This window comes from Gluconobacter roseus (genome assembly GCF_046058915.1).
Classification (GTDB): domain Bacteria; phylum Pseudomonadota; class Alphaproteobacteria; order Acetobacterales; family Acetobacteraceae; genus Gluconobacter; species Gluconobacter roseus_A.
Genome location: NZ_CP175538.1, coordinates 1,198,659 through 1,256,329, shown reverse-complemented (window position 1 = coordinate 1,256,329; position 57,671 = coordinate 1,198,659). Strand labels below are relative to the sequence as shown.

46 protein-coding genes, 1 tRNA gene, 3 pseudogenes and 1 riboswitch (2 of these 51 cut by a window edge) are annotated in these 57,671 nt (G+C 59.5%); of the genes and pseudogenes, 20 read left to right on the top strand and 30 right to left on the bottom strand.

The genetic code is table 11. The annotated features are described in order from the left end of the window. The 3 genes from ACJ2A4_RS05845 to ACJ2A4_RS05835 form a co-directional block, all read left to right on the top strand. Positions 1-589, top strand: partial view of a glutathionylspermidine synthase family protein gene (locus tag ACJ2A4_RS05845; RefSeq protein ID WP_408873989.1) — the final stretch only. It extends 611 nt beyond the left edge of the window; the window shows 589 of its 1,200 coding nt (coding positions 612-1,200); the start codon falls outside the window, past its left edge; its stop codon occupies positions 587-589. 107 nt (positions 590-696) lie between these two features. Beyond that, positions 697-2,010, top strand: a complete 1,314-nt coding sequence (locus ACJ2A4_RS05840) for a DUF1800 family protein (RefSeq protein WP_408873988.1) — start codon at positions 697-699, stop codon at positions 2,008-2,010. 3 nt (positions 2,011-2,013) lie between these two features. Next, entirely contained in the window at positions 2,014-3,222 is a 1,209-nt protein-coding gene (locus tag ACJ2A4_RS05835) for a DUF1501 domain-containing protein (protein WP_408873987.1), read from the top strand. Between the two features lie 7 nt (positions 3,223-3,229). On the opposite strand, the gene ACJ2A4_RS05830 is transcribed toward ACJ2A4_RS05835, so the two are convergent. Together ACJ2A4_RS05830 and ACJ2A4_RS05825 are read right to left on the bottom strand one after the other, a co-directional pair. Continuing rightward, positions 3,230-5,461 carry a TonB-dependent receptor gene (locus tag ACJ2A4_RS05830; RefSeq protein WP_408873986.1) on the bottom strand — a complete coding sequence of 744 codons (2,232 nt, stop codon included), beginning with the start codon at positions 5,459-5,461 and terminating at the stop codon, positions 3,230-3,232. A gap of 130 nt (positions 5,462-5,591) precedes the next feature. Beyond that, positions 5,592-6,524 carry an ArsR/SmtB family transcription factor gene (locus ACJ2A4_RS05825; protein WP_408873985.1) on the bottom strand — a complete coding sequence of 311 codons (933 nt, stop codon included), beginning with the start codon at positions 6,522-6,524 and terminating at the stop codon, positions 5,592-5,594. Positions 6,525-6,586: 62 nt separating this feature from the next. After that, positions 6,587-6,790: riboswitch (cobalamin riboswitch) on the top strand. A gap of 109 nt (positions 6,791-6,899) precedes the next feature. Between ACJ2A4_RS05825 and metE the strand changes: the two are divergent. Both metE and metF read left to right on the top strand, forming a co-directional pair. Then, a pseudogene (gene metE, locus ACJ2A4_RS05820) lies at positions 6,900-9,198 on the top strand (5-methyltetrahydropteroyltriglutamate--homocysteine S-methyltransferase). A 93-nt stretch (positions 9,199-9,291) separates the two neighbouring features. Next, positions 9,292-10,173: a methylenetetrahydrofolate reductase [NAD(P)H] gene (gene metF, locus ACJ2A4_RS05815; protein WP_408873984.1), complete on the top strand. Its 882-nt coding sequence runs from the start codon at positions 9,292-9,294 to the stop codon at positions 10,171-10,173. A 165-nt stretch (positions 10,174-10,338) separates the two neighbouring features. Here the strand turns inward: metF and ACJ2A4_RS05810 are convergent, their stop codons facing one another. After that, positions 10,339-13,380: a TonB-dependent receptor domain-containing protein gene (locus tag ACJ2A4_RS05810; protein WP_408873983.1), complete on the bottom strand. Its 3,042-nt coding sequence runs from the start codon at positions 13,378-13,380 to the stop codon at positions 10,339-10,341. Positions 13,381-13,928: 548 nt separating this feature from the next. On the opposite strand from ACJ2A4_RS05810, the gene ACJ2A4_RS05805 reads away from it, so the two are divergent. The 4 genes and pseudogenes from ACJ2A4_RS05805 to ACJ2A4_RS05790 all read left to right on the top strand — a co-directional run. Then, on the top strand, positions 13,929-17,273 hold the full coding sequence (locus ACJ2A4_RS05805; RefSeq protein ID WP_408873982.1) for a GH92 family glycosyl hydrolase: 3,345 nt from the start codon (positions 13,929-13,931) through the stop codon (positions 17,271-17,273). Positions 17,274-17,336: 63 nt separating this feature from the next. Then, positions 17,337-19,202 (top strand): GH92 family glycosyl hydrolase, encoded by a 1,866-nt coding sequence (locus ACJ2A4_RS05800; protein ID WP_408873981.1) that lies wholly within the window; start codon positions 17,337-17,339, stop codon positions 19,200-19,202. After that, a complete protein-coding gene (locus ACJ2A4_RS05795; protein ID WP_408873980.1) occupies positions 19,102-19,620 on the top strand; it encodes a glycoside hydrolase domain-containing protein in 519 nt (172 codons plus the stop codon). Before ACJ2A4_RS05800 ends, ACJ2A4_RS05795 begins: the two co-directional genes overlap by 101 nt. Before the next feature lie 173 nt (positions 19,621-19,793). After that, positions 19,794-20,171 (top strand): annotated as a pseudogene (locus ACJ2A4_RS05790) (transposase); the annotation flags it as partial. A 29-nt stretch (positions 20,172-20,200) separates the two neighbouring features. Here ACJ2A4_RS05790 and ACJ2A4_RS05785 read toward each other — a convergent pair. The 9 genes and pseudogenes from ACJ2A4_RS05785 to ACJ2A4_RS05745 all read right to left on the bottom strand — a co-directional run bounded on the left by ACJ2A4_RS05785 (position 20,201) and on the right by ACJ2A4_RS05745 (position 31,446). Next, the gene (locus ACJ2A4_RS05785; protein ID WP_408873979.1) at positions 20,201-21,544 is read right to left on the bottom strand and encodes a hypothetical protein; all 1,344 of its coding nucleotides are present in this window, start codon (positions 21,542-21,544) and stop codon (positions 20,201-20,203) included. Positions 21,545-21,965: 421 nt separating this feature from the next. Beyond that, a protein-coding gene (locus tag ACJ2A4_RS05780) for an IS5 family transposase (RefSeq protein WP_275877879.1) occupies positions 21,966-22,722 on the bottom strand; the annotation gives its coding sequence in 2 pieces (ribosomal slippage) (positions 21,966-22,398 and positions 22,397-22,722; 759 coding nt in all). A gap of 66 nt (positions 22,723-22,788) precedes the next feature. Then, a pseudogene (locus ACJ2A4_RS05775) lies at positions 22,789-23,107 on the bottom strand (transposase); the annotation flags it as partial. Between the two features lie 357 nt (positions 23,108-23,464). Further along, complete coding sequence (locus tag ACJ2A4_RS05770) at positions 23,465-24,784, bottom strand: glycosyltransferase family 4 protein (protein ID WP_408873978.1); 1,320 nt, start codon at positions 24,782-24,784, stop codon at positions 23,465-23,467. A 35-nt stretch (positions 24,785-24,819) separates the two neighbouring features. Beyond that, the gene (locus tag ACJ2A4_RS05765) at positions 24,820-26,031 is read right to left on the bottom strand and encodes a glycosyltransferase family 4 protein (protein WP_408873977.1); all 1,212 of its coding nucleotides are present in this window, start codon (positions 26,029-26,031) and stop codon (positions 24,820-24,822) included. Between the two features lie 12 nt (positions 26,032-26,043). Continuing rightward, on the bottom strand, positions 26,044-26,652 hold the full coding sequence (locus tag ACJ2A4_RS05760; protein ID WP_408874112.1) for a sterol desaturase family protein: 609 nt from the start codon (positions 26,650-26,652) through the stop codon (positions 26,044-26,046). A 506-nt stretch (positions 26,653-27,158) separates the two neighbouring features. Next, positions 27,159-28,454, bottom strand: a complete 1,296-nt coding sequence (locus ACJ2A4_RS05755) for a glycosyltransferase family 4 protein (protein WP_408873976.1) — start codon at positions 28,452-28,454, stop codon at positions 27,159-27,161. Next, positions 28,451-29,746 (bottom strand): capsule biosynthesis protein, encoded by a 1,296-nt coding sequence (locus ACJ2A4_RS05750; protein WP_408874111.1) that lies wholly within the window; start codon positions 29,744-29,746, stop codon positions 28,451-28,453. The genes ACJ2A4_RS05755 and ACJ2A4_RS05750 overlap by 4 nt, the downstream gene beginning before the upstream one ends. Before the next feature lie 98 nt (positions 29,747-29,844). Beyond that, entirely contained in the window at positions 29,845-31,446 is a 1,602-nt protein-coding gene (locus ACJ2A4_RS05745) for a capsular biosynthesis protein (RefSeq protein ID WP_408873975.1), read from the bottom strand. Positions 31,447-31,829: 383 nt separating this feature from the next. Here ACJ2A4_RS05745 and ACJ2A4_RS05740 point away from each other — a divergent pair, with 383 nt between their 5' ends. Continuing rightward, complete coding sequence (locus tag ACJ2A4_RS05740) at positions 31,830-33,341, top strand: sulfatase-like hydrolase/transferase (protein ID WP_408873974.1); 1,512 nt, start codon at positions 31,830-31,832, stop codon at positions 33,339-33,341. Positions 33,342-33,418: 77 nt separating this feature from the next. Here ACJ2A4_RS05740 and ACJ2A4_RS05735 read toward each other — a convergent pair whose 3' ends face one another. The 7 genes from ACJ2A4_RS05735 to ACJ2A4_RS05705 all read right to left on the bottom strand — a co-directional run bounded on the left by ACJ2A4_RS05735 (position 33,419) and on the right by ACJ2A4_RS05705 (position 40,607). Beyond that, positions 33,419-33,601 carry a hypothetical protein gene (locus ACJ2A4_RS05735; RefSeq protein ID WP_408873973.1) on the bottom strand — a complete coding sequence of 61 codons (183 nt, stop codon included), beginning with the start codon at positions 33,599-33,601 and terminating at the stop codon, positions 33,419-33,421. Between the two features lie 417 nt (positions 33,602-34,018). After that, positions 34,019-34,094 (bottom strand) — tRNA-Glu (locus ACJ2A4_RS05730). Positions 34,095-34,135: 41 nt separating this feature from the next. Further along, the gene (gene recJ / locus ACJ2A4_RS05725; protein ID WP_408873972.1) at positions 34,136-35,935 is read right to left on the bottom strand and encodes a single-stranded-DNA-specific exonuclease RecJ; all 1,800 of its coding nucleotides are present in this window, start codon (positions 35,933-35,935) and stop codon (positions 34,136-34,138) included. Positions 35,936-35,945: 10 nt separating this feature from the next. Further along, the gene (glpX, locus tag ACJ2A4_RS05720; protein ID WP_408873971.1) at positions 35,946-36,947 is read right to left on the bottom strand and encodes a class II fructose-bisphosphatase; all 1,002 of its coding nucleotides are present in this window, start codon (positions 36,945-36,947) and stop codon (positions 35,946-35,948) included. Beyond that, positions 36,944-38,233 (bottom strand): homoserine dehydrogenase, encoded by a 1,290-nt coding sequence (locus tag ACJ2A4_RS05715; RefSeq protein ID WP_408873970.1) that lies wholly within the window; start codon positions 38,231-38,233, stop codon positions 36,944-36,946. Before ACJ2A4_RS05715 ends, glpX begins: the two co-directional genes overlap by 4 nt. Continuing rightward, complete coding sequence (locus ACJ2A4_RS05710) at positions 38,230-39,456, bottom strand: LL-diaminopimelate aminotransferase (protein WP_408873969.1); 1,227 nt, start codon at positions 39,454-39,456, stop codon at positions 38,230-38,232. The genes ACJ2A4_RS05715 and ACJ2A4_RS05710 overlap by 4 nt, the downstream gene beginning before the upstream one ends. A gap of 119 nt (positions 39,457-39,575) precedes the next feature. Then, positions 39,576-40,607 (bottom strand): hypothetical protein, encoded by a 1,032-nt coding sequence (locus tag ACJ2A4_RS05705; protein ID WP_408873968.1) that lies wholly within the window; start codon positions 40,605-40,607, stop codon positions 39,576-39,578. A 177-nt stretch (positions 40,608-40,784) separates the two neighbouring features. On the opposite strand from ACJ2A4_RS05705, the gene ACJ2A4_RS05700 reads away from it, so the two are divergent. Together ACJ2A4_RS05700 and ACJ2A4_RS05695 are read left to right on the top strand one after the other, a co-directional pair. Then, a complete protein-coding gene (locus tag ACJ2A4_RS05700) occupies positions 40,785-41,462 on the top strand; it encodes an ATP-dependent Clp protease proteolytic subunit (protein WP_408873967.1) in 678 nt (225 codons plus the stop codon). 56 nt (positions 41,463-41,518) lie between these two features. Then, positions 41,519-42,493 (top strand): ferritin-like domain-containing protein, encoded by a 975-nt coding sequence (locus ACJ2A4_RS05695; protein WP_408873966.1) that lies wholly within the window; start codon positions 41,519-41,521, stop codon positions 42,491-42,493. Between the two features lie 63 nt (positions 42,494-42,556). On the opposite strand, the gene recA is transcribed toward ACJ2A4_RS05695, so the two are convergent. From recA to ACJ2A4_RS05655, 8 genes are all read right to left on the bottom strand, one after another. After that, a complete protein-coding gene (gene recA / locus ACJ2A4_RS05690) occupies positions 42,557-43,594 on the bottom strand; it encodes a recombinase RecA (RefSeq protein WP_062508417.1) in 1,038 nt (345 codons plus the stop codon). 204 nt (positions 43,595-43,798) lie between these two features. Then, positions 43,799-44,875, bottom strand: coding sequence for a flagellar biosynthesis protein FlhB (locus tag ACJ2A4_RS05685; RefSeq protein ID WP_408873965.1), 1,077 nt, complete (start codon positions 44,873-44,875; stop codon positions 43,799-43,801). 3 nt (positions 44,876-44,878) lie between these two features. Beyond that, the gene (locus ACJ2A4_RS05680) at positions 44,879-45,694 is read right to left on the bottom strand and encodes a flagellar biosynthetic protein FliR (RefSeq protein WP_408873964.1); all 816 of its coding nucleotides are present in this window, start codon (positions 45,692-45,694) and stop codon (positions 44,879-44,881) included. A 115-nt stretch (positions 45,695-45,809) separates the two neighbouring features. Then, positions 45,810-46,082, bottom strand: coding sequence for a flagellar biosynthetic protein FliQ (locus ACJ2A4_RS05675; RefSeq protein ID WP_062508422.1), 273 nt, complete (start codon positions 46,080-46,082; stop codon positions 45,810-45,812). 2 nt (positions 46,083-46,084) lie between these two features. Next, the gene (fliE, locus tag ACJ2A4_RS05670; RefSeq protein ID WP_408873963.1) at positions 46,085-46,432 is read right to left on the bottom strand and encodes a flagellar hook-basal body complex protein FliE; all 348 of its coding nucleotides are present in this window, start codon (positions 46,430-46,432) and stop codon (positions 46,085-46,087) included. Between the two features lie 5 nt (positions 46,433-46,437). Beyond that, positions 46,438-46,845 (bottom strand): flagellar basal body rod protein FlgC, encoded by a 408-nt coding sequence (gene flgC, locus ACJ2A4_RS05665; RefSeq protein WP_408873962.1) that lies wholly within the window; start codon positions 46,843-46,845, stop codon positions 46,438-46,440. 12 nt (positions 46,846-46,857) lie between these two features. Then, positions 46,858-47,250, bottom strand: a complete 393-nt coding sequence (locus tag ACJ2A4_RS05660; protein ID WP_011253055.1) for a flagellar basal body protein — start codon at positions 47,248-47,250, stop codon at positions 46,858-46,860. Positions 47,251-47,377: 127 nt separating this feature from the next. Beyond that, a complete protein-coding gene (locus ACJ2A4_RS05655) occupies positions 47,378-48,307 on the bottom strand; it encodes a GIY-YIG nuclease family protein (protein ID WP_408873961.1) in 930 nt (309 codons plus the stop codon). 170 nt (positions 48,308-48,477) lie between these two features. On the opposite strand from ACJ2A4_RS05655, the gene ACJ2A4_RS05650 reads away from it, so the two are divergent. Continuing rightward, positions 48,478-48,783 (top strand): hypothetical protein, encoded by a 306-nt coding sequence (locus tag ACJ2A4_RS05650; RefSeq protein ID WP_408873960.1) that lies wholly within the window; start codon positions 48,478-48,480, stop codon positions 48,781-48,783. Then, positions 48,780-49,547, top strand: a complete 768-nt coding sequence (fliP, locus tag ACJ2A4_RS05645) for a flagellar type III secretion system pore protein FliP (protein WP_174787379.1) — start codon at positions 48,780-48,782, stop codon at positions 49,545-49,547. The genes ACJ2A4_RS05650 and fliP overlap by 4 nt, the downstream gene beginning before the upstream one ends. 54 nt (positions 49,548-49,601) lie before the next feature. Here fliP and ACJ2A4_RS05640 read toward each other — a convergent pair whose 3' ends face one another. Further along, a complete protein-coding gene (locus ACJ2A4_RS05640; protein WP_408873959.1) occupies positions 49,602-51,020 on the bottom strand; it encodes a gamma-glutamyltransferase in 1,419 nt (472 codons plus the stop codon). A 232-nt stretch (positions 51,021-51,252) separates the two neighbouring features. Here ACJ2A4_RS05640 and ACJ2A4_RS05635 point away from each other — a divergent pair, with 232 nt between their 5' ends. After that, the gene (locus ACJ2A4_RS05635; protein WP_408873958.1) at positions 51,253-52,011 is read left to right on the top strand and encodes a DsbA family protein; all 759 of its coding nucleotides are present in this window, start codon (positions 51,253-51,255) and stop codon (positions 52,009-52,011) included. A gap of 20 nt (positions 52,012-52,031) precedes the next feature. On the opposite strand, the gene ACJ2A4_RS05630 is transcribed toward ACJ2A4_RS05635, so the two are convergent. Next, positions 52,032-52,382: a hypothetical protein gene (locus tag ACJ2A4_RS05630; RefSeq protein ID WP_408873957.1), complete on the bottom strand. Its 351-nt coding sequence runs from the start codon at positions 52,380-52,382 to the stop codon at positions 52,032-52,034. A 347-nt stretch (positions 52,383-52,729) separates the two neighbouring features. Here ACJ2A4_RS05630 and ACJ2A4_RS05625 point away from each other — a divergent pair, with 347 nt between their 5' ends. Genes ACJ2A4_RS05625 through folE form a run of 5 tightly spaced genes read left to right on the top strand, consistent with a single transcriptional unit; the run spans position 52,730 to position 57,535 of the window. Further along, on the top strand, positions 52,730-54,502 hold the full coding sequence (locus ACJ2A4_RS05625) for a hypothetical protein (RefSeq protein ID WP_408873956.1): 1,773 nt from the start codon (positions 52,730-52,732) through the stop codon (positions 54,500-54,502). 21 nt (positions 54,503-54,523) lie between these two features. Beyond that, entirely contained in the window at positions 54,524-55,144 is a 621-nt protein-coding gene (locus ACJ2A4_RS05620; RefSeq protein ID WP_408874110.1) for an EAL domain-containing protein, read from the top strand. A gap of 11 nt (positions 55,145-55,155) precedes the next feature. Next, a complete protein-coding gene (folP, locus tag ACJ2A4_RS05615; protein ID WP_408873955.1) occupies positions 55,156-55,968 on the top strand; it encodes a dihydropteroate synthase in 813 nt (270 codons plus the stop codon). After that, positions 55,965-56,864, top strand: coding sequence for a 2-amino-4-hydroxy-6-hydroxymethyldihydropteridine diphosphokinase (gene folK, locus ACJ2A4_RS05610; protein WP_408873954.1), 900 nt, complete (start codon positions 55,965-55,967; stop codon positions 56,862-56,864). Before folP ends, folK begins: the two co-directional genes overlap by 4 nt. After that, positions 56,861-57,535 carry a GTP cyclohydrolase I FolE gene (gene folE, locus ACJ2A4_RS05605; RefSeq protein ID WP_408873953.1) on the top strand — a complete coding sequence of 225 codons (675 nt, stop codon included), beginning with the start codon at positions 56,861-56,863 and terminating at the stop codon, positions 57,533-57,535. The genes folK and folE overlap by 4 nt, the downstream gene beginning before the upstream one ends. Before the next feature lie 16 nt (positions 57,536-57,551). On the opposite strand, the gene ACJ2A4_RS05600 is transcribed toward folE, so the two are convergent. Continuing rightward, positions 57,552-57,671, bottom strand: the 3' end of a protein-coding gene (locus ACJ2A4_RS05600) for an SDR family oxidoreductase (RefSeq protein WP_408873952.1). It continues 723 nt past the right edge of the window; the window shows 120 of its 843 coding nt (coding positions 724-843); its start codon lies beyond the right edge, outside the window; the stop codon is at positions 57,552-57,554.

Sequence of the window (57,671 nt, the reverse complement as noted above, 5' to 3'; positions counted from 1 at the left end):
CGAATTGCGCGATCTGGAAATCACGCATGGCGGCCAGCTTCTGCATCGTGGGCGGATCGTCCGGAGCATGATCCGCATGTACCCATGGGAGCTGATGTTCCGCGATTCCGGTGCGCGGCATCTACAGAACTGTGGATGTACGTTCCTGAATCCGCCCTGGACGGCGCTGCTATCCAACAAGGCGCTGCTGCCGGCTTTGTGGAAGCGTTATCCAGGGCATCCCAATCTGCTGGCGGCGGGATATGTACCGCCGGACGTGACCGGCAGGCACGGGCGATCTTCTCCCCGCGCCTATGTGGAAAAGCCGATCCATGCGCGCGGGGGCGAGAATGTGCGTATCCTGCGCGATGGCCGCGCCCTTTGCGCCGAGGGCGGGACCTATGGCGCGTATCCGAAAATCTATCAGGAATTCGCCGATCACCGGATTGACGGGGTGACGGCATCGGTTGGGGCCTGGATTGTCGGGGACAGCTTTGCCGGCCTGACCATGCGGGAGAGCCAGGACCCGATCGTGCGGCACACCTCGCCGATCGTGCCGCATCTGGTCCGCAGGCCGGGCTTCATGCGCAGACTGCTGCGCTCGGGGTGAGCGATCGCGGGGCATGTCTGAAAGCTTCACACAACACCGCCCCGGTTTTGCTACATGATGGGATCAGCGTCCTTTAGGGTGCCGACTTCCGTCATCGTGGGGATGCCATGCAACCTGTCAGTGCAATCAACAGATTTGGATGGGGCCAGCGGGACAATGCGCGGGAGGGCGCGGGCCTGTCGCTGCATGATTGGCTCGCGCATCAGCTGACCGGACCTGACACCGCTGCGTTCAGAGGCGTGTCTTCCTGTGCGGACGGCCTGATCGCATTGCGGGAACAGCGTCGCACCAAGGTTCAGGGCGACCTGCTGGTCAAGCCGATCTTCCAGGCGGAAGTCGCCACGCAGATGGACACCCTGCTGCTGACGGATCAGCCTTTTCGGGAGCGGCTGGCGTGGTTCTGGTTCAACCATTTCACGGTCAGTCTGCGGCAGGGCAGCACGCGGGCTGTCATCGGCGCCTATATGCGCGAGGCCATCCGTCCGCATGTGACCGGACGCTTTTCGGACATGCTTCTGGCGGTCATGCGGCATCCGGCCATGCTGATGTATCTGGACAATGCGTCCTCCATCGGGCCGGACAGCGCGGCCGGCCGCAAGAGCCATCACGGGCTGAACGAAAACCTGGCCCGCGAATGTCTGGAACTGCATACCGTCTCGCCCGCCGCCGGATACAGCCAGGGAGATGTGACGTCCTTCGCCGCGATCCTGACAGGCTGGGGCGTGGACATGAAGGCAGAGCGGCCGGGGTTCGTGTTCCGGGAGAAGGCGCACGAACCGGGACCGAAAACTCTCATGGGACAGGCCTTTCTGGAAGGCGAGGACGGCGGCGTACAGGCCCTGCATTTCCTTGGCACGCATCCCGCGACCTACCACCACATCGCCACGCAGATGGTCCGGCATTTCGTGGCGGATACGCCGTCACCCGCTTCCGTGCGGCATGTCGAGACCGTTTTGCGGGATAGTGAAGGCGATCTGCAGGCGGCCTCCCTCGCGCTGGCGGAGCTGCCCGATCCGGGGCTGGGCGGGGGCAAGTTCCGCTCGCCCATGGACTACGCCACGGCCGTGCTCCGGGCATTATCCATCGGTGGAGAGCCCAGCCGGCCCGATGATCCGCATTCGCCCCCCCATCAGCTGGCTTCGGCTTTCAGCACACTGGGGCAGCCGCTGTGGACCGCACCGCTGCCCAATGGCTGGAGCGACAATGCCGCAGACTGGTGCGCGCCTGCGGACATGCTGGCCCGGGCGGACTGGGCGTGGCGGGTGGCTGCGCATGTCCGAAACGGTGATCCTATGGACATCGCCGATATCGCCCTCGGGCCTGCCCTGCGTCCGCAGACGCGCACCGCCATGCATCACGCCGGGTCGCGTCAGGATGCGCTGGCCCTGCTGTTTTCTTCCCCCGAATTCCAGAGGCGCTGAGTCATGATGATCCGCCGTCGTACTGCTCTGCTCGGTCTGGCTGCCAGCTGGACACTGGGACGTTCTTCACTGGCCTTTGCTGGCTCTTCCGGTGGGCCGGATGATTCGCGTCTGGTCGTCGTGATCCTTCGTGGCGCGCTGGATGGCCTGTCCGCCGTCACCCCCTATGGCGATCCCGATCTCGTGGTGTATCGCCGGGCGCTCGTCCTCCCCGAACCGGGACAGGAGGGAGGATTGCTCGATCTGGGCGGCTTCTACGGCCTGCATCCGTCGCTTGCGACCCTGCACAGGCTGTACGGAGAAGGCCAGATGCTGTCGATACACGCGGTGGCGGGGCATTATCGCAGCCGGTCACATTTCGAGGCCCAGGATTATCTGGAAAGCGGCGCGGATGAACGTCTGGACAGCGGGTGGCTGAACCGGGCCGTTTCGGTGCTTCAGGGGAAGGCGAACCGGCCGGACGGCTACGGGCTGGCCATGGGTCTGACGGTGCCGCTTCTGCTGCGGGGGGCGGCGCGGGTGGGCAGCTATGCTCCCGCCGGAAGCCAGCATCCGGACGCCGATCTCTACAGCCAGATCCTCGCCCTGAATGCTCATGACCCCGTGACAGGCCCCGCTTTCCGCAGCGCCCTGAAGGCCCGCGGATTTTCCGAAGCGTCCAGGATGGACATGGGGGCCACCGCCGCTCCGGAAACGTCCCGCAAGCCCGAGGCCTTTACCCGGCTCTCCACGGCGGCCGGGCAGATGCTGGCCACGCCACATGGGCCTCGGATCGCGGCTCTGGAAATCGGCGGATGGGACACGCATGCCGGGCAGCTCGGACGGCTCGGCAGTCCGCTGGCGCAGCTCGATCGCGGTATCGGGGCGCTGCGGCAGGGGCTTGGCGAGAGCTGGAAACGCACGGTGGTTCTCGCGATGACGGAGTTCGGACGGACCGTCCGTATCAACGGCACGGGCGGGACGGATCACGGAACAGGCACGGTCGCCTTTCTGGCCGGTGGGGCCGTGGCGGGCGGGAAAGTCGGGGGAACCTGGCCGGGGCTGCGGAGCAGTCAGTTATTCGAGAACCGGGACCTCGCCCCTACGACGGATCTGCGGGCGGTGGCGGCAGGCGTTCTCTGCGACCACCTGCATTTGCCGTCGCGAGCCGTTGCAACGGTTTTCCCGGGGCCGGCCGTGGACCCCATGAAGGGGCTGGTCGTGCCAGTCTGAACGCGTTTCAGAACTCCGAGACGACCGTGAAGAACGTGCCCCGGCGCTGACCGTACTGTGCCTGATAAATGCCGACCCCGCTGCCATCCCGGAGCTGGTAGCGTTTGTCGAACAGGTTGACGATATCGGCGCGAACTTTGATGTCATGCCCGAACGGCATCTTCGTGAAACTATGCTGGTAGCCGATATTGAAGACGTCGTATTGCGGCTCCTTCTCCAGATTGGCAAAGCCACTGCGCAGGCCATAGCCATAGACGAAATCGACATAGGCCATGTCGTGTTTCGTGATCCATGAGGCGCCGGCCGTAGCGGTAAATTCGCCCTGATGGTCAAGCTGGATCGCGTGATTGCGGATATAGGCCAGTTCAGCCGGATCGAACTGGTACTGCGCGGAATTGATATCGCGGGCCGAGGTTTTGACGTACGAAAAATTGCCGAAAAGCGACCATGGCCCATGCCGCCAGGAACTGCCGAATTCGGCGCCATAGACGCGCCCGCGCCTGTAGCTGAAGGGGGCCAGAATGACCGCACGGCCGAACTGCCCGAGATCGGTAAGGTCATGCGCCCATTTGGCATAGGCATCGAGCGTGATCTGAAAATCGGGCGTGATGCGCTGAAGGATGCCGCCATCCACATAATGCGATTTCTCGACCTTCGTGGCGCTGTCGATGGTGTTGGCCGCCGCGTTCGTCGTCCCCGCAAAGCGGGCCAGCGTGGATGGGTAGACATATTGCGGGGAAGGCGGGGCGAAATAGCGCGAATAGCCGAGATGGAGTGTCGTGCTGCGCATCGGTTTCCAGACCATGTTCGCACGCGGGCTCAACTGGCCTTCAGTGTCGAAAGATGACGCGAAACGGTCGTAGCGGATACCGTAATTGAAGGTCAGGTTGCGGGTGATTTTGTATTCGTCCTGAATATAGGCCCCGGCCTCCACCGACCAGTTTCCGGTATTGTCGATCAGGCGCACGGGCGTGTTCGCGGTCTGATTTCCGGCCTCATCAACAGGAAAAGCGAGCGTATCGGTATCGAGACGTTCGGACGTGTACTGTCCCAGCAGTCCGGCCCGTAAGGTGTGATGGCGTGCGATGTCATAGGACAGGTCAGCTTGTATGCCGCCGGTCGTGAAATCGTTGACCTCATGTTCGGACACGCCCTGATAGATCAGATCCCGGTCACGGTCCGGCGTGTAGTCGATGCGGCCGTAGCGGAAATAGGGCGAAACCTGAAGGTTCAGCCGGTCGGTCGTGCGCTGATAGGACAGGACGGCGTAGTAGTTCTGTTCGGTCTGGCTGTCGTTCAGGCTTGCCCAGTTCATGGCCGGATCATGCGGGTTTACGCCTGCGACATCATAAAACGTCGTGTAATCCGGACTGTTCGTATCGAAGGTCTTGAAGGAGTTGGGGATCTCGAAATCCGCATAAGAGGCACTGGTCAGCAGCGTAAGGCGGCTCGCCTCGTCCAGATGCCAGGACAGATACGAAAACGCCTTTTCCTGTTCGGTCACGTCATGGATCGCGCGGAACGTGTTGCTCGGATTTTCGATGCCAATGTTATTGCGGGTGAAGGACAGCGTGGTGAAATAATCCAGTTTTCCGTGCTGTCCCCCAAGCTGCACGGAGGGAACAAACGTGTTGTAGCTCCCACCGTAAAGCGAGACCTGATTGTGTTTGAGGCTGTCGCCGGTCTTGGTCGTCACATCCACCACGCCGGCGGTGCGAAAGCCGAACTGGGCGGGGAGCGTGCCGGTCAGCAGGTCCACGGACTGGATGATGCGGGTGTCGAGTTCCTGGCCGAAACCGTTCAGCCCTTCAGGCAGCAGAACTCCGTTGACGCGATAGGTCAGCCCGCCATGCTCGCCCCGGACGTGTACCTCGCCATAACTGTCGAGAACGACACCGGGGATGCGCAGGAGGATCTGGTTGAAGGCCGCGTTCTGGCCTCCGGGTGTGGTCGTGATCTGATGCTGGTCGATGGTGTAATCCACCGCGCCAAGGCCTGGGAAAATGCGGGCGCGTTCGCGGTTGAGATGGCCGATGACGCTGATCCGTTCGGAGCCGGACGGTTTTTTCGGGAGGGCTGATGCCTTGGTGATGGCAGGCTTTTTCGCACTCGGGAATTTGGCTTCGGGAGAAGCTGCATTTGCGATGCCTGTTCCTAGAAATAGCAGGCCGACCAAAATATAGCTTTTGCTATATAAAAGGCGGGGCGTAAGCGAATATCTTCGCGCGGGAAGAAGCATGAGGGCGAGCCTGCACAATAGATTTCAGCCATCATGAGCGATGGAGCGAGGCTCTACTTAAAGCATCTACGATATAATATGCAACATGCTATATAGATAAGTTCATCGTATGGGGGAGAAGCGGCAGACTTCAGGAATGGCGCGGGCGGTCGGCGAGCCAGAGCATGACGTCGAGTTGGCCTTTCAGCGTGACCGTATGGATGTTTTCAAAGCCTGCATCCTCAAGCCAGCGGCGCATGTTTTCGTTCGAGAAGCCGAGCCAGGCATGGGCGGCCTGTTCACGGAGTTCCCTGTGGTCATGGGTGATGAAATCCACGATCAGCAGGCGACCGCCGGGGGTGAGGACACGGCCGGCTTCTTCGATCGCAGCGCCAGGATGCTGGGCGTAATGCAGCACCTGATGCATGACAGCAGTATCGACGGAAGCCGCGGGGAGCGGAAGGGCATAGAGGTCACCCTGTCTCCAGTCGATGCGAACAGTGGTGTTTTCGTCCAGTTTCGAACGCGCCAGTCTGAGCATGGCGGGGCTTCGGTCCACGCCGATGGCGTGCTCTGCTTCGGGGCCGAGCAGTTCGATCATGCGGCCGGTTCCCGTGCCGATGTCCAGCAGGCGGCCCAATGGGTGCGGAGCGAGAATCTTACGGATGGCCGCCTCCACTTCCTCTTCGGGAACATGAAGGGAGCGCAGGCTGTCCCATTCGGCGGCGTGGGCCTCGAACCAGTCTTCGGCTTCGGTGGCGCGGACGGTTTTTACGGCGGAGAGGCGGGCGCAGTCGGCCAGACGTTCGGTATCAGGTTCCTGATCCCAGGCATCCATGGCGGCAAGGGCGGGGGCAATAATCTGCCGGTCGCCGAGGGTGAGGAAGACCCAGTTGCCTTCCTTGCGGCGGGAGATCAGGCCGGCCTGATCCATGATTTTCAGATGGCGCGACACCCGGGGCTGGCTCTGGCCCAAGACCTGCGCCAGTTCTCCGACGGAGAGCTCCATCTGGCGCAGGAGTGCAATGATGCGGAGGCGCGTGGCGTCGGCCAGGGCTTGGAAGAGAACCAGAGACTGTGTCATGCACAAACTATATAACAATATCATTATATACGCAAACAGTTTGACAGGCTGTTTCGGATGGTTCTATCTCGGAACGCCATGGTTCTCCGGCCGGATTGTGAATCCGAGTGGAGCCAAGAGGGAAGCTGGTGTGAGGCCAGCGCTGTCCCCGCAACTGTGAGCGGTAAGTCGGTGCCACGATGTCACTGGATTGTCCTGATCCGGGAAGACGGCATGACGATGATGACCCGCAAGCCAGGAGACCTGCCATGGCCGCAGCGAGCCGTCCGGCGGGGTGTCTGGATGGTGAGGGACCCACCGCGTCCGAATGGTCGGACGTGCATGGATCCTGCTGCCCAAAACGGCTTCGGCCAGTGATTTGGGAGTAATGTCATCATGGGCGTCAGTGTCGCCTCACTCGGATTTCCGCGCATCGGTCTGCGTCGTGAACTCAAGTCCGCACTGGAAAGCTACTGGTCGGGTCGTTCGGACCTCGACGCGCTTCTGTCGACCGCATCCACTCTGCGCAGGGTCAACTGGACCAGCCAGAAGGAGCATGGCGCGGATATCGTGCCGTCGAACGATTTCTCGCTCTACGATCATGTCCTGGATACGTCCGCCATGCTGGGTGCCGTGCCCGAGGCCTATAGCTGGAAAGGCGGGACGGTTGACCCGGTCACCTATTTCGCGATGGCCCGCGGGTCCCAGGGATGCTGTGCACATGGTGTGACTGCGGGGGAAATGACGAAGTGGTTCGATACGAACTATCATTATCTCGTGCCGGATCTGACGGCGGACCAGACATTCCGCCTGTCCACGACGAAGGTTGTTGACGAATACCGTGAGGCCAAGGCGCTTGGGTTTCAGACGCGGCCGGTGCTGCTCGGGCCTGTGACCTATCTGCTTCTGGCCAAGATCCGTGGCGACCAAGAGGTGAGTCCGCTCGGGCTTCTGGAGCGGGTGCTGCCGGTCTATCAGCAGGTTCTGGAACAGCTGGTGGCGGAAGGTGCGGACTGGGTACAGTTCGATGAGCCGGGGCTGGCGCTGGATCTGGATGATGCGGCGCGGGCAGCGTTCCGCACGGCCTATGCGACGCTGACGGCCGCTGTTCCGTCCGTGAAGATCATGCTGACGCCCTATTTCGGTGCGCTGGATGACAATCTCGACACCGCGCTGTCGCTGCCGGTGCATGGGCTGCATCTGGATCTAATCCGGGCCCCGGAACAGCTGGCCGATGTGCTGGGCAAGGTACGGCCGGAGCTTCTGCTGTCGCTCGGGGTTGTGGATGGTCGCAATGTCTGGCGTGCCGATCTCAGTCGTCTGCTGGACGGGCTTGAGCCGGTCTTCCGGGCGCGGAGCAATCTTGTGCTGGCACCGTCATGCTCGCTGTTGCATGTGCCGATCGATCTTGCACGCGAGACGGATCTGGACCCGGAAATCGGGCAGTGGCTGGCTTTTGCCGTGCAGAAAATTGCGGAACTGCGCACGCTGGCGACGGCGCTTGAGCAGGGACGCGATGCTGTTCGTGACGTGCTGGAGGCGTCCGACCGGGCGGCCAGTCTGCGTCGCAGTTCGCCGCGCATTCATGATCTGGCGGTGCAGACCCGTCTGATGGCCGTGACGCCGGAACAGAGCCGCCGGAATGCGCCGTTTGCCCAACGTCGTGATGAACAGCAGGCCCGGCTGGACCTGCCGCTGTTCCCGACGACGACCATCGGATCGTTCCCCCAGACACCGGAAGTCCGCGCTGCGCGTGCTGCCAATGCCAGGGGCGAGTTGCCGGAAGCAGACTATACGGCGTTTCTGCGGGAGCAGACCTGCAAGGCCGTGCGCTGGCAGGAAGAGGTCGGGCTGGATGCGCTGGTGCATGGCGAATTCGAGCGCAATGACATGGTGCAGTATTTCGGTGAGCAGCTTTCGGGTTTCGTGTTCACGAAGCATGCCTGGGTGCAGTCCTATGGGTCGCGTTATGTCCGCCCGCCGATCATTTTCGGTGATGTGTCACGTCCGCGCCCGATGACGGTCGAATGGTGGCGTTATGCGCAGTCCCTGACAGAGCGTCCGATGAAGGGCATGCTGACGGGGCCTGTCACGATCCTCAACTGGTCTTTCGTTCGTGATGACCAGTCGCGGGCAGCGACATGCCGTCAGATCGCGCTCGCCATCCGTGACGAGGTGCAGGATCTGGAAGCGGCCGGTGCGGCGATGATCCAGATCGACGAGGCCGCCCTGCGGGAGGGTCTGCCGCTGCGTCGCAGGGACTGGAAGACCTATCTGGACTGGGCCGTCGAAAGCTTCCGTCTGACAGCGTCTGGGGTCGCGGATCGCACGCAGATCCACACCCATATGTGCTATTCGGAATTCAACGACATCATTGTCGCCATTGCGGCGATGGATGCGGATGTCATTTCCATCGAGACGGCACGTTCGAAGATGGAACTGCTCGAATGCATTCGTGCAGGACGCCTATCCGGCCGAAATCGGTCCGGGGGTTTACGACATTCATTCCCCGCGCGTTCCGACCGTTGAGGAAATGGTGGCCCTGTTGCGTGCGGCGCGTGAGCGTCTGGAAGACCGGCAGATCTGGGTTAATCCGGATTGTGGTCTCAAGACCCGCAAATGGCCGGAAGTCGAGCCTGCGATTGCCAACATGGTGGAAGCGGCCCGTCTGCTCCGGGCCGAGGCTGCGGCCTGATTTTCCTTCGTTCCGGAGAAGGAAGGGGGCGGCCTGTGCCGTCTCCTTTTCGATCCGGTGTTTCCTCGTCCTTCAGCCCTGTCCGAGAGTGATATGTCTGCCGATTTTTCAAAGCTGGCGCCGTTGTGCAAGCCCAGGGTCTCGTTTGAGTTCTTTCCACCCAAGACGCCGGCTGCCGCGGAGGCGCTGGAGAACACGGCCAGCCGGCTTGCGGCCTATGGGCCCGGGTTCATGTCCGTCACTTACGGGGCGGGAGGGTCAACGCGGGACAGGAGCATCCGGACGGCCGAGCGTCTGGGGCAGCGGACGGGGGTTCCGGTTGCGGGGCATCTGACCTGTGTTGGAGCATCGCGTCAGGATGTTGATGATGTGGCGCGGGCGTACTGGAACGCCGGGGTGCGGCATATCGTGGCGCTTCGGGGGGATGCGCCAGATATGGAAGCGGGTTTCGTGCCGCATCCGGAAGGGTATCGCTCGGCGACGGAGCTTGTGCGGGGGTTGCGGGATGTGGCGCCGTTCGAGATTTCGGTAGCAGCCTATCCGGAAATCCACCCGGAAGCGCTGAGTGCGCAGGCGGATCTGGACAATCTGCGTCGCAAGCTGGATGCCGGGGCCATGCGTGCCATCACGCAGTTCTTCTTTACGCCCGAAGCGTTTCTCCGCTTCCGGGACAAGGCTGCGGCGGCGGGGATCACGGCGGAGATCGTTCCAGGGATTTTACCGATCGGCAATGTGGCGCAGGCGCGGAAATTTGCGGGGATGTGCGGGGCGCATATTCCGGACTGGCTGTTAAGACAGGTCACAGATCTGGAAGATCAGCCGGAAGTATGTTCGCAGGTCACGACGGCATTGGCCGCCATGATGTGCCGGGAGTTGCAGCGTCATGGGGTCGAGAGCTTTCACCTCTATACCCTGAACCGTGCAGAACCGGGGATTGCGCTATGCCGGCTTCTGGGTCTCGACGCCGTGGGATGAACGTCTGAGCAGGAAGAGCTCGCTAGCTGTTCCGGACATGTGATGATGCGGAACCTGCGGCAGGGATGTGTCAGGAAAACGTGCATAAAAAATGGGATGGCATCGAAATGCCATCCCATTTTTGTTGTTCCTGCGGGGTGTGTGACCCTTGGGGAAACTGGTCCTTCAGAGGGTGAGCGTTGCACCGAACTGGAAGGAGCGCATGATGATCCCCTTCTGGGCCCAGGAAGAGTTGTACAGATAGGACCCGTAGGTTGCGTAGTCATACGGTGCTCTGAAGCCGAGCAGGTTGTAGACGTTCGCATAGACGTTCAGGCGCTTGTTGACCTGATAGGACAGCGTCAGATCGACATCCCACCAATTCTTCACGTGGCACTGGTTGGGAGCGAAGCTGTTATTGACCTGTGCGAGGGACTGTCCGCAGCCGAGACCGGCCTGGTAGTCTTCGGACACCGTCTTGTAGCCGCTGGTGTAGTAGACCGTCGGCGTAACCGAAAGCGACTTCCAGGTGAAGGTGTTGGCCCAGTTGGCTCTCCAGCGCGGCGTACCCGATGCAGACACTGCTTCCCACGGACCGATCGTACCGGCGTAGTGCTGAACGCTGCCATTCGGGAGGGTCAGGTTGAAGTTGCGGACATAGGTGAACTGTCCGTGACTGAACCACATCACGTCGTGCAGCGGACCCGGCAGGCGGTGACGTGCGGAGAATTCAGCGTCAACACCATCCGTCACGAGCTTGTTGGCGTTGATGTAACCGATATTGATGATGCCCGGACGGACGGAAGCGCTCGGATCCTGCGGATCGACGGTATCCGGAGTAACCGTGACACCAGGCGCCGAGTAGGAGCCGCCATTCGCGATATAGGCTTCCGCGACGTCGCCGGCCTGGATCGGGTTGGCCGTGATGTAGCGCTGCTTTTCGATGTAGTAATAATCGACGCTCAGGCTGACCCAGTTCGTCGGGTGGAAAACCATACCGCCCGTGACGTTGGTCGAGATTTCCGGCTTGAGGTTCTTGTTGCCGCTCGAATTGACGCCGAGGCTGTAGGCGTTCGTGTAGGCATCGCCATTATGTTCGGCGATCCAGTCGGCATTCTTGATGGTGTAGTTCGTGTAGCCGACGTTGGAGCCGCCCGTTTCCGCGAAACTCGGAATACGGAAGCCGCGGGAGAAGGTTCCGCGCATCGTCAGGGAGTCTGTCGGACGGAAGTTCACGCCGACCTTCGGCGAGAAGTGACGGTTTCCGGTCGAGTAGTTGTCGTAACGGCCGGAAATATCGGCATCAAACATCTTGTGGAAGGGCAGGGCGACTTCGAAGAAGCCGGACTCGACCCAGCGGCTGCCCTGCGCGTTGAACGGGTTAATGCCCGCATAAAGCTGCGTGGCTGCAACATTGTTGATCGTCGGGTTCGCGTTGGGATCGTTCAGGGCTTCCCAGCGCACGTTGCCGCCGATGGCAAGCGTGGTCATGCCGCCCGGCAGGCGGAACAGACCCTTGCTGGCCGTCATTTCACCGGAATATTCCTGCGAACGCGAATGGGTCGTGATGTTCGGGAAGATCGAGTTGACAACCGAAGCCGGCGTCTGCGACGGATTTACGAAGTTGTACGTACCGTCATTGACCGCGTCCTGCAGGGCGTAAACATTGGGATAGCCGGTATAGGTCTGGTCCAGAAGCGTGTTCATGCCAACGAAGTTGACATCGTACTTCCAGTCACTGCCCCATTTCGACGGTTCCCATCCGCTATAGCGGGCGGATCCACGGAAGGTCTGGCTGAACTGGGTGTTTCCGGGAACATTGTTGCCGAAGGTGCCGTAGATGTTGGCGTTCTGGCCCTGGGCAGCGAAGGGGTCGTTGGGGTTCAGCTGTCCGTTGGGCAGAACCGCAGGAAGCTGGATGCCGATCAGGCTGACGGATTTGTTCTGGTTGGACGTCTGGACAGGATACGGGTTGTGCGAAAGCTCGTACGTATCCGTCTGTGCGTAGTTGAACATCGTCGTGAACTGCGAGCGCGGGGTCACATTCGCGATGAAATGTGCGCTTGCGCTGATGCGTCGCACGGAAGGGACGACCATTCCGTAACGCTTGCTGTTCATGGTGCAGGCCTGGTTGTTGTTACCAACGCCACCATTCACGGTGCCAGACACGAGACCGCCACCACCGGTTGCGGAGCAGCCTGCGGAGGGGTTGAGCAGCTGCCACGGTCCGGTTGCCGCACCGCTGCTGTTGACCGGGCGGACAATCGCGTTCGGTGTGGCTACAAAATTGTTGATCGCACCGTTTGAAGCGACGTTGTAATTTCCGTTGCCGCCGCCAAGTCCGGTCAGGTCACCGGAATTATACGGATAGCCGAGCTGGCGGTTATACAGCGCGTCATCCTGCTGGTATTCGGAGTTGATGTAGACGTTGTAGCCGTCACGATCGAGGTCGCCATGGCCGAATGTGGCATAGAGCCGCTGGTGACCGGTATCGCCACGCTGGCTCAGGCCGCCTTCCGCATTGGCTTCCACGCCCTTGATCTGCCGGCGTGTCACCATGTTCACCACGCCAGCAACGGCATCAGCGCCGTACGTTGCCGATCCGCCGTCCTGAAGAACGTCCGTGCGTTCCATGATGGAGGACGGCATCCACTGTGTGTCAACAAAGTTACGTTCGCCGTCATCGGACAGCGGGTAATAGGACAGGCGCTGGCCGTCCATCAGGACGAGCGTCGAGTCAGTCGAAAGGCCGCGCAGGGACGGCGCGGAAGCACCGGCCGCGAAGGCACCGTTCGCACTGAAAGCGGATGTCAGGTTGCCGGCGCCATTCGATGAGAGCTGCTGGAGCGCGTCGGTGACCGTCTTGATGCCGCGCTGCTGCAGATCCTGCCGTGTGAGCTGCGTCATCGGGGAGGCGCTGTGCAGGTTCGGGTCGTGAATCAGCGAGCCGGTGACGATGATGTTCTCTGAACCGCTTCTGGGCTCGGAGCTGCTCCGGCGGGCAGACCGCAGGACTTCAGCGTTTCCGCTATGTCGTGCGCTGGCTGCAGCGGGAGCCGGTGCAGCGGCAGGTGCGCTTGCGGTCTTTTTGACTGTTTTTTTCGTTTTGCTAGCTGTTGTTGCATCCGTATCCGCAGCGTGAGCCTTGAGGATCATCGTCGGCGTGACGACAGTGCCAAGGATGGTAGCGCTGCACAGCGTGGCGCCAAAACGGAAACGCCTTCCCATTCGCATAAAAGTAACTCCGAAAACCGCTTTGAAGCGTAAGATGCTTAATCGAAACAGTATGATGCGGATACGCAAGCTGGAATCGTCTGTTTATGTTACGGCAGATTAACTTAAGGTATAAGTTGTGACAGATCTGCAACATGTGGTTTCATGCAAGAGGGGAAAATTATTTCCACTTACGGTAACACGGCCTGTTTCTGGAAGGGCGGAATTGTCATTATGTCTGTACGTATATTGTGTAAATACAAGCTATAATGATCGCATAAAATTAAAGTAAAACTACAATATAAGGCAATATTACTGAATCTCATGGTGGCATTTATGGTCTTTTTTTGGTGGTTTTCTTGTGGGTGCGTTTGTTCCGGTTCGGTTTCGGGATGCGCCCTGACGGTTTTCCTTTGGCGATAGAATAAGACGGACCTGCAGGAAGCGGCTGTGCCACGTCTTTCGCGGGCTTGTCGGCAGGAATTTATTGTAGAATAAAAATGGTCTGCTGATTTTGTGCAATATGTATTGTTCTGATGCATCGGGCGAAGTGAACGGATGACATGAAAAGATTCGCAGGTCTTGGGCGGGTGATCGCATTCTCTCTGGTTGCACAGTCTCTTTCCGTAACCCCCGCCTTAAGTCAGTCTAATGTGTCCGGTGTGTTTGATCTGTCGCAGGGTCGGGCCGGTCAGGCCGGAGCTGGATGGCACCTGTCATTCGGGGGCGGGCCGCAGAAAGACGAAGTGCTGACGGCGCATCCCGGCAGTGGCTTCACGGGACGGGATGCCCTTCGTTTCGATGTAACGGGCAGGGCGGTTTCCGCGGTTATTGCGCATCCCTCAGGCGTGCGTCCGCTCAGGGTCGGTGCCCACGGTGTTTTCAGCTATCTGATCTTTCCGGTTTCCGATCCGCGGTCTCTGACCGATCCGGCAACATTTACCACGCTTGATATTGTCTTTTCCGATGGAAGCCGGGCGTCAGCTCTGGGTGTGCGGGATCTTTCGGGAGCGTCGCTGACCGGGCGCGGGCAGGGGAATGGGCGCGCGCTCTATCCCAATCAGTGGAACCGCGTTCAGGTGCCGCTCGGAGCCATCGCTGCGGGCAGGACGGTGTCGGCGATTGAAATCCGGTCGGATGCGCCGGGCGGTGGGCCGTATCATGTCTATCTTGATGACGTGGCGATCAGGGACAGCGGGGAGACGCAGGCGCGCAGTCCGGTGGACTGGGTGGATACAAGGCGTGGCACGAATGCGAATGGCCGGTATTCGCGCGGGAACAACTTTCCGGCTGTTGCGATACCGCATGGTTTCAATTTCTGGACGCCGGTTACACGTGGCGATTCCAACTGGCTCTATCAGTATCAGGAGCGTAACGGCGCGGATAACCTCCCACGCCTTGAGGCCCTGTCGCTCAGTCACGAGCCCAGCCCCTGGATGGGGGACCGTCAGACGTTCCAGATCATGCCGGTCCCCGGCGGTGACGTGCCGTCAGCAGACCGGACGGCGCGGAGCGTGGCGTTCGATCATGAGCATGAAACGGCGCTTCCCTACCGCTATGCCGTGACGCTCGCCAATGGGATCGTGGCGGAGATGGCGCCGACCGATCATGCCGCGATCATGCGCTTTCGCTATCCGGGGGCGGAAGGGCAGCTTGTTTTCGATAACATCAATGATCACGGGCATCTGGTCATTGCACCTGACGGGCGGAGTGCGGCGGGCTATACGGATGTGGCCAGCGGGCTGTCCACGGGCGCGACGCGGATGTTTGTCACGCTGGCGTTTGACCGCCCTGCAAAAGCACAGGGGCGGCTGACGGGTCAGAAGCGTGACGATGTGGAAGCCTGGGCATCGTTTGATACGCATGACGGGAAGCCCGTCGAGGTCCGGATTGCGACATCGCTCATCAGTCTTGAACAGGCGAAACGCAATCTGGCCATGGAACTGCCGCCGGGCATGACGTTCGATGCGGTGGCGCAGGCTGCGAAAGAGGCCTGGAACAGTCGTCTCGGACATGTTTCGATCCCGGGCGCGCCGGAGGACGAACAGCGGACGCTCTATGGCAATCTGTATCGTCTCTATCTGTATCCCAATGAGGCGCATGAAAATATCGGGACGGCTGAAGCACCACGATTTGCGCATGCAAGCCCGTTCGTGACGCCAACTGGCGCGAATACGGACACACGGACCGGGGCGCGGATCGTGCCGGGCAGGCTCTACGTCAATAACGGCTTCTGGGACACGTATCGTGCGGCCTGGCCGGCTTATGCGCTGCTGACACCCGGAGAAGCCGGCACCCTGATCGATGGCTTCGTGCAGCAGTACCGGGAAGGAGGTTGGATCGCGCGCTGGTCATCGCCCGGCTATGCTGATCTCATGACGGGAACGAGCGCGGATGTGGCTTTCGCGGATGCCTGGCGCAAGGGCGTGCGCAATTTTGATGCGACTGGCTTTTACCGCGCGGCTCTGAAAGATGCGACGGTGGTTCCGGATGATCCGGGTGTGGGCCGCAAGGGGCTGGCCCGCTCGGCCTATCGTGGCTTTACGGATACCGATACGGATGAGGCACTGTCCTGGTCGAATGCGGCGACGCTGAATGATTTCGCGCTAGGCGAGATGGCGTCTGATCTTGCGGCGACCGCATCGGGCAGTTCAGCGGCACGCGCGGATTTTGCGGCGGAGGCCTGGTATCTGCATAACCGGGCGCTCGATTACGTTCGGCTTTTTGACCGGGATGTCGGGTTCTTCGTGGGGCGTCGGCCGGACGGGTCATGGCGTGTGGCGAAGAAGGACTTCGATCCGCTGGCCTGGGGTGGGGATTATACAGAGACGAACGCCTGGACGATGGCGTTCGATCCCGTGCAGGACGGGCGCGGGCTTGCCAGTCTGTATGGCGGACGGGAGGGGCTGGCCCGGAAGCTCGATGCGTATTTCGCAACGCCGGGGGACTATCATGTTGGCGACTATGGCGGCGTCATCCACGAGATGCGGGAAATGCACGACATCCGGATGGGGCAGTACAGTCACAGTAACCAGCCGGCCCATCATATTCTTTACATGTATGATTATGCCGGGGAGCCCTGGAACGCGCAGGACAAGATCCGTGATGTCATGAACCGGCTCTATCGTGGATCGACGATCGGGCAGGGCTATCCGGGCGATGAGGATAATGGCGAGATGTCGGCCTGGTGGGTGTTCAGTGCGGCCGGGTTCTACCCGCTGCGGATGGGAACGCCGACCTATGCGATCGGAGCACCGCGTTTTGAGACGATGCGACTGTCTGTTGAGGGTGGCAGAACGCTGACGATCCGCGCACCCGGTGTGAGCGACGAAAACCGCTATATCCAGTCCGTGACGTTCAATGGTCGTCCTCTGACGCGCTGGTGGATTTCGCAGAAGGACATTGATGCGGGCGGGGAGCTGCGCTTCACCATGGGGCCGCGTCCCTCACAATGGGGCGCTGACGAAGCAGCTGCGTTGCCGTCGCTGACAAATGGGCAGGAGCAGCCCGACCCGGCGGCTGATCTGATGGACATTGCGGGTGCGCGGGTCACGGGGCCGGCTGCGGCATTCGATAATGATGCGATGACGAAGGCCATGATCCCGGCGACGGGGTTGTCGGTTGAACTGCCTGTTGCGACACGGGCGCTGGCCTATACCGTAACATCTGGCGATGCAGTGGCACGGGCTCCGTCCTCATGGGAGGTGCTGGCTTCTGACGATGGCGTACACTGGGACGTGATCGGCCGGCGGCGCGGAGAGCATTTTGCCTGGAAGCATCAGGTCCGGCCGTTCCTGCTGGCGGATGGATCTCCGCATCGCTTCTATCGCTGGGTTCCGCATGGCGGGCAGGGAGGCGAGATCGGTGAGTTCGAACTTCTCGGGCATGGTGCGGGCCAGCAGCGCTAGGCGGGCCGGTTTTTTCTCATTACGGTTTTTTCGATTTCTCATGGTTCTGGTCAGGTCGTTTCAATGAAGCATTATTTCCTGTGCGTTCTAAGTGTTGCGGGTTCGGTTCTCCTGACGGGAGGGGGGCTGCATCCGGTCCGGGCTGATGACGGAGCCGTGTCTGCGGTTGATCCGAGGATCGGGACCGGGGGAGCGGGGCATACTTTTCCGGGGGCGACGATGCCTTTCGGGATGGTTCAGGTCTCACCCGATACGGATATGAAGGATTTCAGACATTCCTATCCCTGGGCTGCCGGGTATCAGTATGACGATCCGACCATTCTGGGCTTCTCGCACACGCATTTTTCCGGCGCGGGCCATTCCGATCTGGGCGATGTGCTGGTCATGCCAATTTCGGGAGACGTACGGCTGGAGCCGGGGGATGCAGCGGTGCCGGGCAGCGGGTATCGGTCGCGTTTCCGTCATGCGACTGAAGTGGAGCATCCGGGATATTATGCGGTTACGCTCGATGATTATGGTGTGCGGGCCGAGCTGACGGCGGGTCAGCGTGTGGGCTGGCATCGCTATGCGTTTCCGAAGGGTAAGCCTGCGCATCTGCTGCTCGATCTGCGGCCGAGTATCTATGACTATCCCGGTAAGGTCAGCTGGGCGCGGCTGCATGTTGCGGCTGACGGCACTGTGTCGGGGTGCCGCATGACGCGTGGATGGGCGCCCGGGCGGGTGCTGTGTTTTGCCATGCGGTTCTCGCGGCCGATGGTGGGCCGGACGCTCTATAATCGTGAGACGGATGTTCCGTACAAGGGATTCAAAGGTCCGGGCAATCGGGGTGTGGATCAGGATGCGCAGAACGGTCGTGCACTTGAGGCGGTCTTTGACTTCGGTAAGCCTGATGCGCCTCTGATGGTGAAGACAGCGATCTCGCCGGTCAGTGAAGCAAATGCGGTCGATAATCTTGATCGTGAAGGTCAGGGCTGGGATTTTGATGCGCAGCGTGCGAAGGCACAGGAAGCCTGGAAAAGCGCGCTTTCGATCATGGATGTGGACGGCACGGCCGATCAGCGGACGCAGTTCTATACGGCGCTGTACCATGTGATGCTGGCGCCGACGCTGAGCATGGATGCCAATGGCGAGTATCGCGGGCCGGATTATGAAGTGCACAAGGCGAAAGGGTTCGATTTCTATTCAACCTGGTCGACATGGGACGTCTATCGCGCGCAGCAGCCTCTGCTGGCGCTTCTGCGGCCTGATCTGAGCTCGCAATTCGTCCAGTCTCTGGTGGCAGCGGCGGAGAACAGTCCGTTCGGGCTGCTGCCGGTCTGGTCCTATCAGGGGCTCGAGACCTGGTGCATGACCGGGTATCACGCGGTGCCCATGATTGCCGATGCGTATCTTGCGGGTGTGCGGGGCTTTGATGCCGAAGCAGCGCTCAAGACCATGGTGCACAGTGCCACTTACGCGTCCTATGGTGATCTCGCCGACTACATGAAGATCGGTTACGTGCCGATTGATAAAGAAGCCGAGGGCGCCTCAAAGACCCTTGAATATGCCTATGACGACTGGGCGCTGTCACGAATGGCCCGTGCCATGAGACATGCGGATATTGCCGGTGAGTTCGAGCGGCGGTCCCATAACTGGCGGAATGTCTGGGACCCGAAATCGGGCTTCATGCGGGCGCGCAAAAGTGACGGGCAGTTCCGGATGCCGTTTGATCCGGCCTCGGCCGCCTATGGCAGCGATTATACGGAAGGCAATGCCTGGCAGTATTCCTGGTACGTCCCGCAGGATATTCCGGGACTGATCTCTGTCATGGGGGGGCAGGGCGCCGTTTATGGCGAAGATCGATACGCTTTTCGATGCGAAAGTGGATCCTGCGATTTTCAAAAATGTCGAAGATATCAGCGGCCTGATCGGATGGTATGCCCACGGTAACGAGCCGGACCATCATGTCGCATATCTTTATGATTATGCTGGTGCGCCCCGGAAGACGCAGCAGCGTCTGACACAGATCATGCAGATGCAGTATGCTGTCCGCTCGGACGGTCTGGCCGGCAATGATGATCTTGGTCAGATGTCAGCCTGGTATATTTTCACGGCGCTGGGCTTCTATCCCGTCACACCGGCGAGCGGGGAATATGCCATTGGACGTCCGTTTGTTCCGAAGGCTGTGATTCACCTTGGCAACAACCATACGTTTACAGTGATCGCCGAGCATCTCGATGCGCAGCACCCTTATATCGGGTCCGTCACGCTGAATGGCCGACCGCTTGAGACGCCCTTTCTTTCGCAGAAGAGCGTCATTGCAGGTGGGGAGCTACGCTTTGTGATGCAGGAACAACCTTCCCGCTGAAAAATCGAAGCCCCGCGTTCTCATGGTTGGTGCGATCTACACTAGGCTCAGGCCTTATTGATTTGATTGTGGTGATCTGATGCAGGCTCTGTGAGGCGCCTGTAGCTCTTTTCCCAGAGAGCCACGGCAGAGGCCGCGTTGATGACTGCTGCGTGCTGAGCGGTATCATTTTTGTGAACACGAAGCTGCCTGCCGTTGCCGATCAGAACGGACGAACGTTGAGCGTCTTTATGATAGCGGGACCGATCAGTGATGATACCGGTGCCACTGCCCTGCTGGAACAGTCTTCCTGCAGCACAATGGATGCTGAAAGACCGGGGTTATGGCGCTGACTGGTTCAGGGACGCCCTGGAGGAAAAAGGAATCAGACCCAGCATTCCCGGACGGAAATCCTGCGCAGAACCGGTCAGCTATGACAGGCGGGAATATAAACGCCGCAAGCGCATCGAGATTATGTTCGGAAGGCTCAGGGACTGGCGGCGGGTCGCCACAAACTAGACAGAGGCCCGACCATCTTCGTCTCAGCCATCTGTCTCGCTGCACTCGTCATGGTCCGATTATGTGTCCTGAGCCTAATGGATCATGCAATTTCAAATAATAAGAAATTTCTAAAAATAGAAAAGTTTTCCCACAAATCATCTCTTGGAGATTCATTTGTGACATCACCAGATTCCGGGTTACATGATATATAACCATGTTCTGTTTTTAATGTAAAAGAATTTATTTTACCATTTTTTTCAAAAAACGATGGAGATAACCTTATATAATTATTTTCTGAGTAACAATCAGTATGAGCAATACCATTGCCGTTCGTATATATGAACATTTTCTTTCCAAAAAGATGAAAATATATAGGTCCCCCTAACACCTGAGAAGAGAAAAAAACCGGGCATTTATTTGGAAAAATGAAATTATATTCAATTTGAAACTTTCCCTCAATTGGATCATATGTTAAAATCCCTCCGCAGCTATTTATGAATAAATACTCATCAAACTTTGATTCAGATTTTAGTTTTATCCCAGTAGAGAAATTATTTTTCAAAATTGCTTCTACAATATTTTTTGATAAATCTATTTTTGAAGAACTACTTCTATATAGAAGTCTACCTAAAAAACGAAAATCAGAAAATATTTTTTCTTTATATTTTATGTTGTACATTGATTTTGATGCAAGACATAGAATACTTTCTATTGGTTTTTTATCTATGCAAAAATCTATTTTCCTTTTTATATTTTCAGGATGCTTTCTTCTTATTTGTGTAATTAATTCCCTTAGGTGAGGAAAATTATAGTCAGACATACAATCAAGAATATTTTTCATATTTGAAGAGCCCGATAGACTCTCAACAACAGGATGCCCTGTATAAAACGATTTTATTGTGTCTATTTTATCTGTGTTTTCTATTATTTTTTTAACATGATATTTATCATAATGGTTTGCCGGATCATATACAATACATGTTCTTTCAGAAATATCTTCATTTTTTATGGACATATTACTCATGTTGTCTGAAAAATTCTTAGAAAATACTTCTCTTTCTCCTTCATTGGGATTATCAATCAAATCATCAGGATTTATTGACCATTGAGGAGCAAACGACAAAACAGAAAAAGCTCCAAATGCTCTTCCATATTTCAAGACGCCAAAACCGCCCATAGAAACCCCAATACATATTATTTTTTTATTTGAAAAATTCTTTATTATTTTGATAACATCATCCATTTCATGGGAAATATACCATTTACCAACTTTGGTTGAAATACCTATTAATTCTATATTTATTTTTTTTTGCACTTCTTGAAGAAAGAATTCCTTCTCTGCAAAGTCTGTTCTTCCACCAAACATAAAACTTACAACTAAATATTCACTTTCTCCAGGAAAATGCTTAACTACTATTTCTTCTCCATTGTATAAGAATGTCATATTCCGTGCCCAAGTTGATTAAATAGAGATTTTATTCTAAGTTAAATAAAAATTATTGTAAATGATTCATATACTGTAAAATCTCTCGTGTTGCTGAAAGGTCTATTCGATCTCTTCAAGATCTGACTCATAAATCGTTTCGGCAAAGCCGTATAGTTGAGCAGAATGAATTAGGAGCGAGCGATGATTCAGCCTCTTCTTTCTTCTTGGCTTTACCCTCACCGAAGGACAGATTTCAGACTACAAAACCATAAGCGTTTTGATGAAACCGCCTGCACTGAATCCCAGAACGATCCTGGCCGACAAAGGTCATAACAATAACTATTTCTGCTTTGCTTAGGACACATAATCGGACCATGACGAGTGCAGCGAGACAGATGGCTGAGACGAAGATGGTCGGGCCTCTGTCTAGGCTCAGGACTCATAGCCAGAACAAGACGGTTGCGGCGAGGCAGACTGCCGAGAAGAAGACGGTCGGGCATCTGTCATAGCGTGTTGCGACCCGTCTCCAGTCCTTGAGCCTGCCGAACATGATCTCGATACGGTGGCGTCTTTTGTATTTCCGTTTGTCGTATTTGACCGGTTTTGCACGAGATTTTCGACCAGGAATACAGGGTTTGATCCCTTTCTCCTCCAAGGCCTCTCTGAACCAGTCAGCGTCATAGCCCCGGTCTGCCAGCATCCATTCGGCTGGTGGCAGACTGTCCAGAAGGGCAGCGGCACCAGTATAATCACTGATCTGACCTGCTGTCATGAAGAAGTCGAGCGGACGTCCGTTCCGGTCGGTGACAGCATGCAGCTTCGTATTCATCCCGCCTTTGGTCCGCCCGATCAAACGGCCTGAGCCCCCTTTTTAACCGCAGGCTCGAAGCCGTGCGATGTGCCTTGAGATAGGTCGCATCAATCATGATTGTCTGAGGCTCTGCCTTGCCAGTAGCCAGTCCCTCCATCATGCGGATGAATACCCCCATAGCGCTCCAGCGCTTCCAGCGGTTGTAGAGCGTCTTGTGTGGACCGTATTCCCGGGGCGCATCACGCCAGCGCAGACCATTTCTGTTCACGAAAATGATCCCGCTCAACACACGACGATCATCAACGCGAGGTTTGCCATGGCTCTTCGGGAAAAAGGGCCGCAGACGATCCATCTGCTCCTCCGTCAACCAATACAGGTCACTCATCTTCAGTCTCCTCACAGAGGCTGAATCAGATTTCCGCAATCATATCAATGGGTCCTGAGCCTAGTTTGTGGCGACCCGCCGCCAGTCCCTGAGCCTTCCGAACATAATCTCGATGCGCTTGCGGCGTTTATATTCCCGCCTGTCATAGCTGACCGGTTCTGCGCAGGATTTCCGTCCGGGAATGCTGGGTCTGATTCCTTTTTCCTCCAGGGCGTCCCTGAACCAGTCAGCGCCATAACCCCGGTCTTTCAGCATCCATTGTGCTGCAGGAAGACTGTTCCAGCAGGGCAGTGGCACCGGTATCATCACTGATCGGTCCCGCTATCATAAAGACGCTCAACGTTCGTCCGTTCTGATCGGCAACGGCAGGCAGCTTCGTGTTCACAAAAATGATACCGCTCAGCACGCAGCAGTCATCAACGCGGCCTCTGCCGTGGCTCTCTGGGAAAAGAGCTACAGGCGCCTCACAGAGCCTGCATCAGATCACCACAATCAAATCAATAAGGCCTGAGCCTAGGGCTGCGTATGTCCCTGATGGGCACAACATGCAGCATATTGTCGAGACGCTGGCGGTTATTTCCGACCGGTCAAACCCACTGTCTGTGCTGGGGAAGCGCAAGTAGACCAATCATCATCCGCTTCTGATTTCTCAGATCGCAGTGTGCCATGCCCGTTCCACTGCCTGCTGGGTTGAAGCAGGCGGTACCTCAGATTTCAGCCTGCTTTGACCAAGCTACTTACTCTATCTGCGTAAGTCAGTTTTAAGGACGGCCTCATAAAATTTTTCCAGAGCAATCTGGTAGTTCGCCATATCGAATTTCTTTGCCTGTATGGGGCCTTCCTGACGCATCCAACTGATGAGAGCATCGTCACTGTCAAGTTTCTGGATACCTTCCATGATGCTGATCGTATCATAGGCGTTCACCATCAGGCCGGCCTTTCCGACGACTTCAGGCAGAGATGCTTCATGAGACGTCAGTACAGGGGTGCCCATCATCATGGCCTCTACGACCGGAAGGCCAAAACCTTCTGTCAGGGAAGGAAACAGAACGGCCCTTGCGCCCCGGATGATCATCATCAGATCATTTTCCGGCAGGTATTCCATCTGGATGATCCGTCCCAGACGCTTTCCACGTTCCAGAAGCTGCTGTTCGCCTTCGGCTTTCCAGGCCATGGCACCGACCACCACCAGGGGCCTCTGGGTTTCGGACGCCAGAAAAGCCTCAATCAGACGGGCAATGTTCTTTTTGGGTTCGATGGAACCATAATACAGAAAATATTCCCCGGCCCTGAGATCATAGAGGCGATTCAACGTCTGGGTAATGATTTCAGCAGGAATATTCTGGACAGCGGTCTGTTCCCGGACAGACTGATACGTATTGTGGGTGATTGCTGCAGCCTGGGGTGCGAAGTCGATGATATCCTTTCGGGAAGCTTCCGAAACGGTGCATATCGCATCTGCATGCCGAACGATGTCCGTAATCAGTCTGAGATGATTGGTCTTGTTGTCCAGTGTGGTGTGGGGCAGTCGAAGCGGTACGAGATCGTGAATGGTATAGACGTTCTTCGTATTGCGTGCGCGGATCGGCAGGGGGTAGGTCCAATGCATGACATCCGGTGGGTTCGGAAGTGTGATGCTCAGGAAACGGCGAGTCCGGCGATAATGGGTCCATGCCGTGATGAACAGATCCCGTGCATTGAGGATGCGGTCAAAAGCCGGCAGGCGCTCGGAAAAGGAGCGGGCATCCACATGTTTGTCTACTGGGATGCTGACTGCGCGATGTCCCAGCACATCGGCACGGGCGCGTTCTTTCCATCTGGCGCCCAGAAAACGGGCCCGGCGGCTTTTTTCTTCTGCGCAGAGCTGATCGAAAAACAGGATCTCCCGCAGCAGGCTCTGTGCTTTTGATGGAATGTTCAGACCGTACAGAACGTCAACTTCATATGACATTTCCTTGAGGGCATAGCTCAGCGTGCGCGCATAGGTCGCGACTCCCGTTCCACGGGGCAAAGCAAGATTGAAGCCATCAAGAGCGACATGAAGACGAGGCTGACTGGACACTGGAACTCCTTGGATGGGAATACTGGAAAGCGGCATCAGACCGCTGGGTTGTGGCGGGAAGAAGACTGTTTTGAGGCCACGAGATCGCGATACAGCGCCTTGAAGCGTATCCCGTAATCATGAGGGTTGAAATGTTTCACCCGCTCGTTGCCAAGAGCAACGAGGCTGCGACAGAGGTTTTCGTCACGGTCCAGGCGGATCAAACCCTCGGTGATTGACCCAATATCGTAGGGATCCACCAGACAGGCTGCACCACCTGCAATTTCTTCTGTGGTGCTTCCCTGAGAAGTCAGGACAGGAACACCCAGTGCCATGGCCTCAACGATTGGAAGCCCGAAACCTTCGGCGAGAGACGGGAACACAACGGCGCGGGCACTCTGGATGGCGGCAATAAGATCTGCGCGGTCAATCCAGGGAAGTAGCATAACACGCTCTGGATGAAGATGATCTGATAATGCCGCAAGCTCCTCCTGGGCGCCAAATCCCTGCGGACCTATAAGCACCAGTGTGCGCTGGCTGTGACTGAGGCTATGGGCCCGGATCAGGCGTCCGATGTTTTTGCGACGCTCTATGGTGCCGATATGGATAAAGCTTCCTTGAGGGCAGGGAGCGCGTCCTACGGAAGGGAGGCTTGAAAGTTCCGACCTGATGTTTGTTGCCTGGTGAATGGCGCAGATGCGCTCGGCAGGCAGGCTGAAATGGGCCATGATTTCTTTTTTGACGGTTTCGGAAATCGTGACAATCAGGTCGGCCCGTTCAATGACTTTCTCAAGCAGCCGCTGTGTGCGTGTCGGATCAGTCTGGCAGAACTCAGGGTGCAGAATGGGAATGAGATCATGGATGGTCACAATGTTTGGACAGCCCGGCATGTAAAGCGGCAGAGGACACGTCCAGTGCATGACAGCAGGCTTTTGCTCTGGCTCGATGGCCAGAAGCTTTCCAAAAATATTGAAATGCACATGGCCGATCCGGAAGAGATCTCTGGAAAACAGATTTCCAGTCTCGTGCCCTGTGCCAGTAATGGCCTTCCGTTTCCGGCTGCTTAGTGCCCGGGCAAACCGTAATCCGCGGGCGGAAAAAGAGTGGGGATATTTTGAATCAACGGCGCCTGGCCCGGATGTTTCATGGATCCAGCCAACGGAAACATCTTTCTGCTCTTCCAGGGCCTCGGCAAGGGTTCGCGTGTAGGTCGTAACCCCTGTGCCCATGGCACGGCCGGTATTTCTGGCATCCAGAGTAATCTGCATGAAAGAGCAGGCTTACTGTGACCGGATACGGGTTTTGAAAACACGGTCCAGTAGCGGAACCGTGGTGGCATAATTGCCATGGATTCGCGCGTAATGGTGAAGAAGATGATGTTTCCGGAGAATTCTCGCAATCGGCCCACGGGAGTTGGTCTGATGGCAGGCCCAGTGCACCGTATCATACGCCGTATAGCCCGTAACAAATCCGGCAAAAGCCGAGTTGGGCGCAGGGAATCCGGAATGTCTCCAGGCAAGCCAGATCAGGAAACCCAAGGGAAGCGTAACGGTCAGGGGCATGATGCTGCGCAGGGGATCTTTGGGATCCGCATGGTGATTGCCATGGATAAGAAAGATAAGATGGCGTCCCACAGCAGAATTAAGCTTGAGATGAAAAATGTACCGGTGAGCAAAGTACTCAAAAAAGGTCCAGACCAGAAGTCCGCTCAGAAATCCGAATGCGACTTTCCCACCCTGTTCTGTCCGAAATGCCGCGACTATTGCGACAACAGTGATGGGCAGCCACACGCTGAAAAACAATGGAAACGGAGTTAGGGTCGTGAGTTCCAGCCATTTGTTTCGAAACAGGCGGACCCGCGTCGGATGTGCCCTGAAAGTGCGGACCATCATTGCAAACCTCATTTGTTTGTCGCGACCCTGCGGGAGAACCTTCTGGCTGTTTGCAGAAGCAACCTACGATCCTACTACCTATCACTCAGCTAGTTCCCTGTAAATCATAGTAAAATCCAGGGCTGATCAGGTGTGTGCATATAGCCGCAGAGCAGAAAAATTCTGAAAGGCCTGAACCAGGCCATAGATTGGATCAGGCGCTGATCTGTCTTTCTGGCAATGTTCCTCTCCTGGCGGTGCTTTCGAATAGCTCTTATGGCTGAATCGCATCACCATAAAGTTAATTGGAGGCTGAATTCATGGTCAGGGAGCAGTCTTCGCGTCCCTTGAAATGAACAAATGCCAGCATGGAAACGCAATTTTTAGCATCTCGCCAAGAATTTGATCTTACTGGGTTGAAAAGATGAAAAGGATGCTCTGCGTCCAGTTCGGGCATCCACCTTTCGCTATTTCCCTCATCCTTGTCCTGAGGATGAGGGGCGATGGGAACGGACAGAGTGGTTTTAGTGACCGCCGGAGGTCGTGCCGCTCGATGCGAGGGTGGAGACGTGATCGAGTGCGCAGGAGATGCTTTGTGGCCAGTTGAGGATCTGGTCCGGTTTCAGTGGGGCGGATGCCAAGGCGATGGGCTGTGTTCCAGAAGCTGGCAGTCCTGCGAGGGTTTCGATGGCCTGCATCCAGCCTGGTCCGTCCAGCGGGTCGAGATATGTGGCGGAAGTCTGGCCGATTTCGTGAAAGACCGGGATGTCGGAACACAGTACAGGCGTGCCCAGCGCCAGGGCCTCGGCGAGAGGTAGTCCGAACCCTTCCGAAAACGAGGGGAACAGGAGGGCTTTGGCCCCTTTCAGCAGGCTGACGACCGTCGTGTCGGGAAGGGAATTGTGTTCTTCCACCATCCCCTTGAGGGAGGGAGAGCGTTCGAGCATGTCGATGACCTGCTCGTTCTCCCATCCCCGCTTGCCGACGATGACGAGATGTGGCGCGGCGTCTCCATGAAGCTGGACCAGCCGCCGCCACAGATTGAGGAGCAGAAGATGGTTTTTGCGCGCCTCGATTGTTCCCAGACAGACGAAATAGGGATGTGTGCGGCGCCCGGTCATGCCCGCTTCTGCGTCAGAACTACTGTCTGCTCCTGACGCAGCCCGCAGATGGACACCGAGCGGCACGGGCCAGATCGGGACGCTGCGGCCTGCACGTTTAAAATAGGGCAGGAGAGACTGTCGGGTTGCTTCCGAAGGTGTCAGGACTGCATCCGCATAACGCACAACCGTTTCGATACGGCGCAGGTGCCGTGCAGGTTCACGCTCGCGGGCATATTCCGGAAATTCCAGCGGGATCAGATCCTGGATCATGGGCACGAATAGCCCATGACGCCGCCTGATGGCAGCCGCGATCAGTTCCGGTCGTGTCAGATGATGGTGGGACACCAGAAGATAGACGTTGCGTCCGGTTGTCCGGGCGTGTGGTTCGGTAGAACGTCCCAGGCGGGGAACGAGGACTCCGTGCAGAAGAGCCTTGCCCAGTCGGGCCGCCCGCCCTCCGTCGTCAATTCCGTTGTCCCAGACAGCGCCGATCGCCTCAATGAAGGCGACGGCGCGAGCATAGGGCAGGACGGCGAAGCGTCGGAGCGGGTGCGCTGCGGCAAACTCCAGATGATCGGGCTCATGCTGGCAGAGATACCGGGCATATTCGAGTTCGACCCGGTCGATGCCGGTTGGAACGCGGGCGCTCGCACGGGTAAGGATGCGCGAGATGTCCAGCGTATAGAAGGGGCGTCCTGCGGAGGGGGACCGGGTCATGGTGCGGCCTTTTCCGGATCCGGAGTTGTAATCTCCGCCGGCGTGTCGGGGTGGGAGGCCAGTTCCTGACGCAGCGCTTCACGGCGCGCCATTTCGGCGCGTGAGGCGGCGGCAAAGTCCCGCGGACTGTGGCGCGTCAGACGGTCGATGGCATGGCGGACCAGCTTGTCCATTCCTTCATTCGAAAAGAAGCCACCGGGAATGAGGCAGCGCTCGATCAGGACACGGCGATAGGCGTCGAAGATCTCCGGGTTCGGCCGGCCGGGATCTGACCAGAATTTCGCCAGAGGGCCCTGGAACGTGATGCCCGGAATATCGTAAACAGCGTTCCCCAGGGTGATGACAGGCTTGCCTTCGGCGAGCGCCAGGGTTCCGGTCGTGCTGTTGATGGTGATGACACCGGTGGCGGTGCGGACGAGGTCCGCGATGTCACCCGTTTCGAAATAGTCTACACGGTCCGTAACGCCGTAGGCCGCGGCCTGCATGGCGACTTCGTGGCACCAGTTGCGGATATTGTTGTCGAGAGGATGTTCCTTGATGACCAGACGCATGCCGCGTGGGGCATGGGACGTGAAGGACGCGATCACAACGCGTATGGCCTCTGCCATTCCGCTGAAAGACGAATGGAGACGAACCTGGGCGTCTGCATCGAGTTGCAGGGGAAACAGCATGTAGGGACTGCCCGAGGCCCGTAACGCCTCAAGCTGTTTTTTGCTTCGGTCACGTCGCTCGTCGCTGGCGAGCAGTTTGCGCAGCCAGCCGATCCCTTCGGTCAGGGGATGCCAGGGACGGTAGTTGTTCCAGTGGCGATAATGCCACCGGGAGAGCAGGTCGGCAGTATTATACGCCAGCCCCTGAAGGGCGCGCGTCCGGAACGAGGACGGGACGGGGTGGTGTGGGGGCAGTGCGGGCAGGGTTTTCGCGCACTGGACGTAATAGTCCGGATCCTTTGACAGGGTGGAGTTGCCGTTGACCCCTCCGAGTTCGAACGTCACCCAGTCGGGCCGGAGATAGCCTTCTTCAAAGACATGGACAGGAATATGCAGGCGGGCGCAGACCGCGATGGCGGCACTGTGCAGGGGGCGGCAGTCCCCGAACAACACGACATCGGTAATGTCGTGTTCGATGATGATCCGTGCCAGCGTGTCCGGCCATTCATTGGCGCGGCCGGTGAAATCAATGCCTCCCGGCAGACGCCAGAACAGCCGGTCGCCACCGTTGAAATTGACTTTCCAGACTCCATAGCCGCGGCGGCGCAGTTCTCTGCCGATCAGCCGGAAGAATGGTCCCATCAGCCCCTGAAGAAGCAGAATGTTGCGCTGTACGCTTTCCGGCTTGTGTCCCGTATCGGATGCGGTGTTTCCGGCGGAAGGAGACGTTTTGGCGGTGCTCATGACCGATCGCTCTTTTTCGCTGGTGTGTGCAGCACCGTGTGAACTCCCTGAACAAAGGCTTTTTTGATCGCCCCCTGAGCCTGACGCAGGCGCATGAGAAGATCCGGACGCCAGACTTCGGGGCTGCCGAAGCGGTCGATAAGAACTTCCGGCCCACAGAACAGGCCGGTTAAAGGATCGATATAGCGTGGATAGAGCAGCAATGTGGCGGCGGTAAGCTGTTCCACGTTCAGCCGGCGGGTACGTCGGGCGACAGGCGCGTGATCGTGGGTCAGGCCCCAGCCCGCGTAAAAGGGCTGTCCGTAGGTCGTGACGGGCAGTCCGCGCATGAGGGCTTCGAAACCCGTCAGCGATGTCAGGGTATGCACTTCATCCACGACGTCCAGCAGAGGGCCCATGCCACCCTCGCGGCAGATGTGATCGGCTGCGCGCAGGACGTCCGCATCGGCGAGGGCACCTGCGCGATGACCTGCATCCACGTCCGGATGGGGGCGGTAGACAATGAATGCGTCCGGGCAGGCTTTCCGGACACGGCGCAGCAGATCCATATTGCCCTGGACGTTTCTGCCACCCAGCCGGACCGACATGTCGTCAGCCACCTGCCCGGGTACCAGAATGATCCGTCGTCCCTGCGGAGCGCCGAGGTTTGGCGGCGTTGCGTCGGCAGAATACTTGGAAATGTTCTGCATCCGGATGAGGTCCATAAGGGATCGGGCACGCGCCTGAAGGTCCTCCCCGAGGGGGTGGGTGGCCAGCAGGACTTCCAGATCGCTGGGCTGTGCGGGGTCGTAATAGGGGCCCCTGCTGTCGGTAATGATGGATGCAGGCGGAAGAAAGCCGCTTCCAAGGCCCGCCGAGCGTATGAAGCCATCCTCGACGCGGAGAAGCGGAAGACCGCCTTTCCTTGCTGCCCGTTCCAGTCCACGCGGCATACGGGTCGCCCAGACGGCGATCCCTTTCGCAGTGTTGTGTCTGCGTGCTGTGGCAATGGCGCTTGTGGCCGTCCGACGGAAGAGCGAGAACGGGCGGTGTTCTTCCGCTGTTGCGAAAAACGCCTTCATCCGGTCGCGTTTCCAGAACGACATACCGACACAGACGCTTATGGTGCGATTGACGACAAGAATGCGTTTCCATTCTGCAAGAAGATCAATCGCGTCGAGAATGTCGATTGGCATTCCCGAAAATGGCGACCTGTATTCCGTCGCAACCCGGAGGATCTGCAGGGCCTCCGCAGCTGCGTGCGTATCCTGTTTCCAGCCACACCCGGTATCCGGACGCATCACGCTATGTCCTGTCAGGGCTCCGAGAGCAGAGAGCGCATTCAGGCTGCCTGACGGTGAAAGCAGGGTGCGGGTTCCATCCAGCAGCGAAAACGGATCAACATTTTCGGACAGGGCTTGTGCACCTTCGGCCTGAGCCGCATCCTGCATCCTGTTCCAGCCTACGCCGCTGTCAGGCGTTACGAGAACCAGTTGATCCAGACTGGTCCAGGCTTTTGCCTGCTGCCACATCTGCCGGGCATCTGCCGGATCAGGGGGGACGCAGACCAGTATCGGCCCTTTTGCCTTTGCGGCGGGTGCCCAGAACCTGCCTCCCACCCGGGCTTCCGAAATCATCCGGACGGCAGGATCGTTCTGAATGTCTCCAGATTCGAACGAAGATTCAGCCAATAGACCGGGCGCGTCTGGTCGGATCCGGCTAAATGGGTGAATAGAGTTTCCCAGAGGAGGCGCGGTCAGGATGAGCGGAAGCGGATTGGATGTCGAAACAGATCCTGAACTCAAGGCGAATGCTCTTCCTTTTTCTTGCCCCTTCCTCTTTCGCTTCTGCGGGGCAGCCGCGAATACAAGGCCAAGGTAACATTCGATATATGCGTTTGAAAGACGTAAAATTAATTATAAAACCACCTGAAATCCCAAGGCGCATCATGAATAAAACAGCTGTCTTGGAAATAAATACAAATTCTTAAGGAGTGCATTATGTGAATAATATCAAAATATTTTATTTATTACTTATAGTTTATTTCACGTTTGAATTCTTGGATCTGAAAGTATACTTTTTTCCGAGGGTCAATAAAGATGCAGTAAAATGTATCCGCAGTATGGCTGGCTTTTTTCAGGCGAGTATTTTTCGTTTCTTCATGGCGTTCATGATGTTCGGCGCTCTTCTGTTTCTGGTGGGGCATCCCGGACCTGCGGCCGTCCTGACGATCCTTATCGGAGTTCTGCTGGTCTTTGGCTCGGGTCTGAAAAGAAACGTTCTTGGTGAACCGCTGATGTTTAGTGATGTCGCGGTCATTGGAGCGTTCGTCCGGCATCCCAGGTTCTATATCGGAGCCATTCCTCCATTTGCCCGGGTTCTGGTTCTGGCCGGACTGGCCTTGCTGGGACTGTCCTTCGTCGGGTTGCTGTTGAACGATCTGTTCTATTCCCGGTCAGGTCATGGCCTCGTCCTCCGGATAGAGGGTCTGGGCCTGTTCGCTATGGGCTATGTCTGTCTGAATGGCCTTGGGCAGACCGGGCTGGCGCGAAAAATTCTGCCGGTCGCGGATCTCGATGCGGGGGAGGTACGGTACGGGCTCCTGGCGACCATTGTGCTGAGTTGGCTGAGGTGGAAAGACGACTGCCGTCACAAGCTGCAGAACTGGCCACAGGTTCCCGCAGGGCGTCTGGATCAGGGGCCTGTGATTATCGTGATTCAATCTGAATCCTTTGCGGATTCCCGTGAACTCGGCCTTGAAGATGAATCAGCTTGTAGCCTGCCCAATCTCCTGCAGGCTGAACGGGAAGGAGTCGTCGGCAGGCTGCAGGTCTCGGGATTTGGGGCATACACCATGCGGACGGAATATGGTGTGCTGTTCGGCCATGAGGAGAAGGAGCTCGGTTTCCGCCGGTTCGATCCATATCTTACGGCAGGAAAGCAGACGGACGACGCTCTTGCCGCCCGGCTGGCTCCGATCTGTGAGGGCAGGATTTTTCTGCATCCACATGATCTTCGGTTTTACGGCCGGGATGCGCTGATGCCGGCTGTAGGCTTCAACCTTCTGATCGGGACAGAAGAAGATTTTGCCGACGCGGCGCACTGCGGCGTCCATGTCGCAGATCGCGCTGTGGGAGACCGGATACTGGCCTTGATCGATGACGCTGTTGCAAAGCCTTCGGGGACATTTATCTGCACGGTCACGATCGAAAATCATGGGCCGTGGTCAGGCGGCGCTGCAGATTATCTTCATCACCTTCGAAACGGGGATGAGCTTCTGGGGCGTGTGGCGAGCGCGCTTGAGCAGACCGGCCGGGATGCTCTTCTGGTATTTTACGGAGATCACCGCCCTTCGCTACCAGGGGCCGTAATGCCGGGTGGCGCGCGCCATACGCCGGTGATCATACAGGGTTTCGGGGCGTTTCACGCTATTGCACGCCTGAACGGCGAGGCGATGACGCCTGCGGGTCTTCATCACCGGATCATCAGTCTGATTACACAACAGATGAAATAATGATGCCGCCCGCTTCCGATGTAGGTGCAGCACGAAGAATCCGGCACGCACCATTATCGGCAGGGGAGGCAGAACCATTACCGGACCAGTGAAGCCAGTCCGTCGATCTTGTCTGCTAGCGCAGCGATCATGTGCTTGAGATCGTCCGGAGCATCAGATTTGTCTGCCGTAATATTGAGGCGCTCTAAATCGTTCTGAAGCTCGCCGATCAGTTTCTGGATTTCCAGTTCAGTTCCGTTTTCGTCATAATCATCGTTCATGAGCGCAGTTCCTTGTGTGTGCATGGAAGGAAAAATTGTCAGGCAGGCGCTTTCATTCAGGCAACGTCACGCGTCTGGCACGCCATGCTTCGGGAGCATCCTGAACCAGATATCAAGACATTATGATATGCGTTGTCAGGGAACGTCTACCCGGTCCTTCGCTGAGATGCTGCAATCCGCTTCAGGAGGATTCTCGGGTGAGCAGGGCTGAAGCCGCGTTATCTGAAGCGCAGCGTGGCTACCCATGGACACAAGGTGCCAATCGATCAGCCCAGCAACATATCCGGAGATATTGAGAAAGGATTGTCGTAAGTTCAGCCAATCATTCCTGCATTCGGTCGCAGGTGATTTTTCCTGTAATGATCAAAATGGATCATTACCGAACCTGAAGATAATTCAATTTCTGGCTGAAAGCCGTGGTGTCCCGTACGGGATTCGAACCCGTGTTGCCGCCGTGAAAGGGCGGTGTCCTAGGCCTCTAGACGAACGGGACTGGAGGCGTGAGCGGGTGTATAGGGGCGTCTTTCGGGGGCGTCAAGCCGGGGCGGCGTCAGAAATGAAAAAAGACAGATTTTTTCTCTCCTGCCATGTCTCGGCCCGCAATGTGCCTGCGACATGAACGAGTGGCATGGATCGGTCTTCCAGCAGGGGGGCGAAGGGTTTGTCCGCTGCACGGAAGACGAGGCCGCGCAGGCGTGTGCCTCCGTCCTCGCCTTGCAGGATGACGCGCAGGGTGTTGCCGTCCTTGCCGATACGCTCGCTTTTGACGCAGCGGACATTGCTGATGGCGAGGACAGGCTCCTCGTTGCCGGGGCCGAAAGGTTCCAGCCGGGCGAGCTGGTCGGCGACCGCGATGGAGGCGCCCGCCAGCGTCATGATGCCGTCGAGCTTCAGAGCGTCCTGTTTGGGGAGGGTGAGGGCGCCGGAGAGCTGTGTGTCGAGCCAGCTGTGGAACTCGTCGGCACGATTGGCAGAAAGCGAGAAGCCGGCGGCCATGGCGTGGCCGCCACCGGTGAGGAGCAGGCCGTTCTGGCGGGCGGCGATGATGGCGGTTCCGAGATCCAGTCCGGGGACGGAGCGGCCTGAGCCCTTGATGACGCCGTCCGTCAGGGCCGCGACGAGGGCGGGGCGGTTGTAGCGCTCTTTCAGGCGGCCTGCGACGATGCCGACGACGCCGGGGTGCCATGTTTCATCATGCAGGAAGATGACGGCGTGGCCCGCATCGAGCTGCTGCTGTGCCTGTTCCATGGCAGAATCGAGGATTGTGGATTCGACGGTCTGGCGCTGGCGGTTCACGCGGTCGAGCTGTTCAGCGAGGGCGCGGGCTTCCACGACATCATCGGACAACAGGAGTTTCAGGCCCAGATCGGCCTGTGCGATGCGCCCACCGGCATTGATGCGGGGACCAAGGGCGAAGCCGCAGGCCATGGCGCTGGCTTCTTCCTTCACACCTGCGACGGAAGAGAGCGTGGCCAGTCCAAGGCGCTCGCCACGGGACATGACCCGCAGGCCCTGCATGACAAGCGCACGGTTCAGGCCGGTCAGGGGCATGACGTCGCAGATGGTGGCCAGCGCCGTGAGGTCGAGGCGTTTGAGCAGGTCGGGAATGACCTGGCCTTCGTCGAACCAGTTGGTGCGGCGTAGGTGGCGGATCGTGGCGACCATCGTGAGGAAGGCGACGGCCGTGGCGCAGATGCTGCCCAGCCCCGAGGTGCAGTCCAGACGGTTCGGGTTGACCACGATGCCTTTCGGCAGGGCCGCGCCGTCGGGTTTGTGGTGATCGAGCACGATGATGTCGGCGCGGTCGCTCAGGCCGTTGAGGATGTCGATCGCTGCTGTGCCGCAGTCGATACAGACCAGAAGGGTAGCGCCTTCTGACAGCAGGTTTTCAAGGGCTGCGGTGTTGGGGCCGTAGCCTTCGGTCAGGCGGTCGGGGATATGGGTGCTGACGGTGCAGCCCAGTTCGCGCAGCGTATCGCAGACGAGGGCGGTTCCGCAGGCGCCATCCACGTCGTAATCGCCGAACAGGCCGACATGCTCGCGGTTGCGCACGGCGTGTGCGAGGCGTTCGGCGGCCTGGTCCATGTCCTGCAGGCAGGACGGGTCAGGCATGGCGTCGCGCAGGCGGGGATTAAGAAAGGAAGAGGCGTCGTGTGATGCGACGCCCCGTACCGAGAGGATACGGGCCAGAAGTTCAGGAATGCCGGCCTGCTGGGCCAGACCGAGAGCCAGACGGTTATCAGCTTCCGCCAGGCGGGGATCCCGCCAGATCCAGCGGCGGTGTCCTGCACTTCGGGTTACGCCGAGGACGGCACCCGTATCATCTGCGAGCATGGTTCTCCGTTCAGGAAGCGGCTTTTGCCTTCGGTTTGAAGGTATGGTGGCTTTCTATATAGCGCACCGTGCCGGATTTTGAACGCATGACGATGGAATGGGTGCGAGCCCGGGTCGGGCTCGGACGTTCCACGCCCTTCAGGAGCGGGCCGGAGGTGACGCCCGTTGCGGAGAACAGGACGTGACCGGAGGCCATGTCGTGCAGGAAGAGCTTGCGGGCCGGATCGAGGCCATTGGCCATTTCGCGGGCACGCTCGCGCTGGGTGTCATCTTCAAACAGAAGGCGGCCCTGCATCTGGCCTTCCATGCAGCGGATGGCTGCGGCGGCCAGAACGCCTTCGGGAGCACCGCCAGAACCGGCATAGAGATCCACGCCGCTGCCATCGATACAGGTGGCGATGGCAGCCGCCACGTCACCGTCGCTCAGGAGCATGACGCGTGCGCCGGCTTCGCGGGCATGGGCGATCATCTCTTCATGTCTTTCGCGGTCAAGTGCGCAGAGGACCATGTCCGAGACGTCGCGCTTCTTGGCCTTGGCGAGCGAACGGAGGTTGTTGCCGATCGAGGCATCCAGATCCACCACGCCTTCGGGAAGGTCGGGGCCGACGACGATCTTTTCCATGTAGATGTCAGGGGCATGAAGGAACTTGCCGCGCTCGGCGAGGGCCACGACCGTCAGAGCGTTGGGCAGGCTCTTGGCGCACAGATTGGTGCCTTCAAGCGGATCGACCGCGATGTCCATGGCCGGGCCACCGGAGCCGACTTTTTCACCGATATACAGCATTGGTGCTTCGTCCATCTCGCCTTCGCCGATGGTGACGACACCGTCGATGGCGACGGTGTCGAACGCGGCGCGCATGGCCTGCACGGCGGCGCCATCGGCTTCGTTCTTCTGGCCGCGGCCGGTCCAGTGGGCAGAGGCGATCGCGGCTGCTTCCGTTACACGGACGAGCTCGAGAGCAAGATTGCGGTCAGTGACGCGGTACGGGAGAACATTCTGAGTGTCGATCACGCAAGGGGATCCTCGATTTTGAGCACCAGTGGCTTTCCTGTCACGACAGGAAGAGCTGCAAGCGCTGTGGCAGCTGCATGGATGGCCTTTTCAGGAACCTGATGGGTTACGATCGCCAGGTCAGCACATCCTGTTGCAGCATCATGCTGGGAAACAAAGTGAACAGAGACATCATGGTCCCGAAGAACCGATGTCAGGTCAGCCATTACGCCCGAACGGTCCTGAACGTTCACACGTAAATAAAATGCACTGTTCAAATCAGCGAGATTCGCGCAGGCGACGGGGGCCGGAACGGACTGCGTGCCCCAGACGGGAATGGCGCTTCCACGGGCCAGATCGATCAGATCGGCAACTACGGCGCTGGCAGTCGGGCCTTCGCCGGCACCGCGGCCGGAAATGGTCATGGGGCCGCTGAACACACCCTGTGTGGAGACGGCGTTGAAGACGCCCTCGACGGCGGCGATGGGAGCGCTGGCCGGGACGAGGCACGGACGCACCCAGGCGGCGACGGTGCCGTTTTCGGCCTGCCGGGCCATGCCGAGGAGCTTGATGCGATATCCGAGCTGATCGGCGAATTTCAGATCGGTCGCGGTGATGTCGCGGATGCCCTGAACGGAGAGGGTGTCGAAGGCGACGGGCTGGAAAGCCAGACCGGCGAGAATGGCCAGCTTGTGGGCCGTATCCCAGCCGTCCACGTCCGTTGACGGTTCGGCTTCGGCATAGCCCTTGGCCTGCGCTTCGGTCAGGACGTCGGTGAAGTCCCGGCCCGTGGCGCGCATTTCGGTCAGGATGTAGTTGCAGGTGCCGTTCAGGATGCCGCCGACGCTGAGGAGACGATCGGCCGCCAGTCCTTCGCGGACGAGCTTGATGGCGGGAATGCCACCGGCCACGGCTGCCTCGAACAGGAGGGGGGCATTCTTTTCGGAGGACAGGCGGCTAAGACGGTCGCCATGCAGGGCCACGAGTGCCTTGTTGGCGGTCACGACCGGCAGGCCGCGTTCGAGCGCGGTGCGCACCATGTCGCGTGCCGGGCCTTCGGAGCCGCCGATGAGTTCGACGGCGACGTCAATCTCCTGGTCCTGCGCCACGGCGGTGGCGCTGTCGTGCCAGCGCATGGCGGACAGGTCCACGCCGCGGTCGCGGTTACGGTCCCGGGCCGTGATGGCCACGACTTCGATCGGGCGGCCGGCCCGGGCGGTAATCATGTCAGCGTTCTCACGCAGGAGACGAATGACACCGATCCCGACAGTCCCGAGTCCAGCCAGTCCGATCCGCAGTGGTTTCACGATGATGCAGCTCCAAGAAGATCAGCGGTTCCGGCCCCGGCGCCGTGCCGGGACATGAAGCCCTTGATGGCCCGCGTCGCCTGACGCAGCCGCTGGGTGTTTTCGACAAGTCCGATCCGGACAAAGCCCTCACCGTATTCCCCGAATCCGAGGCCGGGCGCAACCGCAACCCCTGCTTCCTTGAGAAGCAGTTTGGAGAAGGCGACGCTGCCCATTTCGGCGAAAGCGGGCGGGATGGGGGCCCAGGCGAACATCGAGCCTGCCGGTGCAGGGACGTCCCATCCTGCGCTCTGCAGGCCGCGCAGCAGCACGTCGCGGCGGTCCTTGTACATGGCGCGGATTTCGGAAACGTAATCCTGCGGGCCGTTCAGGGCGGCGACGGAGGCGACCTGGATCGGGGTGAAGGCGCCGTAATCCAGATAGGACTTGATGCGTGTCAGAGCCTGGATCAGGCGCGGATTGCCGACCGCAAAGCCCATGCGCCAGCCTGCCATGGAATAGGTCTTGGACATGGAGGTGAACTCGACGGCCACGTCCTTTGCGCCCGGAACGGCGAGGAGGGACGGGGGCGGTTCGTTCTCGTTGAAATAGATTTCCGCATAGGCCAGATCGGACAGGATCCAGATCTCTTCCCGGCGCGCGAAGGCCACGAGTTCCTTGTAGAAATCAAGGTTCGCGACAAAGGCTGTCGGGTTGGACGGGAAATTGACGATCAGCGCGGTCGGCTTGGGGACCGAGTGGCGGACGGCACGCTCCAGCGCACGGAGCATGTCCTCGTCCGGCGTGGCCGGGATCGAGCGGACGGACGCGCCGGCGATGATGAAGCCGAACTGGTGGATCGGATAGGACGGGTTCGGGACCAGGATCGTGTCGCCGGGGCTCGTGATGGCGGCGGCCAGATTGGCCAGGCCTTCCTTGGAGCCGAGGGTCGCGATGATTTCGGTTTCCGGGTCCAGCGAGACGTTGAACCGGCGCTCGTAATAGTTCGCCATGGCCTTGCGCAGGCCCGGAATGCCACGACTGACGGAATAGCCATGCGCGCGCGGATTGCCGACCGTTTCGATCAGCTTCTGCACGACGTGAGCCGGGGGCGCGCTGTCGGGGTTGCCCATGCCCAGATCGATGATGTCGTCACCGGCGGCTCGCGCGGCGGCCTTGGCCTTGTTCACTTCAGCGAACACATAGGGCGGCAGGCGGCGGATGCGGTGGAACTCTTCGGTCATGACCAGCTCTGGGACAGAGGGTGAAAGGGAGCAGCGACGATAGACAGGTTTTTTCAGGAGTGGAACAGCCTGACTGCGCCTGATTTCACAATGTCATTTTCCGGCCATTTTCCCCCGCGTCAGCCTCCGACCGTGACACGGACGCCGTCGCCGATGGCTTCGGCCTTGAGGATGATCGCGGAGGCAGGCACGCCGCGTTCGATCAGGGCGCGGGCCACGACCCGGGCCCGCAGCAGGCCGAGCGCGATTTCCCGATTCTGGTCCGCAGGGGCGAGGGCTGCGTCTGCGCTCATGAAGGCGCCGAAGCCTCGGATGGTCAGGTGCTGGTTTCCGCGCAGGGAGATGATGTGCTGGTACTCGCCCTGGGGATTGCCGGCGACGTGATCGGTTGCCGGCTGAAAGCGGATCAGCGTGCCTTCGGGCGTGGACGTGTCGATGTCCGGACGGATGGGGTCGCTGACCATGGCGTCACGCGGAAGATCGAAACCGGGGAACTGCGGCGGGGGCGGGGGCAGGTCGCCGATCTGCGGGAACTGGCCGGGCGGCGTCGGAGGAATGGATTTTGTGACCACGGCGGGAAGTTCGGCTTCGGGTGCCGGTTGTGCAGCCGGTTTTTTCGCAGGGGCAGGCTGCACGGCAGGGTGCTGCGGTGTGGAGGGCGGTGCGGGAGACGCCGGGGCGGATGCGTTCGGCAGATCGGGCGCCGGATTGACGGCGGAGGGGCTCTCCGGCGCGGGCTGCTCCGGCTGTCCGACGGCGGTCATGGTCATGCCGCTCTGCTCGGAGTTCGGGTTCGGAGCGGCTGCGGGAGCAGTTTTGGGCGGCGGGGGAATGGTCGGCAGAGCGCCTTGAGCCGCGCTTTCGCGCTGGGCCAGGTTGCGCTGGGCTTCGAGCTGGGTTGTCAGCGACAGCCGGGCCTCGGGAGTGGGGAGGTCCGGAGCCTTTGTCGGTGTGCGGCCGACATGGGGGTAGCGCAGGTTTTCGCCCGGCGGCGGGGCGCGCAGCTTGGCGATCTCGCCGCCTTCAAAACCGTGCCACCAGCCGGTTACGGTATCGGTCATGTCCTGATGCTGGCAGCCCGCCAGCAGCGGTGCGGTCATCAGCACGAGAAAGGGAATTTTTCCCGCAGTCCTGCGTGTTGCCGCTGTCATGGGCTGCCTGCTGTTCCCTGGGACCACTGTGCCGTTCCTGCCGTCTTTAGAATGTCGAAACGCGGCGGAGCCTAGCGGTTCGTGACAGGGATGGCGAGAGTTCCTGTCGGTGAGGATCGGAAGCCCGATCCGAAGGAGGACTTGGCACTGACGAAAACGAAGCGCAGGATAGGGGATATGAACATGCATGCTGGATCTGGAAACGATATGGATATCACCAGAATGACCCCGACCCGCCTGGACGACGAGCCGGATGCTCCGGAGCCCGAAACACGGGAAGACGACAACAAGACGCTGAACAGCCCGATCAGCGAGCTTGAGGGCCGTCTGTTCGATCAGCGGAAAGTTCTGATTTTCGGCGGTATCAACGACAAGATCGCCCGTGATGTCACCGGCCGTCTGCTGGCACTGGCCGGGACGTCCGACAAGCCGATCGATGTGTATGTGAACTCGCCGGGCGGTCACGTGGAGAGTGGCGACACCATCCATGACATGATCCGTTTTGTGGATTCGATTGCTCCGATCAACATGATCGGCACCGGCTGGGTCGCATCCGCCGGTGCGCTGATCTATGCCGCCGGCCGTCCGGAGCGGCGTGTCTGCCTGCCGAACACGCGCTTCCTGCTGCATCAACCGATGGGTGGTGTGCGTGGTCCGGCAACGGATATCGACATCGAGGCCCGCGAGATCATCAAGATGCGCGAGCGTCTGAACCGGATCTTCGCGAAGGAAACCGGGCAGCCTTACGAAAAGGTCGCCAAGGATACGGACCGGAACTACTGGATGTCGGCCAATGAAGCCATTGCCTATGGCCTCGTGAACCGCATCATCCACTCGGCAACCGAACTCAAGTAAAAACTACAAGCTCCAAGGGGCACGGCGTGCCTTTCCGGCACGCCGCGAACACAGTCATGAAAAGTCTGGCCGAAATCTATTCCCATCTTCCCGACGCACCGTCGGAGAAGACGCTCGAGCGCGTTGATTACGAAGCGCGCCACTGGAGCAGCCCGATCCAGGGGCCGCTCAAGCCCGGTACGGAAGAGCACAAACGGGCCGTCGCCGCGATGTTCCGTGATACGTTCAATCCGTACAAGCCATCCGTGATCGACTGGCCGAAGCTGAATCCGGAGACGCTGCATCGCATCACGTCGCTGCCGATCTGGGATATTGCGGTCCAGACCGAGGGTAAAGCCCGTCTGCGCATGGCCGCCTATGCGGACATGATCACCGACCCGGACATGAAGGATGCGCTGTCGCGCAATGCCTGGGAAGAGAACCGGCACAAGGAAGTCCTGACCAAGCTGGTCGAGGCCTACAACATTCCGATGGCGCCGGAGCCTCCGTATGTCACGCCGAAGGATACGGAATGGGCGTATCTGGTCACGGGGTTCTCGGAATGCGTGGACAGCTTCTTTGCGTTCGGACTGTTCGCGCTGGCCGAGCGGGCCGGGCTGTTCCCGCAGGAGCTGATCGAGACGTTCGAGCCGGTGATGCAGGAAGAGTGCCGCCATATCCTGCTGTTCGCGAACTGGCTGGCCTGGCACCGGGCGACCATGCCGTTCTGGAAACGGCCATGGTTCGAACTGCGTGTGATCGGGGTCTGGCTGTTCCTGGCCTATGAGCGCATGGGGCTGGCCCGTTCGATTGACGAGAACGGGGAAGAGCACACTCAGGACAACAATTTCACGGTCACGGGTGCCAAGGACATGACGACGATGGACATCAGTCTTCCAGACCTGATGCAGCTCTGTCTGGACGAGGATGATCGCCGGTTCTCCGGCTATGACCCGCGTCTGCTGCGGCCGACGACGACGCCGGCAATTGCGCGTGCGATCATCAAGGGGGCAAAGCTCTGGGATCGTGTCCGGAGCAAGATCGCTGCCTGAGCGACCTTCTTCACGACAGTCACACGGCATAAAAAAGGGCTCCGGAAGGAGCCCTTTTTCGTTTCAGTCTTCCGGGTTGCCGTCTGCGTCGGGCTCCGGATCCGTCATCAGGGCGTCGGAGAGAACGCCGGCTTCTGCGCGGATGCGACGCTCGATCTCGGAGGCCATCTCCGGATGCTCGCGCAGGAACTGCTTGGCGTTTTCACGGCCCTGTCCGATGCGCTGGCTGTCGAAGGAGAACCAAGCGCCGGATTTCTCGACGATGTTGCCCTTCACGCCCAGATCGAGCAGTTCGCCCATCTTGCTGATGCCTTCGCCGTACATGATGTCGAACTCGACCTGACGGAACGGAGGCGCCATCTTGTTCTTCACGACCTTGACGCGCGTCTGGTTGCCGACGACTTCGTCCTTGTCCTTGATGGAGCCGATGCGGCGGATGTCGAGACGAATGGACGAGTAGAACTTCAGAGCATTACCGCCCGTCGTCGTTTCCGGATTGCCGAACATCACGCCGATCTTCATGCGGATCTGGTTCAGGAAGATCACGAGCGTATTGGAGCGCGAGACCGTTCCCGTAAGCTTGCGCAGGGCCTGGCTCATGAGACGGGCATGCAGACCGACATGACTGTCGCCCATATCGCCTTCAAGCTCGGCGCGGGGGACGAGGGCCGCCACGGAGTCCACGACCAGCACGTCAACAGCGCCGGAGCGGACCAGCGTGTCGGCAATTTCCAGCGCCTGTTCGCCGGCATCGGGCTGGCTGAGCAGAAGGTCGTCGATATTGACGCCCAGCTTGCGGGCATAGCCGGGGTCGAGCGCATGTTCGGCATCGACGAAAGCCACGGTGCCGCCCTTCTTCTGCGCTTCGGCCAGAACATGCAGGGCAAGAGTGGTCTTGCCCGAGCTTTCCGGACCATAGATCTCTACGATACGACCGCGCGGAAGGCCGCCGATCCCGAGAGCGATATCCAGCCCGATGGAGCCGGTGGAAATCACATTGGCTTCCACTTTCGGACGCTGGCCCATGCGCATGATCGAGCCCTTGCCGAAGGCGCGCTCGATCTGGCTGAGTGCGCCTTCAAGCGCCTTGGTCTTGTCCATTCAATCCTCGCAATAGGTTGGGGCTGGCGTTTACAGGATACGATAGACCGGGTGGCCATTCTCGCAAAGAGCCGTGATTTCTGCGGCTGCCAGCGTTCCATGTTCACAAATGTTCTTGTGGCAGACATATCATGCCTGCCCCCGGTCACGCCAAGGGGGAGGAAGGCTTTGGAGGAAGATTTTTTCCTGCGGGCGGGCCCCTGGTTATTTCAGAGGTGCAGAACGGTTGGCAGGCCGTTTGAGTTTCCAGACATAGGCGATGATTGCTGCGACAACCTTGAAATGCTCGGCCGGAATTTCACTGTCGAGCGGGAGTGTGAAGAGCGCGCGGGCCAGGGGCGGATTGGCAACGATCGGGATGCGGTTGTCTTGGGCGATTTCCCTGATACGCGCTGCGACATCGTCCATGCCTTTGGCCACGATTTTTGGCGCGCCGCCGCCTCCACGCTCATAGACAAGGGCGACGGCGTAATGAGTTGGGTTGGTCACGACGACTGTTGAGGTTTTGACGGCATCCATCATGCGCTGTTTGGCCGCTTTGGCACGCAGGGCTTTCTGACGGCCTTTGACATGTGGGTCGCCTTCCGTGTTCTTGTATTCGTCCTTGAGGTCTTCGCGGCTCATTTTCAGTTTGGAGATGTGACGGAAGCGCATCCAGAAAATGTCGGCCCCTGCGATGACCAGTTGGGCTCCGATCATGGCGGCGGCAGCCCGGAAGCCCAGATCCGCCATCATTTTCAGAAGGGGACCGGGTTCCAGTCCAACCATGCGTGCCGCTGTGGGAATGGCATTTCTGGAGATGTTCCACAGGATCACGGCGAAAACAGTGAATTTTGCGAGAGCCTTGAACGTGTCCGGCAGTGTTCCACCGCCTGCAATGCGTTTGAAGCCAGCGAGCGGAGAGACACGTTCGACTTTGGGCAGCAGAGAACCGGGATGGATGAGGAAGCCGGTCTGCAGGAAGCCTGCGGCGAGGCAGAAGACGGCAACGGTTGCGGCGATCGGAACAGCCAGAGACAGACCGGCCTCAATGGCGTGATTCGTGCTGTTCAGCAGGCCGCCCTGCGCCATCGGGACCGTGCCTGCATTGGCCATGAGCGCCCGCATGCTGTGGACGAAATCAGCCACAAGATAGGGCAGGAGCATGAAGATCCCGGCAAAGCCGCCGAGGAGTGCTACGAAACTCATGGCCTCGCGTGACATGACGATCTGGCCGTCATCACGCGCTTTCTGAAGTCGTTGGGCTGACGGGGCTTCTGTCTTGTCGTCGGAATCAGACATCGTTCAGAGGCCGGGCAGGGTGCGGAGCACGTCGAAAGCCTGTCCCTGCCAGACGGCGATCATGGTGCTGAGGGTCAACCCGAGAAGGGCGATGCCGCCCAGAAGCTGAAGGGGGCTTGCGGCATTGTAGATCTGAAGTGTGGGGAGCAGGCGCGTCATGATGCCGAGCATGCCCTGCCAGACGAGCGACAGGATCAGGAAGGGCGCGCTGAGTTCCAGTCCGAGGGCGAAGCTGTGCTCGGTAAGCTGGATGATGCCCTGGGCGGAGTCTCCCAGCAGGTTCCAGTGGGCATGGCTGGCGGTGAGCAGAAGTGCACCGCCCGGCGGGATGATGCTGTAGCTGCCGAGGATCGCGCGGATGGGAAGAATGTATGCGCCGGTGACGAGAAGCACGAGAGGTGCCAGCAGGTTCAGGAAGCGAGCGGGGGCGGAGCTTCCCGAACCGAGATCGGGATCCGGCTGGAGCACGCTGGAAATGCCCATGCAAACCGCGATGATCTGGCCGGCGATCGGCAGGGCCATGCAGATCAGTCGGGCCATCCAGCCGATCAGGACACCTGCGAAGAGTTCAACGGCAATCATGCCTCCCAGTGCAACGGGAGCGAGTGTGTCGAGATGCGCCTGCATCAGCAAAGGTGCGACAAGCGGAAGCAGAAGGGCCGTCAGGGTGATGGCACATCCGGCGCGGATCATCATGGGCATGGACTGCTCGCCAAGGCCCGGCATGACCATGACGACTGCGCCGGTACGGGAGAGGACCAGAACGAAAGCCAGAGCCCAGATACTCAGGGCCGGGCCGCTGAGGTCCAAACTCGGCATAGCGGACGCTCCGGCAGTGTCTGCAAGGCCAGAGTTCACCGGGACGCGTCTTTCAGGTTGGATTGTCTGAGCACGGACACGTTGGCAAACTCCGGATTTAAAACGCTGCGTGGTTTCAGGTCGTGCCAACGAGGATCAGCTGATCGAAAAGATGCCGGGTAAAGCCGACGAGTGTGGCCGTCATGAAGGAACCGGCCATGACCATGACGGCGCCGATAGCCAGAACCTTCGGGACGAATGACAGTGTAGCTTCGTTGAGCTGGGTGACGGCCTGCACAAGTGAGACTAGAAGGCCGACCCCGAGCGCCGTCAGAAGGGCGGGAGCACTCAGCTTGAGAGCGACAAGGAAGGTCTGCTCCAGAATGGCGCCGAGATCGATGGCCTGCATGGTCAGATCGTCATTTTCATCACGTCCTGATACGCCTGGACCATGCGGTCGCGGATCACGGTCGTGGTCTGGAGGGCAAGCTGGGCATTGGAGACCGCGGTGACGATCTGTGTCATGTCCCCGCCGCCTGTCAGGCCCTGTGCGGCCTTGGTTTCGGCATCATGGCCGCCGTCGATGACGCTGCCGATGGACTGGGACAGAACTGAGCCGAAATCCGTGCCGGAGCTGCTGCCGCTGGTGGAGGCGGAGGAGCGGATACCGTCATCGACGTCATCCGTGACGTCCTGAAGGCGGCTCTGGAGGCTCTGGACGGCGTAGGCGTTGTGGGCCTGGGAGAGGGATGTGAGCATCAGGGTTATTTCAGAAGGTCAAGCGTGCGGGACAGCATGGTCCGGGTGCTTGAAAGGGCGTTGAGGTTGGCTTCGTAGGAGCGTTCGGCTTCACGCATGTCCATCATCTCGGTCATGGAATCCACGTTGGAAACCTTGACGTAGCCGCGTTCATCAGCGGCCGGATGCGAGGGATCATAGCGGGTGTCGAAGTCCGACATGTCCTGTCCGACATTCTGGACATCCACGGTCGAGGCGCCCGTTTCGTCGTCTACATGTTCGGCGAAGGTAATGCTCTTGCGACGATAGGGATCCGCGCCGGGCTGGGAGCCGGTCGTATCCTGATTGGCGAGGTTTTCCGCGACGATGCGCAGGCGCTGGGCCTGTGCGTCCATGCCGCTTGCGGAAATGCCGATGGTGGTGGACAGGTTCATCCGTCAGGCTCCTTACTTGCCGAGCGCCGTCTGGAACATGCTCAGGTATTTCGAATAGACGTTTACGGCGAGATGCTGCTGGTCGTTCACGTCCGCGACCTGTTCCATCTGCTGGTCCAGGGAAACCTGGTTACCGTCCAGGGACTGTTCGGATGTGGTCTCGATGGTGTGGGTGCCTGAGGCATTGTAACCGATATGACCGGGCTGGGTGACGGTGGGCGTGATGTCGAATTCGCTCATCGCCGCCTCGAACGGGGAGACGTCCTTGGCCTGATAGTCCGGTGTGTCGGAATTGGCGATGTTGCCAGCCAGCACCTGCTGGCGCGCCTGAAGCCAGTTCATGCGGTCACGGCCCAGAGAGAAAAGGTCGGTGCCGCCTGCGCTGGTTGGGTCGATGTTACGCATCGAGACAGTCTCCATCATGCAGGTGCCGGAAAAATCCCGGCGAAGCGCATGATGGCGTGAAATCTTTAATAAATGGTTGCCTGAGCCGTCGATTCCGCTGCGGGGGAAGATTGTGAGGGGGACTTTGTCAGACCTCGCAGTCGTTACCGGGCGTAGAGCGGCCTATGGCCTCTTCAAGGGTAAGTCCGTTGCTGTCTTTCCATTTTGTCCATCCGTTGGCCGCGCGGCCCAGAAGATAAACGGCGGCCGGACTCGGGGACTTAAACAGTGTGTCCCGAGTATAATAGATCCGGTCCCCTTCAATGCGAAGAAGACCCTGATCCAGAAGCGTTTGTCTTTTTTGATAATAATTATGCCCGAGAAAGCTGTTGGAAACTTCAGAGCGCCCGTAAGAGCCAGCTAATACAACCAATCCTTCTTCCGTGTATTTGGCGCGTCCGTCCACGCCAGATGCACGGCAATAAAATTCCGTTGGGATAGACTGCTTCTGTGCATCCAGAACAGATCCAGTCGTCTGAGTGACAGCGACCGGGTTTCGGTTGCGGATGAGGGGTTCGAAAATCGGATATCCTAATGTCGTCAGCAGGATGTCGATCGTTTCGAAGACTTCGCGGCATTCTGCCTCCAGCGCAGGAAGGGTGTGAGGTCTTGTTCCACCTGTGCCGTTGTCCATTTCAAAGCGCTGGGCCTGTGTGGCATGGCTGAGGGCCAGCCACTCTAGATAGTGTGCGTGTGTGACGGTCAGGCTTTGGGTGAGCGAGAAGGCGACGACGGCCCGGTTCCACCACAGGCCCTTCTTCTCGTTGTGCTGTTTCAGGCGGTTTCCGAAATTTCCGGTCTGCCCGACATAGGCGCGTGGCCGTTCCGTTTCGTCATTTTCACCGAACAGGATGTAGATGCCGACCGAGTTGGCTTCAGGCCGCTCCAGAAATTCTTCCAGTCGCAGGCGGGGGATTTCGACAACCTGCACGATCCGGGTAGTGATGGAGGCGATCCGGATTCCCTGTGGATCGCCGGAGGGAAGGAAAATCTGGATCGTCTGGGGGTGGGCGTTCACGGCGTCTGGTCCTGCGCAGAAACATTCAGAAAAATATCTGTGACAGGGACGGGGCGCTCAGGACAGGGGGTTTCTGCTTTTTGGGCGGCATCTTTGGTAAAACTGATGGGCAATTAAGCGGTCGTTAACCAGTCTTGGGCATCATGCCGGGGAATGAGGATGACTGACCTATGACCCTGCATGAGTGCGTGAATGCGATTGCCGCTCTGATTTTCATTATCGTGCTGATTTTCTGTGCGCGGCCACTCCTGCGTTTTCTGGAGCAGAAAAAGAGTGGGGCGCGGGACGGACAGGCGGGGCTGTCGCTGGTGGGGCAGATGGCTCTGGACCGGACGCGGCGTCTTTCGGTTGTGCGATATGGTGCGCGTGAAGTGCTGGTTCTGACGGGCGGCAATCAGGACATCCTGATGGACTGGACGGAGCGCGAGACGTTTGCTTCGGCTCTGGATGCCTCAGCTGCGGAGGACGTGGCATGAGGAAGATGGCCTGCGTTCTTCGGGTTCTGCTGCCGGTTCTGGTGCTGCTGGCGTGTCTGGGGATGCCGCATCTGGCGCATGCCCAGGCTGTGAGCATTGATCTGGGGCAGAATGGTGCTTCCGGTGGTGCGGGGACGACCAGCCGGCTGGTGCAGCTGACGGCGCTGATCACTGTTCTGTCGCTGGCGCCGAGCCTGCTGGTGATGATTACGGCATTTACGCGGATCGTGATTGTGCTGTCGCTGCTGCGCAGTGCGCTGGGTGCGCAGGGCACGCCTCCCAACACGGTTCTGATCGGGCTGGCGCTGTTTCTAACGCTGTTCGTGATGCAGCCGACCCTTCAGAAATCCTGGGATGCCGGGATCGAGCCGATGATGGCGGGGCGTGTCGGGGAAATGGAAGGTCTGACGGCAGCGGCCCAGCCGTTTCATGATTTCATGGCGGTGACGGCGCGGCCTGCGGATGTGGCGACGTTCCTGAACATTGCGCATGAGAAGCCGCCCGCGAAGGTCAGTGATACGCCCTGGCGGGTGCTGGTGCCTGCGTTCATGATCGGTGAACTGCGTCGCGGGTTCGAGATGGGATTTCTGCTCTATCTGCCGTTTCTGGTCATCGATCTGGTGGTGTCCAGCGTGCTGATGAGCCTTGGCATGATGATGCTGCCACCGAGTACGGTGTCCCTGCCTTTCAAGCTGATCTTTTTTGTCGTGGTCGACGGGTGGTCGCTTGTGGCGGGAAGTCTGGTGCGAAGTTTTACCGGGTAAAGGCCCGGAGCAGGGGAAAGCCCCGCCAGTCTGAAGGCTGGCGGGGCTTTTTTGTCAGTTCCGGCTGTCGTTCGTGGTGCCTGCGGCGAGGCCGGCGGCGCGAGGATCCGTGGAGCCGCGGCACGAATCGTTGCCATGGCAGAGGATGGCGTTGATACGGCCTGCGCCTTCATGCGGGATCGGGGTGTCATGTGCGGCAGCGCGGGCAGCGTCTCCGACAGCATCGGCGGCTTCGTTCTGGCCGGAAGCCGCGATGACGGCACGCAGGTTACGCTGGTCACGCAGGACAGCGGCGGAGAGCAGGGGCTGCGGCGTGCGGGCGGGGGACGCGCCGAGGACGACGCCTGTGCTTCCTGCAATGCGGCCTGTTCCGAACAGGTTGTTTTCGCTCAGGGCGCAGGCGACGGCCATGCCGGAATGATCCGTCACGACGAAGGACGTCGAGGCCGGAAGAGCCGGGAGAGTGCCGTTGCCGGAATGGCCGCTGTCGAGGGCGGCCTGTGCGGCGGCCAGCGTGGTGTTGCTGGAAGCGCGCCATGCGGCGACGGCCCCCTGGGCTGAAGCGCCGGTCGTGTAGCGCAGGGCCGCGCCGAGACCGCCATCAGCGGGCGGCGCCAGGAAGGAGGCGTCCACACCGCCCTGACGGGTTGTGAGGGCAGCCGTCTGGACCGGCAGGGTCTGGCGCATGTCCTCGTCGTTCAGGCCGCCGCCGGCTTTTTGGGCAGCGGTGACGTAAACATCGGCAAGGGCACCGTTATAGAGATCGCCGACGCCTGCGACGCGGATGCGTTCGAGGAAGCCCGCGAGACGGGGCTGGGCCAGACTGTCACCTGCGGCCACGGTTGTGGCCTCGCCACGTCCGAAGATGGTGCGGGCATTGTCGTCGGCCAGAAGTGCCGGGCGGACGGCGGCCAGATCGGCGGCGAGCGTGCGGCTGACAGTGATGCCGGTGCTGGCGAGGTTCAGGGCCGGGGCGATGAGATCGTTGAAATCGACGGTGCCGTAATGGAGCTGCATCAGGTACAGGCCGCGGAACTCGGCGGCTGTTCCGGCCGGACGGTCACCGCCCTTGCTGGTGCCGGGGCGGGGCAGGAAGGTGATGGCCTGGGCAGGTTCGCCGGGGCGGCTGACCAGACAGGCGCCACCGCCGCCGAAAGACGCACGGGACGGCAGGGTCACGCCGAGGGCAAGGGCCGTGGCGGTTGCGGCATCGGCAGCATTGCCACCGCGGGCGAGGACGTCATGACCGACAAGCGCGGCCTGTGGCTCGTCTGCGACCACCGTGCCGATGCTGCCACCTGCGGGAGCGGAGGTTTCGTTGTTGCTGATGAGCTGGACACCGGGCATCCACGAGCAGGCGCCCAGCAGAAGGCCTGAGGCAGCCGTGGCTATCAGCGCGGCCGGGAAGCGGGAAGATACGCGACGGCCCTGTGGGGCGTCCGGGGTGGAAATCTGGTGCTGACGATGCGCCACCTGGCGTTTCTCCGTTGTCTGGTCACGACTGTCCGGCCTCGTGGCCTTTGCGGGTAACGGGCGCGGGCAGACGGGTCTGCGCCGTGGGTCCGGTCCGGCTGTTGTTCCCTCATAACGGTAATCTGTAGTTTGTGGGAGGGGCGAGTTGGTGTCTTCTCTTTGCCACATGCGTTCTTTATGGCGTATGGACCTGAAGTCGTCTTTTCCACCCAGCTGAACCGGAGCGTTCTCCTTGAGACACCATTTTCTTGCCACGGCCTGCGCCGCTGTTGCCGGAATGGCCTTTTTCGTGGGCGGTCAGGCTCTGGCGGCGCCGACAGAGTCCTTCACGCCAGCCCAGCGGGCGGAGATCGTCGGCATCATGCGTGAGGCCCTGCAGAACGATCCGACCATCCTCACGGATGCCATCCGTTCGATCCGTGAAAAGGCCGAAGAACAGAAGCAGGATTCGACGCTTGCGGCCGTGCGGGCGCATCAAAGCGAACTGCAGACCGCACCGGCTTTTGCGATCCGGGGCAATCCGCATGGCAAGATCACGGTTGTGGAATTTTATGATCCGCGCTGCTCGTACTGCCGGTCCATGATGGGCGAGGTGGACAGTTTCCTTAACCGTCACCCGGATGTGCGGCTGGTCGAGAAGGTCGTCCCGGTTCTCGGTAACAACAGTGTGCTGGATACGCGGGCTATCTTTGCGGCCAGCATGCAGGGCAAGTATGAAGCCATGCGCAAGGCGCTGATGGAAGATACCACCAAGCCGAGCATGGAGCGGATTGCCGAACTGGCCCAGGCCAATGGCATTGATGCGAAGAAGCTGGCGGCTGACATGAACTCGCCGCAGACGATCACGCTGATCAACACCAATCTGGATCAGGGACGGTCTGTCGGTCTGGACGGAACGCCGACCTTCATTTTCGGTACGGCCGCTGTGGCCCCTGGTGCGCTTGAGCCGGACCAGATGGATGCGTTTCTGGATCGCGCCCGAAAGGCCTGAGGCGTGCGGGCGCGGCGGTTTTAGCGCTTTTCGCTGTCTGCGCCAGAGCCGTCCATATCCCCGTTACCGTCAACGATTCCGGCACGGGACGGCGCATCGGAGCCCGGCTGAACCGTTCGGGTGATGGCGGCGACTTCTTCATCCGATGCCGGCGGGGGCGGTCTGTGGCCGCGACCTGCCGGACTGTCACTGTCGCGCTGCAGGACATTGGCGAGGGCTTCAGGGTCCGTCCGTTCGGCCTCGTCCAGCAGGCGCTCGGCCAGAGCATTATCTCCGCTATCGCGGGCACGGAGGGCAGCTTCCGCCTGTTCTGTGGCAACGCGGTATTTGCGGTCTTCACCTTCAAAGGCTGTGTCATCAATGCGGGACATGGGTCTCTCTTTTCTCTGGGACGGGGACCGTCTCTGATCTGAAAACACGGTGATGCTGCAGGGGTTCCCGGTGGTTGTTCCGGCCGTGGGCTGGCTATTGGAAATTCCATTCTCCGGATTTTGGGAACAGGCTCTTTGCGGGTATGGTTCCCAACCTTCGAAGGGATGGTTTTCCGATCCGGGAAAGCCGTTTCGGGCTTCGACGTGCTCCACTGGTATGACGGTGTATGACAGACGACAGATGTTCTGGTGCAGGGAGCAGCGCCGGGGAAAGGAAAGAACCGGAAGATCCGGCTGCGGATGGCCTGGGGGCGGGAAGCGGTTTCAGGGCCTTAAGGCGGCGGTGTTTGTTGCTGCGATGGGTGGTCTTCCGGTTCCGTCATGGCAGGCGCAGTGGAGCGCTGACGCCACAGGTTCCGACGCATCTGCAGAGTACCTTCAGGTGGCGCCAGTTACGAACGCTCAAGCTGCTTCTTCCGGTGCATCTTCTGGCTCAGGCTGTCAGTGCGCCTGTGGTGGCGCTGGGCGTATGGTCTTTGGATCGCCGGCTGGCTGTCGTGCCGCTTCTGGGTGTCTGGGGAGCGTTACTGGTCTGGATTCTTGCCATTCAGCCCAGAATCCAGAAGCTGCGGGACTATTCATGGGCAGATGACCACTCGGTCCGGCAGGCTCTTCGATGCCTGAATGGTGTTCTGGGGATCGTCTGGTTCGTCTTCATCATCCTGGCATTCCGGCTGCATCGGGAAGACGTTCATGTGCTGACGATCGGGGTGTGCGCCGGTCTCATGGCACCACTGCTGCTCTGTGCTCCTGTGACGGGGGCGGTCGAGGCCATGATGATCCCGATCGTGGCAGGGATGTATGGCGCGCTGCTGGAAGAATGCCTGCACCGTTCCGTGCTGTTTACAGCGTCTTTTATTCTTGAAGTGACGGTTTGCGGATTGTTTGTCGCTGGGGTCAGCCGACTGGTGAATGTCCTGCTGTGGCGCATGCAGATGACGCGGCTGAAAGAGCGGGAACAGGCGGAGATCCTGTCGCTTCTTATGCCACGGTCTGTTTCGCAGGGCGGTGGCTGGCTGTGGGAGACGGATGAGGCGGGCAGGCTGCGCAATCCGTCTGCCGGGTTATGCCGGATTCTGGGGCGTTGTGAGGCTGACATTGCGGGACAGAGTTTGCAGGGTGTTCTGGGCGTTCCGGGTGCTGTTTCGGAGCTGCCGGTCCTAAGGGCAGATCTGTCTGGAGCGATGTCACCGGAGCTGCATCTGGCGCATTGTCTGAACAACCGGCTTGCATTCCGGGAGCTGGCGGTCCGGTCTGCGCCAGAGGGCAGATGGTGGATGCTCACGGGGCAGCCGGTGTTCCGGGCCGGGGTCTTTCGGGGCTATCGGGGCGTGGGGACGGATGTCACGGCCATGCAGGCGATGCGGGACCGGCATTTCCACCGGGTTCGGGTGGATGGACTGACGGGATTGCCGAACCGGCTGGCCTGTCTGGAGCACGTCCAGAGACGCCTGCTGGAAACGACCCGTGGGAAGCAGGATTTTGTATTGGTACTGGTGTCGCTGGATGTTTCAGGGCCGAAAGGTCGGCGTGACGTTAATGCCGAAGCGACGGCATATGTCCTGCAGGTGAGTGCCTCGCGACTTGGAGCCCTGCTGGAGAAATATCGTTTCAAAGATCGGGATGGTGCTGGAAACCGTTTTGTAGCGCGGCATGGCGCGATGGATCTGGCGATCGTGACGGATGTACCTGCCGAGGAAAAGCATCGTTTTCCGGAAGCTCTTGCTCTGGAAATGCTGTCAGTTCTGGACGGTGTGGTGACGCTTCCCGGTAAAGGTGTCATTGAACTGGAACCGGCGATCGGGATGGTCGTCTCGGGCGTGGGGAACGGGGATGCGCTTGTGGAGGCCGCGGAAACGGCGCTGAAGGATGCACGGCGCGAGCGGGTCGGGCGCTACAGTATTTTCGATCCGTGCGATGATCTGGCCGATAGTCGTCAGAAGAACATGTTCCGGGATGTGCATCAGGCGCTTCGGATGAAGGCGTTCGCGCTCGTTTATCAGCCGATCGCCAGTGCCCGGACCGGTCAGACGGTTGGTTTCGAGGCGCTATGCCGGTAGAAAGGCTCAGCACATGGCCATCTGTCGATCGAGAAGGTCATCGACATGATCATTGAGACCGGGAACGGGCTGGAGTTCGATTTCTGGGTTCTGGAAACGGCGTGCCGGGCGGCGCGGCGATGGCCTGTGTCTCTATGGGTCTCGATCAATATGACGGCGACGCATTTTTCGCTTCCCGATATTGCGGACCGCATTTTCAGTGTTCTGGAAAGGACCGGACTGGCACCGCAGCGCTTGCAGGTCGAAGTGACGGAAACCCGGGCGCTTGAGGCCGGGCCGCTTGCCTATCACGCGTTCAGGGAACTGGAGCACAGAGGGGTCCGGATTGCGCTGGATGATTTCGGCAAGGGCTTTTCGGCGCTGATGTATCTGCGGCAGTTTCCGTTTTCCAAGATCAAGCTGGATGCGGTCTTTATCCAGGACATGCTTCAGGATGCGCGCAGTGCGGCAGTGGTGCGCAACGTGATCGGTCTTGCAACGGATCTGGGGATTGCAGTGACGGCGGAGGGTGTGTCTTCACCGGAGCATTACCGGCATCTGCAGGAGCATGGCTGTACGGAAGTGCAGGGGTTCTTTCTGGGGCCGCCCGTGCCGGAAGAGAATGTGCCGCTGTGCTGGAGACGGAAGGTGGAGGGTCTGTGAAAGGTGTAGCAATGGCAAAGCATTGGAAGATCCCGTCTGGAAACGGGTCTGTGGCGGTGATGGGGATTGTAAACGTCACGCCGGATTCGTTTTCCGACGGAGGGCAGTTCCTGCGGCCCGAGGCTGCGCTTGAGCATGGGCGTGCCCTGCTGGCGGACGGGGGGGATCTGCTGGATCTGGGGGCGGAATCCACACGGCCGGGTTTTGAACCGGTGACGGCGGAAGAGGAATGGGCGCGGCTCTCGCCGGTTGTGGGAACGCTGGTGGCGGAAGGGGGCGTCGTTTCGGTAGATACGACCAAGGCATTCGTTGCGAAGCGGGCGCTGGAAGCTGGAGCTGCGGTTATCAATGATGTGTGGGGGTTGCAGGCCGATCCTGAGATGGCATCCGTGGTGGCGGATTCGGATGCCGTGGCCGTGTTGATGCATAACCGGCATGAGGTGGATGCGGCGCTCGACCTGCGCGCGGACTGGCGGCGGTTTTTTGACCGGTCACTGGAACTGGCGGAGCGGGCCGGGCTGGAACAAGAGCGGATTGTTCTTGATCCCGGTGTCGGGTTTGGGAAGACGCAGGCGCAGAATGTCGAGGCTGTGGCGCGGCTTGGGGAGCTGAAATCCGAATATGGACTGCCAGTTCTGCTAGGAGTGTCGCGCAAGTCGATGTTCGGGCATTTTCTGGGGCGTGCGGCTTCCGAACGGCTGGCGGGAACGCTGGCGACCAATTTGTACGGGGTGGAGCAGGGGGCCGCGATCCTGCGGGTGCATGATGTGCGCGAGCATGTGGATGCACTGAAAATGCGCCAGATTCTGAAGGATGTCCGATGATCGTTCCTGCCCTGACTTCCGTTTTCGTGCGGGATCTGTGTCTGTTTGGCTATCATGGTGTGTTGCCGGAAGAGACGCGGATCGGGCAGCGCTTTGTGGTCGATATCGAGATCCGGGCCGATCTGTCAGGTGCAATTGCGGGCGATGATTACGAGCAGGCTGTCTGTTACGGAGCGCTTTGCGATATCGCTTCGGCCATTGTGACGGGGCCGCCTCTTCAACTGATCGAAACAGTGGCGGGGCGCATTGCCGAGGCCGTGTTGACGAAGCTGGACCGGGTGGAATGGGTGCGGGTCGAGATGCGCAAGCCGTCCGCGCCGGTGCCTTATGCAGTTTCAGGGACGGCGGTTTCCGTGGAGCAGGCCCGGGTGCATGAAGTTGCGTTCTCGCTGGGGAGCAATCTGGGGGAGCGCGAGGCTGTTCTGGCAGCGACAGTGGATCGTCTGTCGCTTGTGGACGGGCTTGAGATTGCAGATGTGTCGTCGTTGTATGACAGCGCGCCCTGGGGCGGGGTGGAGCAGCCGGCGTTTGTGAATATCTGCGCCACCGGGCGGACAACGCTGGAGCCTCACGCGCTTCTGCGGGTCTGCAAGGCGATCGAGGCTGATCTGGGGCGTGTGCCGGGTGTGCGCTGGGGCGCGCGGGCAGTTGATATCGACATTCTTTATTATGGAGCGCGGGATGTCCGGGACCAGGTGCTGACGCTGCCACATGCCTGTCTGTTCGAGCGGGCTTTTGTGCTCGAGCCTCTTGCAGAAATTGATCCAGATCACGTCATTGGTGGACGTCGCGTGCGGGACGCGCTAGCAGTCCTGCCGCGGAGCCCGGGGGATGTGACCCGGCGCGCACCTGACGGCACCGGCCGTTGGGGCATCAAGGAGCCTGAACCCGCATGACCAACCTGAACGCCACGATCATGACCGCCGCATCGGCACGTCTGTCGGACAGTCAGGACAGCCTTTCTTCCGAAGAACTGCGCCCCATGGGAGCATTGCCGCTGCCTGCGGATGCGGAAGTGCGGATTGCGGGTGCCGTGCGGGAGATCCTTGAGGCGCTGGGTGAAAACCCGGAGCGCGAAGGTTTGCTCGATACGCCGCAGCGCGTGGCGAAGATGTATCTCGAAGTGTTCAGCGGCCTGCATCAGGACCCACGGGATCATCTGAAGACGCAGTTTTCGGCGGACCAACATCATGGTGCGGTGATCGTCAAGGACATCCGCTTCCATTCCATGTGCGAGCATCATCTGCTGCCGGTCTATGGCAAGGCGCATGTCGCCTATCTGCCAGCGGGTGGTCGTCTGACGGGGTTGAGCAAAATTGCACGGCTGGTTGAGGGTTTTGCCCGTCGTCCGCAGCTTCAGGAGCGTCTGACGGATCAGATCGCGCAGGGCATGGAAGATGTTCTGGCGCCCGAAGCCGTGCTGGTTGTGATCGAAGCCGAGCACATGTGCATGAGCATGCGCGGCGTGCGCTCGCCCGGCTCCACGACCGTGACGTCCATTGCGCGCGGCACCTGGCTGCGGGATAGCGCAGCCAGAATGGAAATCATGTCGCTTCTGCGGGGCTGAGACAGCTCTTCCGGCTTCAGACCGGCGTGGCAGGCTTGATGTCGTAAGCCTTCTGGACGAGTTCGGGGCGCTTGCCGAGACCGTCCGTCACTTTCTGGCTCCAGATGGCGTCCAGCTGTTCGCGCTGCTGGGGAAT

Excerpts from the sequence above, each read along its gene's own strand:
- ACJ2A4_RS05840 (WP_408873988.1), top strand. The coding sequence starts at position 697 with ATGCAACCTGTCAGTGCAATCAACAGATTTGGATGGGGCCAGCGGGAC.
- ACJ2A4_RS05835 (WP_408873987.1), top strand. The coding sequence starts at position 2,014 with ATGATGATCCGCCGTCGTACTGCTCTGCTCGGTCTGGCTGCCAGCTGG.
- ACJ2A4_RS05830 (WP_408873986.1), bottom strand. The coding sequence starts at position 5,461 with ATGCTTCTTCCCGCGCGAAGATATTCGCTTACGCCCCGCCTTTTATAT.
- ACJ2A4_RS05825 (WP_408873985.1), bottom strand. The coding sequence starts at position 6,524 with ATGACACAGTCTCTGGTTCTCTTCCAAGCCCTGGCCGACGCCACGCGC.
- metF (WP_408873984.1), top strand. The coding sequence starts at position 9,292 with ATGTCTGCCGATTTTTCAAAGCTGGCGCCGTTGTGCAAGCCCAGGGTC.
- ACJ2A4_RS05810 (WP_408873983.1), bottom strand. The coding sequence starts at position 13,380 with ATGGGAAGGCGTTTCCGTTTTGGCGCCACGCTGTGCAGCGCTACCATC.
- ACJ2A4_RS05805 (WP_408873982.1), top strand. The coding sequence starts at position 13,929 with ATGAAAAGATTCGCAGGTCTTGGGCGGGTGATCGCATTCTCTCTGGTT.
- ACJ2A4_RS05800 (WP_408873981.1), top strand. The coding sequence starts at position 17,337 with ATGAAGCATTATTTCCTGTGCGTTCTAAGTGTTGCGGGTTCGGTTCTC.
- ACJ2A4_RS05795 (WP_408873980.1), top strand. The coding sequence starts at position 19,102 with ATGGCGAAGATCGATACGCTTTTCGATGCGAAAGTGGATCCTGCGATT.
- ACJ2A4_RS05785 (WP_408873979.1), bottom strand. The coding sequence starts at position 21,544 with ATGACATTCTTATACAATGGAGAAGAAATAGTAGTTAAGCATTTTCCT.
- ACJ2A4_RS05765 (WP_408873977.1), bottom strand. The coding sequence starts at position 26,031 with ATGCAGATTACTCTGGATGCCAGAAATACCGGCCGTGCCATGGGCACA.
- ACJ2A4_RS05760 (WP_408874112.1), bottom strand. The coding sequence starts at position 26,652 with ATGGTCCGCACTTTCAGGGCACATCCGACGCGGGTCCGCCTGTTTCGA.
- ACJ2A4_RS05755 (WP_408873976.1), bottom strand. The coding sequence starts at position 28,454 with ATGACCCGGTCCCCCTCCGCAGGACGCCCCTTCTATACGCTGGACATC.
- ACJ2A4_RS05750 (WP_408874111.1), bottom strand. The coding sequence starts at position 29,746 with ATGGGACCATTCTTCCGGCTGATCGGCAGAGAACTGCGCCGCCGCGGC.
- ACJ2A4_RS05735 (WP_408873973.1), bottom strand. The coding sequence starts at position 33,601 with ATGAACGATGATTATGACGAAAACGGAACTGAACTGGAAATCCAGAAA.
- recJ (WP_408873972.1), bottom strand. The coding sequence starts at position 35,935 with ATGCTCGCAGATGATACGGGTGCCGTCCTCGGCGTAACCCGAAGTGCA.
- ACJ2A4_RS05710 (WP_408873969.1), bottom strand. The coding sequence starts at position 39,456 with ATGACCGAAGAGTTCCACCGCATCCGCCGCCTGCCGCCCTATGTGTTC.
- ACJ2A4_RS05705 (WP_408873968.1), bottom strand. The coding sequence starts at position 40,607 with ATGACAGCGGCAACACGCAGGACTGCGGGAAAAATTCCCTTTCTCGTG.
- ACJ2A4_RS05700 (WP_408873967.1), top strand. The coding sequence starts at position 40,785 with ATGAACATGCATGCTGGATCTGGAAACGATATGGATATCACCAGAATG.
- ACJ2A4_RS05695 (WP_408873966.1), top strand. The coding sequence starts at position 41,519 with ATGAAAAGTCTGGCCGAAATCTATTCCCATCTTCCCGACGCACCGTCG.
- recA (WP_062508417.1), bottom strand. The coding sequence starts at position 43,594 with ATGGACAAGACCAAGGCGCTTGAAGGCGCACTCAGCCAGATCGAGCGC.
- ACJ2A4_RS05685 (WP_408873965.1), bottom strand. The coding sequence starts at position 44,875 with ATGTCTGATTCCGACGACAAGACAGAAGCCCCGTCAGCCCAACGACTT.
- ACJ2A4_RS05680 (WP_408873964.1), bottom strand. The coding sequence starts at position 45,694 with ATGCCGAGTTTGGACCTCAGCGGCCCGGCCCTGAGTATCTGGGCTCTG.
- ACJ2A4_RS05675 (WP_062508422.1), bottom strand. The coding sequence starts at position 46,082 with ATGCAGGCCATCGATCTCGGCGCCATTCTGGAGCAGACCTTCCTTGTC.
- fliE (WP_408873963.1), bottom strand. The coding sequence starts at position 46,432 with ATGCTCACATCCCTCTCCCAGGCCCACAACGCCTACGCCGTCCAGAGC.
- flgC (WP_408873962.1), bottom strand. The coding sequence starts at position 46,845 with ATGAACCTGTCCACCACCATCGGCATTTCCGCAAGCGGCATGGACGCA.
- ACJ2A4_RS05660 (WP_011253055.1), bottom strand. The coding sequence starts at position 47,250 with ATGCGTAACATCGACCCAACCAGCGCAGGCGGCACCGACCTTTTCTCT.
- ACJ2A4_RS05650 (WP_408873960.1), top strand. The coding sequence starts at position 48,478 with ATGACCCTGCATGAGTGCGTGAATGCGATTGCCGCTCTGATTTTCATT.
- fliP (WP_174787379.1), top strand. The coding sequence starts at position 48,780 with ATGAGGAAGATGGCCTGCGTTCTTCGGGTTCTGCTGCCGGTTCTGGTG.
- ACJ2A4_RS05630 (WP_408873957.1), bottom strand. The coding sequence starts at position 52,382 with ATGTCCCGCATTGATGACACAGCCTTTGAAGGTGAAGACCGCAAATAC.
- folP (WP_408873955.1), top strand. The coding sequence starts at position 55,156 with ATGGCAAAGCATTGGAAGATCCCGTCTGGAAACGGGTCTGTGGCGGTG.
- folK (WP_408873954.1), top strand. The coding sequence starts at position 55,965 with ATGATCGTTCCTGCCCTGACTTCCGTTTTCGTGCGGGATCTGTGTCTG.
- folE (WP_408873953.1), top strand. The coding sequence starts at position 56,861 with ATGACCAACCTGAACGCCACGATCATGACCGCCGCATCGGCACGTCTG.